This window comes from Streptomyces halobius (assembly GCF_023277745.1).
In the GTDB taxonomy this organism is placed as follows: Bacteria; Actinomycetota; Actinomycetes; order Streptomycetales; family Streptomycetaceae; genus Streptomyces; species Streptomyces halobius.
Window position 1 is genome coordinate 1,034,086 of the sequence record NZ_CP086322.1, and the last position, 56,885, is coordinate 1,090,970.

Below are 56,885 nucleotides of genomic sequence, written 5' to 3' on the forward strand. Positions count from 1 at the left end.
GGTGATCAGGCAGCACCGCGACTTCGTGCCGCAGGATCAGTATCTCCGCGTTCTTCGCCGTGGTAGATCGGGTCAGCAGGGTGAGTCACGCGAAGATCCGCGTGGCGAACAGGTAGATCATCCGTACCAGTACGAGGACTGATCATGCCCGACCATTGGTCGGGCGCGTTGTCCGAAGACAACAGTGGTGAAGCGATTTTGAAGCGCTACGGGCGGACGGTGGAGTCCACCGACACCTCCCAGGTGATCGGGCCCTTGGTATCCGCGTCGGCTGCAGGTCCGCCAGGAACCGCTTCCATGTCCCGTCCCGCTGCCAGCGGCGGAACAGCCCGTACCCCGTCTGCCAGGTGCCGAACCGCTCGGGCGAATCCCGTCACGGCACCCCGGCCCGCGTGCGCCACCGTATCCCGTCGATGAGCCGGCGCTTCGTCCACTTCGGTGGCCTCCCCGGCTTCTTCGTCTTCGGAAGCAATGGCTCCGGACGCCCTCACTGAGCGGCAGTCACATCACCACGACACACATGAAAAGGATCTCAAACCGTGATCGACTTCAGAAACGCGCCCTAGAGACCGGCGCGGCAGTCCTCCGGCGGGGTGAGGGCGTCGAGGCTGGGGTGGATGGCCGCTGCGGCGGCCGCTGCGGCGGCCGCCGCGTCACTGGCCTCGATCGCCGCTAGCAGCTCCTGGTGTGGGCCGGCACCGCTCTCCTGGACCACGTCCTGGCTGCGCAGCGCGTACAGGCCGTCGCGGAGCCACCCGAAGAAGAACCGGTAGCACTCCAGCAGCACGCTGTTACCCGCCGCCTCGACCACGGCCAGGTGGTACGCAGCGTCGGCGGCAGCGAACTCCTCTGGGGCGGTGGCGCGGTTTCGGGCGGCCAGCAGAGTGCGCAGCCGCTGCACATCGGCGTCGGTGCGCCGGGCGGCGGCGAGGCGGGCCGCCTGGACGTCGAAGCCGAGCTGGATCTCGAAGATCTCGCGTACGTCGGCCATCCCGAGCCGGCGGAGCAGCGGGGCGGGGTCTGCGGTGGAGACCACATAAGTGCCCGCACCCTGGCGGGTTTCCAGCACGCCCAGATGGACCAGGGCGCGTACCGCCTCGCGTACCACGGTGCGGCTCACCCCCAGCTCCTCGGTGAGCCGGTGCTCGGTGGGCAGCCGGTCACCCACCGCCCATCTCCCCTTCACCAGCGCCTCGCTGAGCTGGGAGACGACCTCCTCCACCGAGGACCTTCGGCCGATCATCCGCACCTTGCGCCCCCTTCCTCCCTTTGCTGTCACCCACCCTACCGGCAGTACAGTAATCACCAGTCATCATTCATCATACAAGTCTGGAAGTGAAGTGAAGTGGGGCGAAGTGGATCGTCGCACCCAAGCCCCCAGGCTCGGCTGTCAGTTGCAGGGGATGGGGTGAAGGCGGCCGCATCCCGGCCACTGTTGCGCTCATCGGTGAATGAGGCGATTCGCTATGTCCGCTTGCCCGCCTCATGGCTGGTCACACCGGAAAAATCCATAGTCGGGTGACATATCGAATGAATTGACACGACATCAACTTGCTGTCTACGGTCGCGAACACGCAGATTGATCATGTTTGTAGTAGGTGTCACCTTTGAGTAATTTTTGCCCCCGTTCGCGCTCACCGCCGTTCACGGGTGCCGACGTCATGTATCGAGACCCCGCCCGGCAGTGAAGAAAGCATTGCCCAAGTAGGCGGCGAAACCGCCCTGTTGGGCACCAAAGGCAACAAGCGTGAAATCCGTTCCACAGCGATCCATCGAAATACGGGGGAGAACGTTCGTGCCAGCCGACAACCTCGCCACTCTGCCCGAGCTTCTCCGGACACAGGCTGCCGCCCAGCCCGACGCAGCCGCCGTCACCTGCGGCAACGACAGCCTCACCTACCGGGAGCTCACCGACCAGAGCACGCGCATAGCAGGCTGCCTCCACGGGCTCGGTGTGCAGCAGGACGGCTGCGTAGGCGTCTTCGCCGACCCGTCCCTCGACCTCGTCGTCAGCGTGTGGGGCATCCTCACCGCCGGCAGCGCCTATCTGCCGCTGTCTCCGGACTACCCTGAGGAGCGCCTGCGCTACATCATCGAAGACGCCCGGTGCCAGGTCATCCTGTGCCAGGCGCATCTCGCCGGCCGCCTGCGCCGGCTGGCCCCGACGGGCACCCGCATCGTCACTGTCGACGAGGCCGCCGACCAGGCGCCCGCCAACGCTCCTGTGGGCCCGCAGCCGGACAGCCTCGCCTACGTCATCTACACCTCCGGCAGCACCGGCAAGCCGAAAGGCGTGATGGTTGAGCACCGGAGCGTCGTCGCCCAGCTGCACTGGCTGGCCGCCTCCGGGCACCTGGACGCCGGCAGCGTCATCCTGCAGAAGACTCCGATGAGCTTCGACGCGGCGCAGTGGGAGATCCTCGCCGCGGCCTGCGGCGCCCACGTCGTGATGGGCGCTCCAGGCGTTTTCCGTGACCCCGAGGGGCTGATCGACACCATCGCCGGGTACGGGGTGACCACCCTCCAGTGCGTGCCGACGCTGTTACAGGCCCTCGTCGACACGGAGCGGCTCGCGGGCTGCACGAGCCTTACCCACGTCTTCAGCGGCGGTGAGGCATTAACCCGCTCCCTGGCCGCCGAGTTACTCGCCGCACTGCCCACCGCGCGGCTGGTGAACCTGTACGGGCCCACCGAGTGCACGATCAACTCCTCCGCCTACACCGTCGACCCGGCCACCCTGGACGGCGAACCGGCCGTCATTCCCATCGGCCACCCGGTGGACCGGACCGGGTACCACGTCCTAGACGAGAACCGCCAGCCTGTTCCGCCCGGCGAGACCGGTGAGCTCTACATCTCGGGCGCCCAGCTGGCCCGCGGCTATCTACACCGCCCCGACCTGACCGCGGAACGCTTCCGCGCCCTCTCCCCGGCCCCCGGAGCCGAGCCCGTACGCCTGTACAAGACGGGCGACCTGGTCTCCCAGGACCCCGACGGCACGGTCCACTTCGCCGGCCGGGCCGACAGCCAGATCAAGCTGCGCGGCTACCGCGTCGAACTGGACGAGATCGCCCGCACCATCGAGAACCACTCCTGGGTCAAGCGGGCCGCGGTCATCGTCAAGGACGAGCCGCGCACCGGCTTCCAGAATCTGATCGCCGCTGTGGAGTTCAACCCCAAGGAAGCCGCTCTGATGGACCAGGGCAACCACGGCTCCCACCACCAGTCCAAGGCCAGCAAGCTCCAGGTCAAGGCGCAGCTGTCCAACCCCGGTCTGCGTGAGCCGCACGAGCTCGACGGCCGGGCCCACCTCGACCTGCCCGGCAAGGTCCCCAGCGCGGAACAGCGCCGCACGGCCTTCGCCCGCAAGACCTACCGCTTCTACGAGGGCGGAGAGGTCAGCCGCGCCGACATCCTGAAGCTGCTGGACCACAACGCCGGCTGCTTCCGGTCCCGTCCGCTGCAAGACGTGACGCTGGACGAACTCGGCACGCTGCTACGCAACTTCGGCCAGTTCCAGAGTGAGGAGCGGCTGCTGCCGAAGTATGTCTACGCCTCGCCCGGTGCCCTGTACGCCACGCAGCTGTACCTGGAGGTCGCAGGCGTCGCCGGTCTGCAGCCCGGCATCTACTACCACAACCCCCTCACCCACCAACTCACCCTGATCCGCACCCTCGGGGAGGAGGGGCCGGTCCGGCTGAAGGCCCACTTCATCGGCAAGAAGCGGGCCATCGAGCCGGTCTACAAGAACAACCTCCTCGAGGTCCTGGAATTCGAGACCGGGCACATGGTCGGCCTGTTCGAACAGGTCCTGCCCGCCCACGGCCTGGCCATCCACCCGGACGGGTACCGGCCGGAGCTCAAGCCGCTGTTCGATGTGGCCGACGAGGACTACTACCTGGGTACCTTCGACATCCGGCAGTACGACGGCCGACTGGCGGACGACCCCACCGAGATCTATGTGCAGGCCCACCCCGGCAAGGTGGCGGACCTGCCGGCCGGCCAGTACCGCTACGCCTGGGGCGACCTGGAGAGGATCTCCGACGAGCTGGTGCAGAAGAAGCACGTCATCGCCATCAACCAGGCGGTCTACGAACGCTCCAGCATCGGCATCAGCGCCGTCAGCCGGGCTGCCGAGCCCTGGCTGGCCTACGTCGTGCTCGGCAGAAAGCTGCACCACTTGCAGGCCAACGGGTTGGACTTCGGCTTCATGTCCTCCGGTTACAGCTCCAAGACCGGCAACCCGCTGCCCGCTGCGCGACGCATCGACGACATTCTCACCGCCTGCTCCCTGCCGACCGGAGCCTCGTACTTCTTCGTCGGCGGCCGGGTCAGCGCCGAGCAGCAGGCGAGCGAGGGCATGGGCGAGGATGTCGTCCACATGAAGGGCCCAACCGAGATGATCAGGGACGACCTGATCAACTACCTGCCCGACTACATGCTGCCGAACAAGGTCGTGGTCCTGGACGCGCTGCCGCAGACCGCCAACGGCAAGATCGATACCAAGAAGCTCGCCACTCTCGACCAGATCACCAAGGGGCTGGAGAGCCGCGCCTTCGTTCCGCCACGCACCGGGACGGAGCAGGCCCTGGCAGAGATGTGGGCGGCGGCCCTGAAGTACGAGCCGGTGTCCACCGAGGACAACTTCTTTGAATCCGGTGGCAATTCGCTGACCGCGGTGACGCTGGTCAATCGCATCAGCCGACGCTTCGGCACGCGGCTCCCGGTGCAGGTGCTCTTCGAGGCTCCGACGGTCGGGCAGCTCGCCCGCCGCATCGACGGCAACGGCACTGAAGAAACGTCACGACTGATACGGCTGCACGCCAAGGGATTCGAGTCACCCGTCTTCTGCTGGCCCGGTCTGGGCGGCTACCCCATGAACCTCCAGCTCCTGGCGTCCCGCGTGGACATAGACCGGCCGATCTACGGAATACAGGCCCACGGCCTCAACGCCGGCGAAGAGCCGTTCCCCACCATCCGGGACATGGCCGCCGCAGACCTGGCCGAGATCCGGCGGATCCAGCCCGAAGGGCCGTACACACTGTGGGGCTATTCCTTCGGCGCCCGAGTCGCCTTCGAGGCGGCCTGGCAGCTGGAACAGGTCGGCGAAAAGGTGGCGAACCTCTTCCTGATATGCCCCGGAAACCCGAAGGTCCGGACGGCCGACGGCACCCGCTACGGACGTGAGTCCTCGTACCGCAACCCGGCATACCTGACGGTCCTCTTCTCTGTTTTCGCCGGCACCATCAGCGGGCAGGACCTGGACCGGTGCCTGGAAACGGTGCAGGACGAAGCGAGTTTTGTCGCGTTCATCTGCGACATGAACCCAGTTCTGGATGAGCAACTGGTCCGCAGGATCACGCGGATCGTTGCCGGAACCTATGAATTCGAGTACGCCTTCCGCGAGCTGGCCGAACGCAGCCTGGCAGCGCCGGTCACCCTCTTCAAGGCGGTGGGCGACGACTACTCGTTCATCGAGGGCAGCTCCGGCTACTCCGCACTCCCGCCGACCGTGATCGACCTGAAGGGCGGCCACTACAGCGTGCTGCGGGAAGGCGGCGTCGGCGAGCTGGTGTCCGCCATCCGCACCCGCCTCGGCCGCTGAATCCGCTGGAATCCGCCTGTGCGGGACACGGTGGGCGGCCGGCATTACGCCGTACCGGTGCGGTGCCGGCCGTCCGCTCCGCACAACCAAGCACGAAAACGAAAGGTTTGAAACACCGTGCCGCACATCAACATCAAGCACTTCCCCAAGGATTTCACCGAGGAGCAGAAGCAGCGGCTGTCCGAGGCGCTCGCCGACGTTGTCATCCGGCATTTCGACGTCCCTGACGGTGCCGTCTCGATTGCGCTGGAGCCGGTGCCCCAGTCTGCCTGGAGCGACGCGGTCGTCGTTCCAGAGATCACCGGGCGCCAGGACCTGCTGATCAAAGAGCCGAACTACTGAGCTGCACACCAGCCCCCAGCCGGTCCTGGCACTCCGGCTGGGCAGACCCGTCAACTTTCCCAAGGAGAATCCCATGACCGACTCCCTCGGCCCCCGTCTGAAGGTCGGCGTGGTCGTTCCCGCGACCAACACCTCGGCACAGCCGGAAATGGAGGCCATGCGGCCCGTCGGCGTGACCAACCACACCGGGCGGATGCCGACCGCGGACACCTCTCTCACGGCGAGCATCGACAACCTGGTCGACAGCTACCGGGAATCGACCCACAAGGCGATCGGCAGCATCGTCCCCTGCAAGCCCGACTGCGTCGTCATCGGCTTCTCGCCCGAGATCTACTGGGACGGTCCGGACTCGCACGCCGGTGTTCTGGCATCGATGAAGGAGGCCGCCGACGGTATCCCGGTCTCCATGAGCCCGGACGCCGTCAACACCGCCCTGGCTTGCTACGGGGCCCGCCGGATCGCCGTCATCACCCCGTACCTGCCCGTGGGCGACGACACGGTGACCCGGTTCTTCACCGACAGCGGCTACGACGTGGTGAAGGTCCAGGGGCTCGGGTGCAGCAGCCCGGAGAAGATTTCCCATGTCTCCGAGGCCGAACTCCGGCACACCGTGAAGGAAATCGACAGCCGGGACGTCGAGGCCATCGTCCAGATCGGCACCAATGTGGCTATGGCGCGTGTCGCAGCCACGGCCGAGGAATGGACCGGCAAGCCGGTCATTACCAACAACACAGTGCTCTACTGGCATGCGCTGCGGCAGAACGGAATCACCGACCGTGTGCCCGGATTCGGCTCGCTGCTGACCGAGCACTGAGCACCCTTCAGCCTCCGCCCCTCCGGAGAGATTTAACCGTGGGGCGGAGGATGCCGGGGCAGGGGCAGCGGACGGTGCCCCTGCCCCGGCCGTGACCACGAAACTGGAGAACCTCCGTGAGTACTACTGGCAGCGAAAAAGCTGCGCTTGATCCGCAGCGGGCTCCGGAAGAGGACCGGATCCCGGTGGTGAGGCTGCTGGCGTTCACCACGGCCGGCTTCCTGGCCATCATGACCGAGACGATGCCCGCGGGGCTGCTCCCGCAGATCGGGCACGGGCTCGGCATCTCCGAAGGGCTGGCGGGACAGCTCGTCACGCTGTACGCCATCGGTTCCGTGGTGGCCGCGGTTCCCGTCATCGCCGCCACCCGCGGCATGAACCGGCGGCCACTGCTGCTATTCGCCGTCGGCGGACTGCTCGTCTTCAACACCGTCACGGCGTTGTCGAGCAGCTATGGCCTCACCCTCCTGGCCCGCTTCGTCGCGGGCATGGCCTCCGGGGTCATCTGGGGCCTGCTCGCCGGGTACGGACGGCGCCTGGTGCCCGAGCACCTGCAGGGCCGAGCCCTGGCCATCGTCGGCGTCGGCCAACCGATCGCTCTTACCCTCGGGGTGCCGCTGGGCACCTGGCTCGGGTCCCTCTTCGACTGGCGCGGAGTCTTCTGGATCATGTCCGCGGTGGCGCTGCTGCTGATGATCTGGATCCGCACGCTGGTGCCCGACTTCCCCGGCCAGACCGCAGAGGACCGCCAGCCCATCCGGAAGATCTTCGTCGCCCCGGGCATCCGCCCGGTGCTGGCCGTGCTCTTCCTGTGGATCCTGGCGCACAACATCCTCTACACCTACGTCGCCCCCTTCCTGGCGCACGCCGGACTCGGCAGCCGCGTCGACGTCGCGCTTCTCGTCTTCGGCGCGTCCTCCATCGCGGGCATCTGGCTGACCGGCCTGCTGGTTGACCGCCTGCTGCGCACGGTCACGCTCGCCAGCCTCGCCGGGTTCGCCCTGGCCGCCCTGCTGCTCGGCATTGCCGGCCACCTGCTGCCGCTGGTCTTCGCCGGGATCGTCGCCTGGGGCCTGACGTTCGGTGGCGCGCCCACGCTCCTGCAGACCGCGATAGGTGACGCCGCCGGGGACGGTGCCGATGTCGCTCAGTCGATGTTCGTCACCGTCTTCAATCTCGCCGTCGCGGGCGGCGGCATGGTCGGCGGCCTGCTCCTGGAATCCGCCGGGGCCGGGTCCATCCCCTGGGTCTTGCTGGGCTTCGCCGTTCTGGCCTTCGCCGTCGTCGCAGCCGCGCGCCGGCACGGCTTCAAGCCCGGCCCTCGTATGGTGAGGAGCTGACGCATCGTGGTCCGGCCCGGCCGGGGCCCCGTCGACCGGAGATCTCCCGGGCCGCTCATGGCGGGGGGCGACCTGGGAGAGTCGGGTTACCCGAGCAGTGCTCTGCGCTGATCCGCGCAGTAGCACTTCGGCCGGGACGTTCCACATGATCTCGGCGGTGGCACCACTCGGCGACCAGCGTGAGGGTGGTGGCCGGCAAGGTCACCGGCTCACCTGGCAGGTCGGACAGCGAAACCTTCGGGGCGCTGTGGTCGGCCAGGTAGCCGTCGGCGACTGTATAGGCGCGGGAGAGGCGCGGATACGCTTGGGTGGGGATCAGCCGTCACTGGTACTGGTCGTCGACCACCGCTCGCTGCGCCTGACAGGCCATTTTCCAGCTCTCTCGTTTGCGGCTCTTGCCGGGGATCCAAACTGCGACTACGACGAGGCCAGCTCCAATTCGGCGGTGAGTGTCGTGATCCGTGGGGTATTGGTCCAACTCACCCCTCGGACACTCACCCCAAAATCGCCTGGTCAGTGCGCTGACCAGGCGATTTGCATAAGGATTCGACCGGGCGCTCGAAGTTCGGATACGTGACTCTCGGCAGAGCAGCGTGCTGACCTGGACTTCCTTCCGAGCGAGGCCGTGGGGGTTCGTGTCGGGTTCATGTGAAGATTGTGTGCGTTCGAGGCGTGCTTCGCTGCGGTGTCAGGGCTTTGACCTGCTCTGTTGTCGGTGTGCGGCGTGGGGGTTCATATCGGTGCTCCAGGGGTCGCGGGTCGGGATCCGCCTCGCGATCGGGCGTGGTCGGCGCGGCGCGCGGCCTCCGTCGCGGAGGCAGCTGCGGGTTGGGCAGTGGCGGGTTGCTGCGTGTGAAGCTGACTGTAGGCATCGAGCAGGAACTCCAAGAGGGCCGGGGCTTCACCGCCGAGTAGCCGAGGGGATTTTCACCCCTCGGCCCTCACAGATCCGTACGTGACGATCTCTCGTCATACGGCTCTTGTCGTTCTGGTCACCAGACGCGGGGGGCGTGGGTGGTCCAGGCCCAGTGGGCGAAGAACCAGGGGCGTCGTGCGACGGCCTGGTTCCACGCCGTCTGGGCTTTCTTCCTGCCCCGCAGCCGTTTGAACTTCTTGCGCATCCACCGCATCACGTAGGCGTTGATGCGTTCCAGGAGGGGATACAGAGCCGACTGGTAGAAGGCCCCGTAATACGCCATCCACCCCCGAATGATCGGGTTGATGAACCGTGTCAGGTCCGCTTCAGTCAGGCTGGTGCGGTGATGCAGCCGCCAGGACCGCACCTCGGCACTGATCCTGCGCAGGGCTTCCCCGCTGATGGCGGGGAGGAACGCCCGGAACATCTGGCCGTCCCGGCGGACCGCGGAGCGGCTGCGGAAGGTGAACCCCAGGAACGTGAACTCGGTGTGCTCGTACGAGGCACGCCGGTTGGCATCCTGGCAGTACACGATCCGCGTTTTCTCCGGGTGCAGTTCAAGCCCTACCTCGGCCATCCGCTTCCCGATCGCCGCAAGCACGAAGCATGCCTGGCGTTCGCTGACGCAGTGGACCACCGCGTCATCCACGTACCGCTCGAACCCGATGGCGGGGAAGTTCCGCACCATCCAGGCATCGAAGGCGTAGTGGAGGAAGAGGTTGGCGAGAACCGGCGACACCGAGGAGCCCTGGGGCGTCCCCCGGGTCCGCTCGCGCTGCGTCCCGTCGGGCAGTTGCAGCGGTGCGGCAAGCCATCGCCGCACATACAGCAGGACCCAGGACTGGGACGGATCAGTGTGGGCGGCGACCGCCTTGAGGATCAGGTCCCACGGAACGCTGTCGAAGAACGCGCGGATGTCCAGGTCGATGACCCAGTCCGCCTTCCAGCAGCGCTCTCGGCACCGGCCCACAGCATCGATCGCCGACCGCCCGGGACGATAGCCGTAGGAGTCCGGATGAAAGACCGGCTCGGCCTTCGCCTCCAGCACCCCGGCGACCACCGTCTGGGCGATACGATCCCCGATCGTGGGCACGCCCAGAATCCGGACGCCCCCTTTCTTGGGGATCTCCACCGCACGCACCGGGGGCGGAAAATAGGTGCCGGAGGAGAGACGATTCCAGATCCGGTACAGATTGTTCTTCAGATCCTTCTCGAACCCTTCTATCGACACCGCATCCACTCCCGCCGCGCCTTTGTTCGACCTGACTTTCTCGTACGCCTCCCAGACGGACTGCTTGGAAATATTGAACGGCTTGTCTGATGCTTTCAACTCGTTCACGCGACTCCTCCCGGGTAACGCCCGGTTGATCGAATAAACACAGTCACAAACGACCCGGCCCCTTCGCTCCGCCCCCATTACAGGGGTTTCGTCACTACTACGAGCCGGTCCGCCGGCGTGCCTGGCGTCGGTACTCAGTCCCTCACGGCTTCGGACCGCCCGGGACGCTCCCTCTCTCCCCGCTCACCAGCAGAGACGTATCCAAGCCCGCCTTCTCCTGTTCCATACGAAGGCCGCAGACCGGGCTCGCGTCGCCTGTATGCCGGACACCGCCTGGCCAGTAAACGGGCACCCGCCAGACTCATCCCGGGACTGCCTTGACACCCCGGTTCTGATGTCAACTCTACTTTTCGACACGTCAGCAGCGATTCACTTGCGTTCGCCTTCCCGATCCCCACCTGACGCCTCAACGGACGCCTTTTCCTCATCGTTCACCACGGCAGTCTTCAGCTAGCGCAGCATGAGGTGGTTTAAATCCTCCCCCCGCAGGGTGAATTTGAAGGGCCAAACCCTCATCCTTCGTACAGCATCGCTACAAGAAGAGTTCCTACATGGTTCTTCCTTTCGCGTTCAGGACACAACAAGGCCGGGTAGTTAGGGACCGTAAAGAATCAAGGTGTGGGTTTTGCTTGTGGCGTGAGAGTGACGCCGTGCGCCGTGGCGTAGACGAGGAGGCCGGTGAGGGTGCTCAGGTGCGCCGCTGCGGGCCCGAGGGAGTGCCCGTGCTGGACCATCAGCTGTCTGATCTCGCCGGTGGCCTCGCGGATGGTGTCCTTGCTGACGGTGAACAGGCGGGCGAGCGCGGTGGGCGGCAGGGCGAGGTGTTGCTGCAGCGCGGTAGCCAGGACGCGGTCGGCCAGGTTCAGTTTGGCTTTGCGGCCGCCTCCCGGGGCCCGGCGACGTGTGCCGCCGTCGCGTCGGGTGGTGTGGTCCGGGGTGTGCAGTGCCTGCCAGGGGGCGGCCAGGGCCGTGGTCAGCTCGGTCAGTGTGGTGCTGGTCATGCCCGTCAGGGCGGGGTGCGACAGGGCCCCACGGTCGAGGCCGACGGTCGGCCCGCTGAGGCTCGCCGGCTCGGTGAGGCGGGGGTGCACGGTGTAGTTCCACTCCCCGTGGAAGGCGTGGCCGGTCAGCGGCACCGCGTTCATCTCGGCGTCGCTGACCTTCACACCGGTGGGGTAGCGGCCGGGGTCCAGTTCGGCGTGGACGGTGAGCCCGGTGCGTGTGGTGGTCGCGGCGATGCTCTGCACGACGACCTCATAGCTGGTCAGCGGACGGCCGCGCCAGTTCATCGTGATCGCGGAGAACAGCCGGTGCTCCACCTTGTTCCATTTCGACGTGCCCGGAGGCATGTGACAGACAGTGACGGCCAGGCCCGTCTCGGCGGCGAAGGCCGCGAGTTCGGTCTTCCAGGCCCGGGTGCGGTAGCCGTTGGAGCCACCGGCGTCGGCGATGATCAGCAGCCGGGTAGCGCCGGGGTAGTCGAGGCGTCCTCGCCCGTTCCACCAGCGGCGGATCGACTCGACCGCGAAGGCAGCGGTGTCGTGGTCACAGCCGACGCTGACCCAGCCGGTGTTCGAAGTGATGTCGTAGATCCCGTACGGGGCGGCCCTGCCGAGCTCCTGATCGGGGAAGTCATGGGTACCGACCCGCACCGGCCGGCCCGTCGGCCGCCACTCGCGGCCCGCGTTCTTGAACTGGCCGACGACTTCCTTCTTTTTCGTATCCACGCTGACCACCGGCTCGCCGCCCGCCTGATGGTCCCTGACCTGGTCGTTGATATACCGGAACTGCGCATCCCGATTCGGGTGCTGGGCTCCCTCCAGGGTCTTCGCGTTGGCCTGCAGGCTGAAACCGTTCTCCCGCAGCAGCCGGCCCACGGTCGGCGCCGACACAGCATGGCCCTGCCGAGTCAGCTCCCCGGCCAGACACCGCAGCGACTTGGTCGTCCACCGCAGCGGCGACATCGGATCGCCCCGCTCATCCGGCTCCACCAGCGCCAGCAGAGCCGGAACGAGCAGACGGTCAAGCTCCTCGGCGCTCTTGCGACCGCCGCCGTCGCGGCGCACCCGGCCATCGGGCAGTGGGTCCTCACCACCCTCCAGCTCGAAGACTCCTTTCCGCACCGTCGTCTCGCTCACCCCCGCGGCACAAGCGACGGCCCGGACCCCACCGTGCCCCAGCAGCCGGGCCTCGGTAGCCAGCGCCAGCCGCTGCTGCCGCTCATTCAGATGAGGGAACAACACGCCGAATCTCAGGGAAAGTTGGTCACGAACCTCGCTCGGTATGCGCATACCACACCAACGACAGGAACACCGGGAAGCAGCATGTTGATTCTTTACGGTCCCTTAGGGCTTGTCGGTTATTAACTCGCCGTCTTGATCTCTGGTGTTGGGGTGATGCCGAGGCGAGCGGCGAGGTCTGCGAGGTCGTCCAGGGTGGCGAGGCAGTGGTCTGTGGGGGCGATCGGTGCGCACCGAGGGCATCGCCGAGCAGTTCCGTCGGCACCCCACGGTCAAAGCAGAGGTCGACGACGGCTATCGGGGTCTGGCCATCGAGTTCCCCGGCCAGGTCTTCGCCCCGCCGAAGAAACCGAAGGGGGCGGATGACGACGCGCCGTTGACCGAACGGTATGGCTGGCGCGAGATGAAGCGCCGCCAGTCCTCGCGTCGCATCTGTGTCGAACACGCGAACGCCGAGCACCGCCAGTGGCGTCCGCTTCAGCGGTACACCGGACGCCGCGAGACCTACGGCGAAACCCACCGCGCCGTCGCCGGGCTGGTCTCTGACCGCGCCGCCCGCAGGCCCACCCGGCACAAGCCAAGCACCGAACTCGTGCCCGTCCGCCCGGCGGCCTGCTGAATCACGCATCAGCCGAATCGCCAGGCCAACACACCCCAACATCAATCGCGGGGCAGCCCGTTAGCGTTTCTGTAGGTCACGCAAGGGGAGTTGGTGACCATGTTGTGGCGGCGTAGAGGCCGGGGCCGAGCTTGTGGATGAGTCCGCTGGCGGCCCAGCGGTTCAGTTGTCTGTACATGGTTTCCAGGGTGACGTCGCCGAAGTGAGCCGCGATGTCGCGGGGTTGCCAGAGGCGGGTGGGGTCTTCCTGGAGCAGTGACAATGCCCGGGCACGGGCTCCGCGCGAAGGAGGTCTGAGAGATCCTGGGCATCGGCACCGAGCCGCGGCACACCGAGAGCATCCGCGCCAAGCTGAAACGACTGGCCGGCCGCGACATCCTCATCGAGCCCGAACCCGGCCTGTTCGCCTCGCACAGGTGGCCCCGGCCACCCCGGGCACCGCCTCAAGCTGAAACCCGACGAAGCATCACAGAACACCCAGTGAGAGGTACGCGCCAAAGGTGGCTGAGAAGGCTCGATCATCGCCCGCGCCGCCGGTGTCGATCACACCTTCCTTTACCGTCACCGCGACGTGCTCGATGCCCTTCACGCCGCCGCCCACGAATCGGCGGCAAAGCGCTGTGGGCGCCTCCAGCCGGGACGGCGGGTAGATGACCTTGAGGTGGATGTCTCATGTCTCCGTAGGCGGCTTCGAGGGGCCCTACGGAGCAATTCCGGGCCGTGCCCGGGTCCCTTTTTTCAGCGGACCGCGACACCGGACGAGAAAATCCCTACACGGCGATCTGAGCCGCTTTAATGCCCCACACGTAGGGGGGATCACCTGTACCCCTGACTGGCCACCACGGAGCCATATAGAGGACTTGTGGCCCTGCATTTAGCACTCGCGTCGGGTATGCTAAACCTGATTCTCGGTTCTATGGTGAACCTTGCGGAACAGGGCCTGGCCGGTCGGCGGGGCCCCTGCGCCGACCTCCGTCCGACGTCATGCCGCTCCCGCCCCACTGGGTGGGAGCGCGGTTTGTCGTGCCAGAAAAGAGAGCGCCCCTGTGACCGATCCCGGCATTCCCTCCGACCTTTCGGCCGACGCCACCGCACCCGCGCCCACCACGGGCAACGTGGGGGACACGTCCTACACCGCCAGCCAGATCCAGGTCCTGGAGGGCCTGGAGGCGGTCCGCAAGCGGCCTGGCATGTACATCGGCTCGACCGGCGAGCGCGGTCTGCACCACCTGGTCTACGAGATCGTCGACAACTCGGTCGACGAGGCCCTCGCGGGGCACGCGGACCGCATCGACGTGACGATCCTGGCCGACGGCGGGGTCAAGGTCGTCGACAACGGGCGTGGCATCCCGGTGGACATCGTGCCGTCCGAGGGCAAGCCGGCCCTGGAGGTCGTACTGACGGTGCTGCACGCGGGCGGCAAGTTCGGCGGCGGCGGCTACGCCGTCTCCGGCGGTCTGCACGGCGTGGGCATGTCGGTGGTCAACGCCCTGTCGACGCGGGTGGAAGCGGAGGTGCGCTACGGCGGGCACCGCTGGAGCCAGGAGTACGAGAAGGGCGTGCCGACCACCGCGCTCAAGCAGCACGAGGAGACCTCCGAGACTGGCACCTCGCTGACGTTCTGGGCCGACGGCGACATCTTCGAGACCACCGAGTACTCCTTCGAGACGCTGTCGCGCCGCTTCCAGGAGATGGCCTTCCTCAACAAGGGCCTGACCCTGACGCTGACCGACGAGCGTGAATCCGCGAAGGCCACGGTGGGCGCCGACGACCCGGACGCGGACGTGTCCGAGCCGGCCGCGCGGACGGTCACGTACTTCTACGAGGGCGGCATCGTCGACTTCGTGAAGCACCTGAACGTGCGCAAGGGCGAGCCGGTCCACCCGTCGATCATCTCGCTGGAGGCGGAGGACACCGCGCGCCTGCTGTCGGTAGAAGTCGCGATGCAGTGGAACATCCAGTTCTCCGACAGCGTGTACTCCTTCGCGAACACGATCCACACGCACGAGGGCGGTACCCACGAAGAGGGCTTCCGCGCGGCGATGACGGGTCTGGTCAACCGCTACGCGCGGGAGAAGAAGTTCCTGCGCGAGAAGGACGACAACCTCGCGGGTGAGGACATCCGTGAGGGTTTGACGGCGATCATCTCGGTGAAGCTGGGTGAGCCGCAGTTCGAGGGTCAGACGAAGACCAAGCTGGGCAACACGGAGGCGAAGACCTTCGTGCAGAAGGTCGTGCACGAGCACCTCAACGACTGGTTCGACCGGAACCCGAACGAGGCCGCGGACATCATCCGCAAGTCGATCCAGGCGGCCACGGCGCGCGTCGCGGCCCGCAAGGCGCGTGACCTGACGCGTCGTAAGGGGCTGCTGGAGAGTGCCTCGCTGCCGGGCAAGCTGTCGGACTGCCAGTCGAACGACCCGACGAAGTGCGAGATCTTCATCGTCGAGGGTGACTCCGCCGGTGGTTCGGCGAAGTCCGGTCGTAATCCGCAGTACCAGGCGATCCTGCCGATCCGAGGCAAGATCCTGAACGTCGAGAAGGCGCGGATCGACAAGATCCTGCAGAACACCGAGGTCCAGGCGCTGATCAGCGCCTTCGGTACCGGTGTGCACGAGGACTTCGACATCGAGAAGCTCCGCTATCACAAGATCATCCTGATGGCGGACGCCGACGTCGACGGCCAGCACATCAACACCCTGCTGCTGACCTTCCTGTTCCGCTTCATGCGGCCGCTGGTCGAGGCCGGTTACGTGTACCTGTCGCGTCCGCCGCTGTACAAGATCAAGTGGGGTCGTGACGACTTCGAGTACGCCTACTCCGACCGCGAGCGCGACGCACTCGTCACGCGCGGAACCGGCAGCGGCAAGCGCCTGCGCGACGACACCATCCAGCGCTTCAAGGGCTTGGGCGAGATGAACGCCGAGGAACTGCGCATCACCACCATGGACGTGGACCACCGCGTGCTCGGCCAGGTCACCCTGGACGACGCCGCGCAGGCCGACGACCTGTTCTCGGTGCTGATGGGTGAGGACGTCGAAGCCCGACGCTCCTTCATCCAGCGCAACGCCAAGGACGTCCGCTTCCTCGACATCTGAGCCGGCGGCAGTTGCACCCTCCCGGTACGGGGCCCGCGTCCGCGGGGCCCGGCCGCGTCACCCACCCATCCTCTGTACTTGGAGCGAATGCGTGAGCACTCCGCCTTCCGCCCGTCCCCGCCCTCCGGCCGGAGACGGCTCCGACTACACCGCGCGGCACCTGCTCGTCCTCGAAGGACTGGAGGCCGCCCGCAAGCGCCCCGGCATGTATATCGGCTCCACCGACAGCCGTGGCCTGATGCACTGCCTCTGGGAGATCATCGACAATTCCGTCGACGAGGCCCTGGGCGGGTACTGCGACCACATCGAGGTGATCCTCCACGAGGACGCCTCGGTCGAGGTCCGGGACAACGGCCGCGGCATCCCGGTGGACGTCGAGCCCAAGACCGGCCTGTCCGGCGTCGAGGTCGTCATGACCAAGCTGCACGCCGGAGGCAAGTTCGGCGGTGGGTCGTACGCGGCCTCCGGCGGCCTGCACGGCGTCGGCGCCTCCGTGGTCAACGCCCTCTCCGCCCGCCTCGACATCGAAGTGGACAGAGCCGGCCACACCTACGCGATCGGCTTCCGCCGCGGGGTGCCCGGCCATTACTCCGGACTCGGTGAGGACGCCGACTTCACCCCGGGCGGAGGGCTGCGCAAGCGGAAGGCGAGGAGCCGCAACGCGAAGGGCACGGGCAACCGCACGCGTTACTGGGCGGACCGGCAGATCTTCCTCAAGGACGCCAAGCTCACGCTGGACACGCTGTACCAGCGAGCCCGCCAGACGGCCTTCCTCGTCCCCGGCCTGACCATCGTGGTCCGCGACGAGCGCGCTCTCGAAGGGGCGGGCAAGACCGAGGAGACCTTCCGCTTCGACGGGGGCATCAGCGAGTTCTGCGAGTACCTGGCCCAGGACAAGGCGGCCTGTGACGTCCTGCGCCTGACGGGCACGGGAACCTTCAAGGAGACCGTCCCGGTCCTCGACGACCGCGGCCACATGACGCCCACCGAGGTCACCCGTGAGCTCGGCGTGGACATCGCCCTGCGCTGGGGCACGGGCTACGAGACGAACGTGAAGTCGTTCGTGAACATCATCGCCACCCCCAAGGGCGGCACCCACATCTCCGGCTTCGAGCGCTCGGTCACCAAGACCGTGAACGAGGTCCTGCGCTCCGCGAAGCTCCTGCGCGTGGCCGAGGACGACGTCGTCAAGGACGACGCGATGGAGGGCATGACCGCCGTCGTCACCGTCCGCCTCGCCGAGCCGCAGTTCGAGGGCCAGACCAAGGAGGTGCTCGGCACCTCCGCGGCCGCCCGGATCGTCGCCGCCGTGGTCGCCAAGGAGCTCAAGGCCTTCCTGACCTCCACCAAGCGGGACGACAAGCAGCAGGCCCGCGCCGTGATGGAGAAGATCGTCGCGGCCGCCCGCACCCGGATCGCGGCCCGTCAGCACAAGGAGGCGCAGCGCCGCAAGACGGCGCTGGAGTCCTCCTCGCTGCCCGCGAAGCTGGCCGACTGCCGCAGCGACGACGTGGAGCGCAGCGAGCTCTTCATCGTCGAGGGCGACTCGGCGCTCGGTACCGCCAAGCTCGGCCGGAACTCCGAGTTCCAGGCGCTGCTGCCGATCCGCGGCAAGATCCTCAACGTCCAGAAGTCGTCGGTCTCGGAGATGCTCAAGAACACCGAGTGCGGCGCGATCATCCAGGTCATAGGAGCCGGCTCGGGCCGGACCTTCGACCTCGACGCCGCCCGCTACGGCAAGATCGTTCTGCTCGTCGACGCCGACGTGGACGGCGCGCACATCCGCTGCCTGCTGCTCACCCTCTTCCAGCGGTACATGCGCCCGATGGTCGAGGCCGGCCGGGTCTTCGCGGCCGTGCCGCCGCTGCACCGGATCGAGCTGCTCCAGCCCAAGAAGGGCCAGAACAAGTACGTCTACACGTACTCCGACAACGAGCTGCGCCAGACGCTGCTCGAGTACCAGCGCAAGAACATCCGCTACAAGGACTCGATCCAGCGCTACAAGGGCCTGGGCGAGATGGACGCGGACCAGCTGGCGGAGACCACCATGGACCCCCGCTTCCGCACCCTGCGCCGGATCAACATCGGCGACCTCGACGGCGCCGAGCAGGTCTTCGACCTCCTCATGGGCAACGAGGTGGCCCCGCGCAAGGAGTTCATCACCAGCTCCGCGGCCACCCTGGACCGCTCCCGCATCGACACCTGAGCCCCCACTCCGGACCGCCAGATTCGGACGGGCGGTCGGAAGTCGATAGCTGCTTCCCTTCAAGCCGAGCGGAGGCCACGGCTCGACGCCCAGCTACCGTCAGAAACGAGCCTTTCCCGGAGCAAGATCGAGAATGGCCGGCGGGAGTTGACCCGTCTCATTGGATCAAGCTCTCGATCAGTGCTCTGAGCAGGCATGGCGCATCGTGCGGTGAGACGGATCGGGGCCGGTGTCTCAGTTCATCGTGCCCGTCGGGTTCGGACTTGAGGCTGTGTCTCAGTTCATCGTGTTCGCGAAGGTCATTTCGTGAGCTGTGCTGCTGCGTTTGACATCCGTGATGCGGCGACTACGAGGCCCGCACCCTGGCCGGCGTCTACGGCTACAAGGACGGCTGGGGCGAACTCGGCCCGCACCTCGCCGAGGAGATCACCGCACTGCTCACCACTGAGCAGTCCTCCGACCAGAAGCCGCCCGCCTGACGCGCCGATCACGGCAGGCACCGCGCTCGCTGCTCCCCTGCCCGGAGCGCGCGCGTGGCGCCGGCTGGTGGCACCCTTGTCTTCCCTGCTCCACGAACAGTCCCTGCCTAGGTGATCACAACATGAGCGAAAAAGTGAGATTTTCGAGCGTCGTCGGCCCCGAACTGGCCGGAGCGATCGACCTGCCGGACGGCGAGATCCGCGGCTGGGGGATCTTCGTGCACGGATTCACGCTCGGCAAGGGCTCGCCGGCCGCGTCGCGTGTCAGCAAGCAGTTGGCACGCGAGGGGATCGGAATGCTGCGCTTCGACAACCTCGGAATCGGGGACTCCGACGGCGACTGGGGGGACGGTTCCTTCACCGTCAAGGTCCAGGACACGATCCGTGCCGCAGCCATGATGGCGGAACGAGGGACTCCGGCAGACCTGCTGGTGGGGCACTCATGGGGAGGCGCCGCCGTCCTCGCCGCGGCGGCTGAGGCAACCGGCGTCCGCGCGGTCGCCACGATCGGAGCGCCGGTCGATCCCAGCCACGTCGAGCGACAGTACGACGCGATCGTGGATCGCGTGCTCAGTGAAGGGTCGCACGAGTGGTTCGTCGGCGGGAGGACCCTGGTCCTCAAGCGCGCCTTCGTCGAAGACGTCCGCCGTGCTCACCTGCGGGATCGGATCGGCGAGTTGGACCTGCCGCTACTCGTCCTGCATTCGCCGACCGACAACACCGTCGACATCGACAACGCCGGAGAGATCTTCCGCGAGGCACGACACCCGCGAAGCTTCGTCTCACTCGAAGGAGCAGACCATCTCCTGACCGTCCGAGGACAAGCACAGCGAGCCGCCCACATCATCAGCGCCTGGGCCGACCAGTACATCCACGGGTCACGGCCCGCAGGAGAGACATCTCAGGTGGTTTAGTGCTCGCTCGGACAGGTACGGGGTCAGGGTCGCGGGTGGGGCGGTCTTCCCAGCGGTGGGTGGTCACGGGGGTTGATACTGGTATGAGTCGTTGATCGAGTAGTCGGAATTCTGGGGTGTGCGGCCATTGATGGGCGCACGATGTCACGGTGCGTGGCTGCGTCCGTCCCGAGGGGCAAAGGCTTCGAGAGCGTCTGCGTCGGTTGCTCGCGTGTGGAGGAAGTAGTCGGCCCACTCGGCGATTTCAGGGTAAGAGAAGTCCAACGGGATGATCTTGAAGCCCTGAGCGCCGGGGCCCTCGCCGTATTTCAGAGGGATACCCGCGCTGTTCTGCCAGCGGCAGAACACCGGCCGGACCGGGCTCGACGATCACTACAGTCCAGTCTCATGACGACGATTACGACGCGTACGGTCGAGTATCCGGCCGACGGTCTGACGATGATCGGGCACCTCGCGCTCCCGGCCGGTGTCGACCGCCGACCCGCGGTGCTGCTCGGACCAGAGGGCATGGGGCTCAGCGACGTCGAGCGCCGCCGGGCCGATGCTCTCGCCGAGCTGGGATACGTAGCGCTGGCCTTCGACCTTCACGGCGGGCGCTATTTGGGCGACCCCGAGGAGATGCTGGCCCGTTACATGCCACTGCTCGCTGATCCCGACCGGATGCGGGGCATCGGCCATGCGGCGCTCGACGTGCTGCGCACCGAGCCCCGGACTGACCCCGACCGGATCGCCACCGTCGGCTACGGCACCGGGGGCGCCGTCGGGCTGGAACTCGGGCGCGGCGGCGTCAACCTGCGCGCGATCGGGACAGTCAACGCACTGACCACGGGGCGACCGGGCGAGGCGGCGCGCATTCGCTGCCCGGTGTGGGCCGGGGTCGGGTCGGAAGACCCGGCCAAGGCTGCGTGACGCTAGGGCCGAGGACGCCCCCGCCAATTCCCCGTCTCGTCGATCGGACTCCCAACGGTACCCGGGCGACAGCCGTCGACCGGATCGGTACGATCCGGAAGACGATGGTGAGCGCGCACAACCAGGCGAACGCCGCAATCCGCTCCGGGGCACCCGCGCCCTCAGTCGCACCGCGCGGCCTCGTGCTCGGCCCGGTGCTGCGTCTCGCGCTCGGCGAAGAAGTGGGCCCCAGCGGCGGCCACCACTATCCCGGTGATCATCTGCACAGAGTAGGTCAGGCTCATCAACGGCGCGGGCAGCCTCGGGTCCCCGGCCGGGACGGGCAGCGTAGTCAGCGTCATCCAGCCGCCCCAGCAGGCCAGTGCGCCGGCGCCGGTCCAGGCGGCGGTCAGCGCCACCAGCACCGGGAGGCGGCGCCCACGACCGTGGGCGAGCAGCAGGATGCCGGCGATGGTGAGCACGGCGAACAGGACGTATGAAGCGTCGTTCACACGGGCGTTGAAGTCCTGGGAGGCGGCCCGCGCGGGGCTCAGACCGAATGTGCCGCCGGTCGCCCACACCAGATGCATCGCGCCCGCGAACAGGGCCAGCGTGCTTGCCACGCCCGCGATCAGCCGACGCGCGGACCGGGTCGGCGAGGGCGGCAGCGCCCCGATCCGGCCGCGCCACAGATGCCTCCAGCGCTCCCTGGCGTACCGCACGAAGAAGGTGGCCAGCGCCAGGGCCTGCACGATAAAGCCGCCATAGACGACGCTCCACACCCAGGAGTCCAAGAGCGCATCGGCGCCACCATCAGTCACCGTGTGTCCGTGCAGCGCGGCGGCCACTGTCTGGACGGGAAACGCCACGATGATCGGCGCCAGCAGCCCGGACGCGCACCACATCGGCACCGCCAGCAACCAGGCCGGAACCCTCTGCCCCCATGGCCGGGTGAGCAGGAACGCCAGCAGGATCACCACGCCGTCCATGAGCACGGTGAGCGCATTGATCGCCATCAGGGAATTGCCGTCCTGGCGCAGCGCGCTGCCCTCAGGGATGCCGATGCGGCTGCCCGCGAACCAGGCGATCTTGAGGGAGAGGTACGGGAGGCAGGCGACAACGGCCGTCGCCCGCAGCGCCGCGCCGACGCCCCGCCGTGGAGCGGGAGCCAGGGCGCGGTGGGCGCGGTGTCGGGTCAAAGCGGTCATGGCGCCCAGCATTCCGGCCGCCGCCCGCCGCGTGCCTCAGCCCCGACGACGATCCTCCTCCGCCGTACGGGGGAGGGCGCAACACACCTGCTGGTCCCTTCGGTGTGGACTTCCTCCCCGTTGCACGACTCCGAGGCCACGCGCAACGCGGTCCGCGCGACCCCCACCTCAACGGCGCCGCGGAGGTCTTCCGTGCGTTCGTCGCCCAGAACGCGGACGCGCTCGACGCAGCTTCCCCGACGATGCCCCGCCCGGCTGGACGCAGTCGAGGTTCCGGGGCGGGCGACCTGAGGCGGAGCTGTTACCCGACCAACGATGCGTGACGAGCCACTAGTTGTGGTTTTGCAGGTGCGAGCCGGCAACGTTTGTCGACGGTATTTGACCTGTCTCAGCGAAGTTAGTCGGCTGGAAGCCGATGACCTGGGCGGATTGGATTGGTTGAGACGAGAGGTCGCCGCTCACGTGGCGGTGTGTGGTCTTGGACGTAGAGCCTGATGATGCCGTAGGAGATCGACGTCTCGTGCTCGTCCATGAGTCGCGCCCAGATGTCTCTGGGGCGGTGCCCAGCCTCGATCATGGCGTCGACGAGGTGACGGACAGGGTCGAGGGCGGTTGGCCGGCGAGGCAACCGCTTGCGGGGGCGGGGTTCGAGTCCGTCCAGTGCAGCCCTGACAGTCCGCCAGGTGACCTGGTGGCGTTTTTCCAGGGCTCTGCCCGAGAGTGCTTCTGCTTCAGCATCGCGTCGGATGCGCTGGTAGAGCTCTCGCTTGTCGTTCTTCTTGGGCGGTTTGGGGCTTGGGCGGGGGTTGCGCCGTCGGCGGGGTGGGCTGGAATCAGCCAGGACTCGTTCCAGTAGTTCGGGCGGGCGTCCGGCCAGTGCCGCGAGACGTTCGAGTCGGGGTTTCCCGAACAAGTTCGATGAGCCGGTGAGGAAGCCGTGCAGGTAGCTGGGTTTGAGGTGGTTGGCGTGGGCCAGGCGTCGGATGTAGGAGTCGGTGGGTTCTCCAGGACGTGGCCGGACCTGGATGGGAAGCCGGGACAGCGGTGGTTCCGGAGTATCGGTCATGCGCGGGTCGTCCTCTTCCGCGGAGGGACCGCGGTCTCTGCAGCGTGGTCCAGAGGGATCGCGTCGATCGTCTCCTTCGTCACGCGTTCGGTGCCGCTGAGGATGGCGTCGATTGCGGCTCCTCGGATCGCGTGGGAAAGGGCCCCGATCATGCCGTCGGTCCGTTTGTGGAGGTAGCGGTCGAGTTTGACCAGACTGCCGGGCGGGTGATCGTGCAGCAGGAGTGTGTTCTCCAGGGTCGCGACCAGCCCTTTCCACTCGGGGCCGTAAGGGAATGGGCGGGTGGGGACGAGCGTGAAGCGGCCTGCGATCTGGGCTCCGCGGGTGCCGGCCAGGAGCTCGCTGTCCTCAACGCCGATGCCTGCATAGACGAACGTCGCGGGAATGCGCTCTGAGAAGTACTTCAAGGTGTCCGAGACTTCGGCGCCGGAGCGGGTGGTCTGCGAGATGTTGTGGATCTCGTCGACGAGCACCAGGCCGGTGCGGGTGTCGGTGCAGACGCCGACCACCGCTTCGATGATGTCGGTCATGTTCAGTCGCGACCGGATGGGCAGGCCGAGAAAGCGGGCGAACTCCGCGGCGACCATGCGGGCTGTCGCGGCTGGGGGAACGGTGATGTAGAGGACGGGGATGCGGTCCGGGACATTCGGATGCCGGGCCCGGTCGAGGAGTTCGTGGGCGCGTCCGAGCTGGGTGATGGCGATGGTCTTGCCGGTGCCGGGCAGGCCGGAGACGATCAGCCCGCGACGGGCGCTGATCGCATGCCGGTTGAGCAGAACGAGCCGCCGGCCGCAGGTCACGGTCTTCTCGACGAACGATGTGGCGACTACGAGCATGCGAGCGTGATGATCAAGGCGGGCCTCGTCGTAGAGGTCCCGATCTGTCGGGGACAGCCTCTGCAACTCGCCCAGAGGAAGTAGAACTGGGGGCTCGGGCGAACTGGCGACGAACTTCCGCCACCCTTCCAACGTGGTGAGCTGCCGGCTGGCGTGGGCATCAGCCTCCTGCAGCGTGGTGTGCTGGGATGCCGGCACTGAGATGGTCACGGGCGCTTCCAGGGGTTGGCGAGCGGATCGAACAGGCCCAGCGGGATGACTTCGGCGAGATGGGTGTCTGCTTCGTCGTCGTGCGGTGGCTCGGCAGGCGGCTCGGGGATCGGCCGGTCGGCGGCGGTTGCCCGGGTGCGGGCGGCGACACGACGGTCCCGCCGGGACCGCTTGGCCGGGCGGTCCTTCTCCTCGGCCGGGCCGTCGTGGGCTCGCCGAAGCAGGGCAGCAGCGGCATCGGCGATCTGTTCCTCGGTGCCGCTGGGAACCTGCTCGCAGGCCCGGTCCCAGGCCAGTTCACCGAACGGGACGCCGACGCGGTGAAGGTGTTTCCAGAACAGGGTGATCCACCGGTTGCGGCGGCGGTCGCGTACCCAGATCCGGGAGATGTCGTAGGGGTCGTGGTGGATCTCCCACAATCCCTTCTTCGCCGCCACCCCCGAGTGCTGGCGGCGCAAAGGGGTCAGTTCTGGGCTGTCATAGGTGCGGCGCTTGATCCGGATGCCATAGGAGTTGATCGCCTGCCAGCGTTCAGGCAGCAGCTCGACGTAGTCTTCGCCGCTCAGCGGGACGGGGATATAGCCGCAGGACTCAAGCAGTGTTACGTACTTCTCGTTCGGCGAGAACGCCCGCGTCGGCACCTCCGGATCGCGTAGTCCGTCATGGGGCCTCGTCTGCCACCCGGTTTTACCGACCGCAGAAGCTCGTGAACCGGCTCTGAACTGCGACGATTCACAGACTACATGTCCACGACGGTCGGTCAACGTTCTTCGGGTGATCACGAGCACTGGTGACGGCGGTAGCTGTCAGAGGTGTGCAGTACGGTCCTGTCATGGCAGCCAAAATCGATCTGACCCTCGATTGCGCGGACGCACAACTCCTCGCCGATTTCTGGAAGACGGCACTGGGCTATATCGACGAGCCGCCGCCTGCTCCCTTCAAAACCCGCGAGGAGTGGCTCGCGCAGTTTGACCTGCCGGAGGACGAATCCGAGGACGACGGGGCGTGGCTCTGCGATCCCGACGGCGTCGGCCCCCGCCTCTCCATCCTCAAGGTCTCCGAACCGAAGACGGCGAAGAACCGGCTTCATATCGACGTTCGGGTGCCGGGACACGGCAGTGCCGGTGAGCGGTGGGCGCGGATCAAGGCTGAGTCTGAGCGGCTGGTGAAGGCGGGCGGGGCCGTCCGGCAGGAGTTCGACGGGCACCACGTTGTGATGGCCGACCCAGAGGGCAACGAGTTCTGCGTCGCCGCAGCCTCGGCCTGAGGCTGGCAGAGGTCGGGGACGTTCCCCGGCCTCTGCCTTGGCTGGCCGAGCGCCGCTGTCACCGTCAACAATCCGTCGACGCCCCGTGGTGGCAGCTCGGGAGTCCGGCCGCTGTAGGCGGCCGAACTCGCCGGACCGAGTCGTGCCGTCAGGCGCGTTTCCCGGAACTATCGCGTCACTGCTGAACTCCCTGCGAGGGGTTGGCGATCTGGGCTTCGAGGTCAGCGACGCGCCGGTCCTGGAAGCGGAGGTTGGAGCGGGCGGCTTTGAGTCGCTCGTCGAGGGTGCGGTTGTCAGCGGTCAGCTGGCGGACCTTTTGTTTGAGTGTGGTGTTTTCGGTGGTGATCCGCTGGATGGCTTCCTCGGTCCACTCGGCTTGCAAGTACCTTATCTGGCCGAGTAGTTCACCGATGCGGGTGCGCTGGGTGAGGATCTCGACCTGGGCGGCCTTGAGCGCGTCCTCGGCGTTCAGCGCGCGCTCGCGCCAGGTCGCCTCGCGCTCGTCGTCCTGTGCGGTGAGCATGCGGGTCCGGCGGTCACCTGCCTTGGCCATCGCTGCGGCGACGGCGGCCCGGGCCTCGGAGTTGTCATAGAGGAAGGTGCGTGAGACGTTCGCCCGCCGGGCGACAGCAGCGACGCTGACCTGAGCCTTCTCCCGTTGGAGCCGGGCGATGGACTCGTGGACCCGCAGGAGGGCCGCCTCGGTCTTGCTGCGGCGGGCTGCCAGGGCAGCGGCAGTGCGGGATTCGGGGACGTTGTTCATGCGACGTCCTGTTCGGGGTCGGTGTCCTCGGCTGTGCATGTATCGCTGTACTCGTTTTCCTCCTCGGTGCCCGCGGCAGCGAGGTCGGCTGCACGGAAGGCGGTGGACCACACGCGGCGGAAGTAATCCTGGGGTTTGCGCAGGTCCAGGGCGAGGGCGTCGTCAAGAAGGCCAAGGCCGGCCAGGGCCTTCTCCAGGCCGTCGATGGCGCGGGCGGTCGGCTCGAAGTAGCGGTGGAGGTAGTCGGCGGTGGCGTCGTCCGGGGCGCCCTCGGCCAGCAGCCGCCACTGCTCACGCTTGCGACGCCAGTAGAGCAGGTCGGCGCCGGACAGAACGAACTTGTCGCAGGAGTGGCAGTTGAGGCTCCAGGGGCAGTCGCCGCCGTCGACGACGGGCTGGAAGGTGCAGAAGCCGCCCTCGGCAGGAGTGCTGCGGCGACCAAGGTCGATCGCGAGGGCCATGGCATGCTCTCGGGTGAGCGGAGTGAGGTCGTCGGTGAGGATTTCGCCGGGGTTGGCGGCTCCGGGGCCGGCCACCCAGACGTGCTGGAGCACGCTCTCCAGGTCGGACTGGGCGAGATGGACGTAATGCTCGGCCATGCGCTCGGAGACCTGACCGAGGTAGCGGCGGATGTGGGTCAGGCTCGCTCCGGCTCGCAGCAGGCTGGTGGCCAGCGAGTGCCGGGCTTGGTGGGGCACCCACCGGCCTATGTCGAGATCGTTGATCCATGCTTTGAAGCCCCGGTGGAACCACTGGTAGGACAGGGGCCGACGGCTGTCGCTGTTGCGCTGGTTGCTGGGAAACAGCGGCAGTTGGGCGCGTTCCTCCAGGGTCGGCGGGCGGTTGTGGCGAGTGGCGAACAAGGCCAGGGTCTTGCGCTGTCGGGCTTCCAGCCGCTGGTGGAGCTGTTCAGGTATGCGGATCGCGGCGTCGTAGTTGCCGACCTTCGTTTGGTCGTGCCAGAGCATGGGGAGCCCGCCGTAGCGGCCCAGGCAGTCCAGACGAAGTTTGATCACCTCGCTGCAGCGCCGTCCGGTGACGATGATGGTCTCCCAGGCGTCTCGGAGTCCGCGGTCGGCCGGGTCGTGGCAGGCGGCGAGCGTCTGCAGGTTCGTCTCCGCGGCGAGGGCTCGGGCGACTTCGTCGGAGAAGGGGGTCCGTGTCCGGGTGACGATCCTGCCCGAAGAGGGCATGGCGGTGACGAAACCCCGGTCGAGGCCGAGCCGTTCGGCTTCGCCGGATTCCAGAGCTTCCAGGAGGATTCGCCGGGTGCGGGTGAAGACCATCTGGCGGGTGTAGGCGGTCACGACGGACGGTTTGCCGTGCAGGCCTTTCACTCCCAGGGACGGCAGCCCGTCCAGTTCGCGGAGTCGTTGGTCGGCGGCGAAGTCGTGGACGTGGTGCGGCCGAAGCAGCCTTGGGTCGTGACCGCCGCCGGGGGCGTGGATCTCCAGGAAGGCGCTGAGCTCGGTGCAGGCTCGCCGGGTGCCGTCGAAGGTGTGGCCTGAGCGCGGACAGCTCGGGGACCGCAGTATCGCGGCGAAATGATCCCAGGCCAGGTCGCGGAGCCATCGCTGAGATATCGGGGTCAGGTCGATGCGTGTCGACCGGTTGTTCAGCCTGCGGCCGAAGTGCTCGGTGTTCAGGTAGCCCTGCTCGCGGGTCTGCTCCGGCGTCACATAAAGCGGGGTGAGCAGGTCGATGAGGATCCGGGCGAGGTAGGAGGCATCCCGGCCGGCTGTGGCCAGCCGACTACCTTCCTCGTCCGGGTCCAGGCTGTCGGCAGTCAGGTCGGTGAGTGAGTGAAATCCGTGCTCGCGGCAGTAGTCCGCCAGGCTCTGGATCTGTGTGAGCTCCCAGCGCCTTCCCGATCCACGGGCGTGGACGAACAGTCCCCACTGAATCTCGGCTCTCAGGAGCGGGTGCAGACCGCGGAGGTTGATCTGACCAGGTCGGGATACTGGTGCTGTCCTTGAGCACCACCGCCGGAAGTCCGATTCGTTGTCGTAGACGACCGGCACCGGCGAACCGACCCGCTCGTAGCGATTGCCCCACTGCGCTGGCAGCACGGCCCCGCCCGGCCGCCCCTCTCTGCGATAGCGCCGGTGGTGCCGATAGCAGAGCCCCAGGGGCGATTCCGCCAGGTCAGGACAGACCACGGCTTTGCAGCGTCCATATCCGGGCCGAGACAGCTGCTTGGCCAGCCAGGTGTCGAAGTCGGCGGCGTCTCCGTGCCGGTCGCGGTAGTGATACCAGCTGAACTGGTGGTGGTGACACAACTCCAAGGTCAACTGGCGTGCCGGCCGCTCGGGGCAGAGCCGGCACGGTCGCTCACGCAGTTCCTCGCCGTGCCCGACCAGGTCAGCGGTGCGTAGGAAGTCCGCCCGGGACTGCTCAGCGCGCAGCCGCCGCCATGCAACCTCGTGGGCGCCGCAGAGATCTCCCCGGCCCGCCCTCGGCCGCTCGCAATCGGTGACCAGGCAGACCCATCGGTAGACAGGGTGGTCCGGTGTGATCTCGACGATCTCCGAGCGGAACACTGGATCGAAGGACGGTGAGTTGACCAGCGCGGTCATGATCTCGAATCGATCCCGTCCCTCCCGGGCGTCCCGCACCGGGGTCAGAGCTGTCTCGGTCACCGCGTCTCACCCCAGACCGCGCGTAGAGCGGAGTCGAAGGCAGGGTCGTGGATGTCGACGTGTCCGTAGACCTCGTCGACGGTGGCGGCCGAGGCCCAGCCGCCGGCATCCCGGGCGATCAGCAGGTTGCCGTCGGCGGCGTCGAGGACCGCGGACGTGAACGAATGCCGGAAGGCGTGGGGTTTCACCAGCCCGAGCTCGGCGCGTTTCCCGGCCCGGCCGAGCATCCGCCGGGCCCCGACCGGCGCCCACGGCTGTCCGGCGCAGGCGCCGTGCAACTGGACCAGGAGCATGCCGTGTCCGGCTTCGCGCGGGTACTCGCTGGTGAGGTACTCGAAGTAGGAGTGCACCATCGCCGGACTGACCCGCTTGATCAGTCCGCCGGTAACCGTGCCGTGCTCGACCCGCCAGGAGTGCTTGGTCTTGGCCTCGGCCCGGTTCGGATTACCGGGCCGGTGACAGACGTGCAGATGAGGGGCGCGGCACTCGCCGCAGGCCGCGTTCTCGCGCAGGTGCAGGTCGACCAGGTGCAGCCCGCAGAGTTCGCCGATCCGCAGGCCACCGTCGGCCAGCCAGGTCACCACCATCCGGTCCCGGGCCGAGTTCACCGTCTCCAGCAGCTTCTCCCTCGCCCCGTCGGGCAGCATCTTCGGGTGCCGGCGGTGCGGGCCCTTCGGCGCGAGCGGGTTGGCCGGCATCGCGGACTTCACGTGCCCGAGGAACGACCGGCGCCGGTCCACCCGCGACGGCAGCCGTGTGCCGTCGAGCTTCTCACCGAGGCCCACGTTGACGCCGAGGGAGGCTTGGTGCAGGTAGAAGCCCTTCAGGCAGGATGCCGCGGTCGACAGCGCGGACCGGCCGTAGGGGCGCTTGCCCACCCGCCACGGTTCCCCGAGCGGCATATGGACCTCGGCGCCGACGATGCCCATGTACCGTTCCAGGTCGCGCAGTTGGACTGTGTCGAAGGCCAGGCACTCGCGCTCCAGCCACCGGAGATGATCGACCAGGTAGTACGCGTAGGTCTTCTGTGTGCCCGAGCCGTCATGGACGCGCAGGAACCGGTCCGCCTCGGCGTGGAGTGTGCCCTCCGGCCAGACGATGGTCCATGACCTCCATCCGCTCTTCCGCTCGATCCGCTGGACCCTCAAGTCCTCGACCACAAGGTGCCGTACCACTCGTCCTCCGTACCGACTCCAGAACATGACGAACGTCCTGAACCCGGTCGGTAAACAAGCCCATGACGTTCACGCCACAGGCTCGAACGGACATCACGAACAGCACAAACTACGGTCGGTAAAGCAGGCGATGACCCACTCATCGAGAAGATTCTGGAGTTCGGGCAGCGACCACAGCCTTCCGTCTTCCAGCCGCCGCCCGCGGCGGTCCGTGGTCGAGCCGGTGTAACCCGCGACGAACTGGGCGAACAATGTGGCCACTGAGCCCAGGGTCTTCTCGATCGTGCCCTTGTCATGAGTCGTCGACTGCACCCGATCAGCACGGTCAGCCCGGAGTTGTCCGGGTCACGCACCCGTTCCACCCGTGGCATGGGCGGGAGTTCGCCTTCGTCGACCGGTGCCTGGCGTGGGACGTGGACCGGGTCAGCTTCCTGGACGAGAACGGCGAGGTGGCCTCGCTGCCCGCAGCGTGGACGGACATCGATCCGGTGGACCCGTTCGTCGTGGTGGCCGACGGTCCCTGTCCGTTCCGGGTGCAGGACCTGTTGGCCGCTGCTGATCTGCTTGACGCGCTCAGGTCGCGGACTGTCGGGAAGAAGATGCCGTGAGTGTCGCCTGATCCACACCGCTCTCGATGCCCGTCGCGATCGAGAGCGGTGTGAGGGACACGATGGGGGTGCGTGATCACCTGCAGATTCACCTGCATGTACCCCGTTTGGAGTCTTGGCCGTGATCGCCCCTCGGCGCGAACCTGGTGACACCGGCCGGGCCTGGGAGGGGACAGCAGTGGCAGCGACCGTAACAGACCCCAAGGCGACCGCTTTGGCAGCGGCACGCGTGCTCAACCCACATCCCGAGCGGGTGGTCGACGAGGTGTTCCTCGCCTCGCCGTTCTGCGACGCACGGGACTTGGTGCAGGTCAAGTACGAGATGGTGCGGCGAGTGCGGGTGGACAAGGTGCCGGTCGCCCAGGCGGCCCGTGCCTTCGGCTACTGCCGCCAGGCGTTCTATGAGATCGCCGCCGCCCTGGACGCCGGCGGGCCAGGCGCCCTGGTTCCAGGCAAGCCCGGTCCGAAGGGGCCGACCAAGCTGACCGAGCCGGTCATGGACCGCATTGATGCCTGGCGTGCAGGCGAACCCGGCCTCACTTCACGGAAGTTGGCCGCTCGGTTGCATGACGAGCTTGGCCTTTCCGTCCACCCGCGCTCCATTGAACGCGCAGTGGCCCGCCGTCGTGAACCGGAGACGGCCGAGGAGGAGCCCATAGCCCGAGTCGCCAACGGGCGGTGAGTCTGCGGCCGGTGTCGCGGAGTACGAGCGGTTGCACTGGGCGCCGTTGCGGGGCGGACGTCGGCCTGGGCTGGGAGTGCTGGTGGCCCGGGGCATGCTCGCCTTCTTGCGCGTGGCCGACGCCGTCTGCACCACACGAAAGAACCCTCCTGAGGCTCCGCCGCCCCTTCCGGTGGCGGGCGGCGTGCTGGATCCGGAGGTCGTGCGGGTGTGGTCACGGATAGTCCTGGCCCACGCCCACAGCCCATGACCAGCGGTGACGTCCGCGCTGGAGATCACAGAAGGAGAAGCTGGTGGATCCGCTGTTCGGGCCGGCGGCCAAGGTGACCGCCGCTCACCTCGCCCGGGACGCCTACCTGTATATCCGGCAGAGCTCGCTCAAGCAGGTCCTGAACAACACCGAGTCGACGGTGCGGCAGTACGGGCTCAAGGAGCGGGCCATCGCACTGGGCTGGCCCGCGGACCGGATCCACGTCATCGACACGGACCAGGGACAGTCCGGTGCCTCGGCGGCGGACCGGGAAGGCTTCCAGCGGCTGGTCACCGAGGTCGGCATGGGACACGCCGGCATCGTCTTGGGCCTGGAGGTGAGCCGGCTCGCGCGGAACAACACCGACTGGCACCGGCTGCTGGAGATCTGCGCCATGGCCGGGACCCTCATCCTCGACGAGGACGGTCTCTACGACCCCTGCGACTTCAACGACCGCCTGCTGCTGGGCCTGAAGGGCACCATGTCGGAGGCAGAGCTGCACCTGCTCAAGGCCCGCCTGCGCGGAGGCCAGCTGTCCAAGGCCCGCCGCGGGGAACTGATCAGCCCCCTGCCGATCGGCCTGGTCTACGACCCGTCCGGGAAGGTCGTCCTCGACCCCGATACCGCCATCCAGCAGGCCATCCGGGCGGTCTTCGAGCTGTTCGACGCCACCGGCTCGGCCACCGCCGTGGTCAAGTCGTTCAATGCCGAGGGCCTGCGGCTGCCCCGCCGCCTGGCCCACGGCCCGGACAAGGGCAAGGTCGTGTGGGCCCCGGCCCAGCACTCGCGGATCCTGCAGATCCTGCACAACCCCCGCTATGCCGGCGCCTTCTTCTACGGCCGCTACCAGCACCGGCCCACCCCCGGCACCGGCAAGAGCGGCCCACGGCTGCAACCACGCGAGCAGTGGGTCGCCTTCTTCCCCGACCACCACCCCGGATACATCACGCTGGAGAAGTACGACGCCAACCAGGCCAAACTCGCCGCTAACGCCACCGCCCACGGCAAGGACCGCCGCCACGGGCCACCCCGCGAAGGCCCGGCCCTGCTGCAGGGCATCGTCCTGTGCGGCATCTGCGGCCGGCGCATGACCGTCCGCTACCACCAACGCAAAGACCGTCTGGAGCCGGAGTACGTCTGCCAGGCCAAAGGCATCCAGTACGGCAGCCCGATCTGCCAGCGCGTCCACGGCGCTGTCGTCGACGACGCCGTCGGAGACCTGCTGGTCACCGCACTGACCCCGCACGCGATCCAGGCAGCCCTCGCCGTCGCCGACGAACTGGCCGCCCGCGCAGAGGAAGCCGACCGGCTGCGAGCCGCCGCCGTCGAACGCGCCCAGTACCAAGCCGACTTGGCCCGGCGCCGCTACCTCGCCGTCGACCCTGACAACCGCCTGGTCGCCACCAGCCTGGAAGCCGACTGGAACCAGGCCCTGCGTGACGTCGCCGAAGCCACCGACACCTACGAGAAGGCGAAAAACACCGCCACCGGCGTCCTCGATGACGCCCAGCGGGCGCGGATCACCGCCCTGGCCCGCGACTTCCCGGCCCTGTGGGCCAACCCGGACACCCCCGACCGCGAGCGCAAGCGCCTGGTACGGCTGCTGGTCACCGACGTCACCCTCATCCGCGCCGAGCAGATCACCGCCCACGTCCGCCTCACCGGCGGACAGGAGCACACCCTCGTGCGTCCGATCCCGCTGGCGTCCTGGCAGATCCGGCAGACCCCACCCGAGGTCGTCGCCGCCATCGATCAACTCCTCGACGACCACACCGACGGCCAGATCGCCGCGATCCTCACCGAACGCGGCCACGTCAGCGGCCTCGGTCAGGCCCTCAGCCCCGGAATCGTCAAGCACATCCGGCGTGCCTACCGACTGCGCAGCCATCCCCAGCGGCTCGCTGACCAGGGCATACTCAGTCTCCGCGAGATCGCCCGCCAGCTCGACATCGGCCTGAGTACGGTCAAGCACTGGCGCGACCGCGGCCTGCTGACCGGCCGCCTCGCCAACGACAAGGGCGAGTACCTCTACCACCCACCGCCGCCCGACCTCGCCCGGCCCCGCATCGGACGGCCACCCCGTCCACGACCTGCACCCGACGAAACACCCATCGAATCAGCTCAAGGAGGCGCAGTATGAAGCACGAGGTTTGTCGGTGGGTGTTGCCTTGTGGGCAGGTTGCAGGTTGATGCCCAGATAGCGGCAGGACGCCCGGAAGTTGTGCGAGACGAACACTTTGCCGTGGTCGCAGACGATCGTCTCCGGCACGATCACCGGCCGGGCCGCCGCGTGCTCCAGGCGCTCGTCAATGCTCAGCAGCCGCCGGTGCGGCAGCACCGACCGGGACATCCGCAGGGCCTCTGACCAGCCTGGACGCATCGCCTCCGGGGTGACGCTGCGGGCCAGCAGGGCGGAGGCGTCCGCAGCTTTCGTGGTGGGCCGTAGCACCGCCGCGGTAATCGACCTCGTGGCAATGTCGACCATGGCTGTCAGCTCGACCTTTTCGGCGATCCCGTCGTCCAGCCGCACCAGCACGTCCAGCGGGGTGGAGTCGATCTGCATCAACTCGCCCGGTGCACTGGCCGGCACTTCACCGAACGGACCTGAGGGTCTTGCGTTGATCGAACGACGCGTGCGGGCCGACCCGGTGGCATGGGTGCCCGCGGCCAGCTTGTCGAACAACCGATAGAGCGTGGCCCGCGACGGCAGCTCAACAGCGGTGCTCTCGCAGTCGGCGAGAATCTCCTTGGTCCGCCAGATGATGAACCCGATGGTCCTGGACGACGCGTCGACAGTCTCGGCGATCGCCTGCTGCATCGCCTCCACCACCGCCGGGTCGACGTGCCCGAAGGCCGGCATCCGCTTTGCCGACCGGCCATCCACCAGTCCAACCAGCCCGTCTCGCTGGTAACGCTGGCGTCTCTGCTTGATGCCACTAGCCGACACCCGGTGCCCGGCCGCCGTCAGTTCCGCTGCCTTGGCCCGTTCGCGCTGAGCCAGCGAGTGCTGTTTCGGATCGAACTCCGGCCGCGGCTTCGCCCCTTCCGCGACGTCCGGTGGCAGGCCGTCCAGGACCTCAAGGATGTGCCTCTCCCACCAGCGAGCCTGTTCAGCGGCCGTCTCAGGAAACTCCGCGATCCGAGCCGTCAGCGGCACCCGCCTTTTGCCGGTCACTGGGCACCCCTATCAGCCAGGCTCACGACCGTGCGTGGTCCCATCAGCTCGGTCGACATCGCCTCGGCGGTCAGTTCCTGGAGCCAGAGCAGGTGAAACAGCACGGCCAGCGTTGCCAGCCGATCGCCTACCGCATCTGCCCCGGCCATCAACGGCCTTGGGGCCGCAAAGAGCTCCCGGAGCCGGTCCGCGACCGGGCCGTTGAAGCAGCGGGGGTGCCGGTAGCGCGACAGCCACCGGACATTCGCCAGCAGCACAGCATCTGGCACCCCGACCCGCTCGAACCTCCACCCGGCCTGGGAACAGGCCAGGCCCGTCACCTCGAACGCTTCGGCGTCCTTCGGCTCGATCCGCTCGTCCGCACGAACATCGACGACCGCAGCCGAGCCGTCCGCGCGGCGCACGAAATAGTCCGGGGCGTGTCGACGCTCCCGTTCGCCGTCGTGCCAGTGCAGCCAGAACGGCTGCGAGGCGATCCCCATCACCTCGGGATCGAAGTCCATCAGCAGGAGCCGGTCACGCTCCAACCACGATTCGAAGCCGACGTGTCGCCCGGTCGTGCCCGCCCAGTACCAGCCCGCGAAGTGACGCTCGCCCCGCGACCAGCGAAACTGCCGCACCGGAGCGACGTCCTCGAACCGGGCTGTCACACAGTCCAGCAACGGACGCCTGTGACGCTCACGTACAGCGTCCACGTACGACAGCTCGACGTACGGCTCCGCAAGATCCACCCCAGCCGGTACAGCCACCCGCCACCCCCAGCACGATCACCCGCACGACTAGGTTCGCTGAGACGGAAGGCAAAACGACTGGGTTCGCTGAGTAAACGCCTCGATTGGATGAGAGCGGTCAGTTTTGGGCAGCACTCGGCGATCACAGGGCTCGGAAATGTCGATGAGAACTAGCAACGCTGTCGACGCGCGAGGGCCGTGCCGAGGAGTGCTTGAGATTGTCGTCGCTCCCGCGATATGCCGTCTCAGTGTGTGGTGAGGCGTGCGATCGTCCCGATCTCAAGAGCGGTCCACATTGCGCCGTCCGGGCCTTGAGCGATGCCGTGGGGTTCTGAGGACGGGCTGGGGAGATCGTGTTCGTCGATACGGCCGTCAGGAGTGATCCGTCCGATGCGATTGGCTCCCCACTCGGTGAACCAGCAGTTCCCGTCGGTGCCGGCGGCGATGGCGTGCGGGCGTGACGCGGGGTCGGGAAGGGCGAACTCATCGATCTTTCCGTCCGGCGCGATCCGTCCGATCTGACCGCTTCCGATTTCGACGAACCACAGGGCACCATCGGCGCCGGCTGTGATGCCGACCGGGGCGCTGGCAGGCGTTGGCAACGAATGGACGGTGACGACGCCGTCGCTTGCGATAGCACCAATCGCGTTCGCCTGATTCATAGTGAACCAGAGCCGGTCGTCCGGGCCGGGGGCGATGGCTGAGGGGAAGGCTCCCGAGATCGGGAGGGGAAACTCGGTGACGTGACCGTCGGTCGTGATGCGGCCGATGCGGTCGGCGCTGGCTTCGGTGAACCACAGGGCGTCATCGGGGCCCGCCGCGATCCCGAATGGCCCGGCATCCGAAGTCGGCAGTGGGAACGAGGCGATGTCTCCGGCTGTGGTTATGCGGCCGATGCGATGGCTGCGGAACTCGGTGAACCACAGTGCGTCATCGGGCCCTGCTGTGATGATCGACGGTCCATTGGAAGCCGGTTCGAGCTGGTAGGAGGTGTTGTCGCCGTCTGGTGTGGCCCGGCCAATCCGTCCGTGATGGACCATGGTGAACCACACTGCGCCGTCTGGTCCGGCAGTGATTCCGTAGGGTCCAGCCTCACTGTCGGAAACAGAGAGCTCCCTGATGGAAACGGTCGGACGATGCGGCATGGGCGGGTTCCTTGGATGGCGGACGGTAGAAGTGCGCCTGCGGATGCTAGCCGGACAGTGGCCCCCATGCTCCTGGATATTTCCGCGGCCGTGCACGCCCGCACTGTGCTGGAGTACGTCGCCGTCCACTCCCCGGACCCCGAGGCCGAGGTGCGCCTCGCGGTGCTCATGCTCACCCTGCGGGCCGCACGCGCCGGCACCGGGAACATCACCGGCCAGGACCTGACCGGCTGGCTCCAAGGCGATGCCGAGCGGGTACTCCAGCAGCTGGTCGCGGCCGACTGGCTGCGCCTGTCCGGCACCGTCGCCGACGTGATGGCCTCCCGGTCCGAGGACACCACCGCCATCACCGTCCCCACGCTGCTGCCGGAGCAGCCCCGCCCGTTCACCTTCGGCAAGAACAATCGCGCGAGGATCTCCGGCTGGGCCCAGAAGGTCGTGGGTGACCGGAAGATCCGGAAGAAGAAGCTGGGCGCCACCGCCCGGCTCCTGGCCCTCTACACCGCCGCCCACACCCGCCCCGACGACCGCCTCGGACATCCCGAGGACGACGGACTGCCCGTGGACCAGGTCGCCGCGTTCTGCACCCTGCCCCCCGAACAGGTCGGCGAGAACGCCGAACTGCTGATCGCCGCCGACTGGCTCACCGAAGCCGACACCGACCAAGGACGCCTGCGCGGACAGCTCACCGAGCGCATCCTGCCGCTGGGCGGGCTGCTGTAGCAGGGCGCGGTCAGCGGCCGATGACCCATGACGCGGCAGGCTTTTCCGCATCCGTGCCGGGGAGCCGCGCGGACGTCTCCCGCACCTTCCTCTACGGCAACCCCGAGGCCAGGACCGCGGTCGCCACCGCCATGGCCGAAGCCGGCGAACGCCGGTCTTACATCCTCGCCGAGCGGGACGACGAGCGGGACGCGACCTGGCGTGAACGCGCGCTGAACGCCGAAGACGCCCTGAAGGCCGCCCATGCCGAGATCCTCGCCCAGCGCGCCTCCTTGACGCTCGGGGTGCCGTTGAACTTCGCGACCCACGCTCCGGGCGGTCCGGTCAGGCGGGCCGTTGCGGAGCCGTCCGGGTTCGGCGCCCAGCCGGCCATCGCCGTGCGGCGCGCGTCCTCCTCGTCCAGCGCACGGACAGTGGTGGTGATCGGAGCCGTGATCGTGACCGTGAACGTCTTAAGCGGCGGCGCCGCCCTGCGCTACTTACGGTACTGAGCAACGGCATGCTGGTAGCGCACCAGCTCCCGCACGTACTGCTCGATGCGTACGAACCCGCGGGCCGCGTCGTGGCCGGTGGTGTCGACTTCGCTGAACCGCACCCACTCTCCGGTACCGACCCCGCAGGGACCCGAACGCTCGTACAGGGTATCCAGCGGTGCGCCTGCGGCCTTCGCCTTCGCGCACCGATCCTTGATGTACCCGGCGTGCGACCCGCTCTCTACGGCCCAGGCGACCATGTGCAGGTAACCGTGATGCTCGGCGGGATCGGTGACGTGGTTGATGGCGCCACCGTAAGGCGGGTTGAACTTCGGCTCCTGCACGGTCAGCTCTCCTTGATCGCGGTGTCGGAAGTGGTGGTCGGAATGTAGAGACGGCGTCCGTCGACCCGGCACTTCGAGGAGAAGCCGGTCAGGTGCGCGACGCGGTTCGGGTACAGCGGCTCGACGCCTTCGTTTTGGACGCAGGCCCAGTCGTTGATCTCGTTCGCGGTGGTGTCGGCCTTCGCATAGTCGTCGAAGATCACGCCCATATGCTGCTTGGCCCTGGCCTCCAGCTTCGGGGTGACCGCGACGGCGACGACGAAGTTAGCCAGGTTCTCGTGCTCGACGAGGGTGTAGCGGGGCATAGTCAGGTCTCCTTAGAGGTTTTCAGGAGGTGGGCCGGCCGAAGAACCCGGCGCTGATGAGGTCCGTGTTGTGTTTGACCATCAGGTCGTAGCAGGCGGCCTGGGCTCGGTTCATCACCTCGATCTCGTCGGCCAGTGCACCGTGGATGGTCTCGACGGCGACGTTGTCGTCCTTCCGACATAACAAAAGCGGCCCACCGGAATGGTGAGCCGCTGAGTTGTTGTGGCGTCCTTGGGTCTACTGTTCTTCGTGACAGAGCCCGTTGTCGATCAGGTACGTCTTGTCGGCAGCGAGCTGCCGGATCTTCTCGATATAGCTGGAGCTGGTCCTGGCCCGTGCTGCGGCTGCGTCCGTGATGATCCTCATTGCGGACTGCCACTCTTCTGCGCTGCCTTCTGCCTGGTGCGCCTGCTGTAGTCGTCCGATCAGGCGGTAGGACCGCACGAGATCCTGGGCCAAGTCGCTCGGTGCGGGAAGCGGCATGTGGTGGAGGCTGCCCCACGGCGTGGTGAGCAGCGCGGTCGAGCTGACAATGGCGATCTTCATTGGTCAGGGGTTCCTCTTGAAGATGAAGACGCGCCCGTTCTCCTGGACGAAGGCCTCGTCTTCCCTGAGCACGTACTCAGTTGAAGCGGGTGAGGGACGCGTACGACTTCTCGGCCTCGACCCGAACGTTGTGGGCGAGCTGCCTGTCGAACTATACGTCCGTCAGCTTCTTCGTGCCGTCGTCTGCGGCCACGCCGACGTTCTCGCGGACTTCCTCGACCATTGTGAACCGCTGCCCGTCGGCGTCAGGGTCCCAGCGGGAGCACCGGACGGCGTCCTCCCACATCCGGATGCGGACCCACACCTTCTCGATGTTCCGCGCGGTGATCTTCTCGATGCCGACGATCCGCAGCATCTTCGCCAGGTGCTCCTGCACGTCGCTCACCGGTGCCCCTCCTGCTCGATGATCGCGGCCAGCGTCAGCTCGGCCCACTGCTTCTTGACGTTCTCCACTCCGAGCCTGGAGTTCGGGTAGCCCTCGCGCGGGTTCGGCACGTTCTCGCGGATCGTCATGCTGCCAATACGCGAGCCGTCGCTGAGGCTGAACCGGTGGCCGTCGAACTCGGCGTACTCGCACGCCTCGGTCGACTCGCAGTTACAGACGCTCGTGATGCTGTCGGCGAAGATGTTGTTGCCCTTGAGGCTCTCTCCGAAGTACTTCACGGCCAGGGAGCGACGGACCTCGCCGAACACGTCCAGTGACATGTTGTGATCGTCGGCGTACTTCTCCAGCAGGACCACGTCCGTCTTGCGCTCCGCGGTCTCGTCCTGCCCCAGGCCACCGCGCGGGTCTCGGTAGTACCAGACCACTTCAACCGTTCGAGCCAGGCTCACTTCTCCGCTTCCTTCCAGTAAATACACAGGATCTTGCCAGTGCTCACGCCGGCGCACGTGATGATGTGAACGGTCTCTCCGTTCGGCCCCTCGACGTTGAAGGTACGGCGAAGGTAACCGTCGTACGTGTCCTCGACGCAGGAGTTCCGGAACTGCCTTTCGGTGATGACGTGAGGGAGCCACCCTCCGAATACGGCTCTGATGCGTGAGGAGGTAAATCGACTCGCCGACGATCGGCCGGGCATCGGGCACCAGCTCCACCACGGTACGCCGCTCCCCCAGAGCCATCGGGAGGATTCCGCGGGGCTTGTCGGCCGTGGCCCAGCGCGAGAACTCACAGTTGCCGTCGCGGAAGATGAGCCGCATTCCCTCGCGGCGGACGAAGAGGAACGTGTAGTCCGCCACCGGCTCGAACGCCCCTCCCTGCGGTACCAGCTCGTCGCCGGACTTGATGTGCGTCATGATGCCTTCCATATCCAGGCATGAAAAAAGCGGCTGCCGGTCGGCAAGCCGCGCGGATTTCTGTTGCGTCCTTGCTGCTACTGGTGGCCGTACTTCTCGCGGACCAGCGTCAGGAACCCGACGCTGAGGGTGTTGCTGACGATGCCCAGAATCCTGTCGCTGGCCCGGTCCTGGACGATCTCGCACCCCGCGTACGAGTTGGACGTCTCCAGGTGGAAGCGGTACCCGCCGTCCTCGGCGAAGTCGCACAGCGAAGACAGCTCGGAATTCTCGCAGTTGCATACCGGCACGACGTCCTGGAGCGTGATGTTCTCCGGCTCCATCTGCCCGATCGACATCCACCGTTTGGCGAGCATCGTGCGAAGGAGCTGGTCGCGCTGCTCGGGGTCACCCGGCCGTGTCATCTGCGCGGAGTCAACGATGCAGTCCTCGGTGTGGGACTTCTCCGTTCCCGTGCGTTGCCATGTCACGCGGTAGCGCGTACGGACCGACGTCTCCTCTTCGGATGCGCTGTCGCTCTCCGTCTGCTCTTCGGTCTCGAAGTGGAAGGTGTAGGAGACGAAAATCTTGTCGGGGTTCTTGACGTCGACGAAATGCAGCGTGTCCCCCTCGACCCGCCATTCCCCTTTGCGCGGCCACGCCATGAACCATGGGGTGCCCTTGCCCTCGGCATCGTCCTGAGCCCCTTGGTCTGCATCGCATGCACCGCGCGCTCCCCAGACAGGGCAGGGTGCATGTTGTTGACCACGGTCACCCGCTGCCCTTCGCGAATCCGTCGCTTGAATGCCGCCAGGCTCATGGCTGTGTTCCTCTCGGCTCTCGTTCGTTGGAGTTAGGAGGCGTAGGCGCTCAGGACCGCGTACGCCTGCGCGACGGTCGCCTCGCGCAGCCAAACGGCCGCCCACGTTCGGCCGTGGTTCTGGTCATCGACCCGCTTCACGGCCAGGGCGTGGCGGATGGTGAGGACGCCGCTCTCGTCCTTCAGGTCGGTGTATCTGGGCACGTCGCTGACGACGTGCGTCGCGGTGAGGCCCGGGAACGTGGCGGCGACCTCGCCGCGAACTTCCTCCGGCACCTCCTTGTAGCCCCGCATGGGGGTGCTGATGCTCGGCCTAATGCCTTGCGTGATACGTGCGGCCTCATGGAGGGGCAGGTGCGGGATACGGATCTCCACGCGGGTGTCGTCGGCGCCCGTGGATGTGATGCTCACCCCGAGCGGGCGTCGCTCCCCTTCCTCGTACTCCCGGATCGACGCGTTGAGCAGCTCCGGCGTGTACTCGATGAACGTGTTGTAGGTGCCGCCGTGAGCGATGGCGGGAATGCCGGCGTCCCGCAGCGGGAGAGACAGCACACGCAGGCCGGCCACAGCGTCCTCGCGTCCGAAGTGCGGCAGGATCTCGGTGCGGATGGCCTCGACCGTCCGGCGCACGGTGGTGGCCTGGTCGTCGGCGGCCTCGACCTCGGCAGTCACGTCCGCCAGGGGCTTGCGCTTGTCGGTGCTGATCGACACGTGCGCGGTCAGCAAGACCCGCTCGGTGCCGTCGTCCAGGCAGACACGGAAACCGATACGGTGCACCACGATCGCGGAACTCAAGATGGCCTCGACATGCCACTCAGGGCCGAGCATCGCGGCCGTGTCGTACGCGATCCGGAGGAGCGGTTCAGCCACGAGCGTGAAGTCGGTGTACATCGGGTCGGTCACAGTTGCTCCTACTCGTAGATGCGGTCGCTGAACTTGATGTCGGCGAGTCGCCGATTCCGATTTCATTTGTCCTCGGGGACGGTGTGGATGGGGTGTTCGTGCGGCTCGAAGCCCTCGATGAGCATGCTGTAGAACTTCGTGCCGGTGTGTGCCTGAAGGCACGCCCACATGCCGGTCTCCGGCTTCGGCGCGATCCCGATCGACTTGTGACCCATGCGGACGTCGTAGCGGCCGTCGTCGCGCTTCTGGAGGTAGCCGATCCCGCTGCCACAACCTTGCGTGTTGAAGTCCACGAGGAAGTCGCCGTCCTTCAGCGGCATAAGGGAGACGAGCACGCCGGGGGCCGGGATGAGGGAGGGCTGGACCTCGTACGACTGCGTTGTGCCGAAGCGCTCAGAGATCCGGTTGGTTCCCTCACACTCGCAGCCGTTGTTCACGCAGCAGCCGCACTGGGACGTGTCGATGACTCGCTCGTCCATCGTCCCCGCCTTCTTGCCGGCCAGTCGGCTGCCGAAGGACTGTGTCGGCGGGGTGAACCAGTACAGAGCGGAGGCCGCGTACTCGCTCGACGTGAAGCCAGGCATGGCGATGGACTCGACGCTGCGACCGGTCCAGTCAGCGACCCAGCTGCGGTCGGCCGTCTCGTAGACGATGCCCTGATACAGGAAGCCGTCGGCATCGCCGGGGGCGTCCGTGTAGACCTTGAACCGGGTCCCTTCCTCGTTCATCGGCTGGTAGTGGAACTTCGGCTCCGGCATGCTCAGTCCTTCCGGCCGGACGGCTCCGGCTTGTTGTAGCGGTAGACGAAATAGGCGGCCATCTTGCGGCTCGCGAATCCGGGGATTCCGCCGCCGTTGCAAGGGTGGGGAGGTACTCGGCGACCCAGTTCGAGCCGCTGATGTGCTCCCACACGAAGCCGTAGGAGGTGTGGATAATCGTGCGAAGTTCCAAAGGACTCATTTATTCCCCCCTTCTCAACTCCGGATTTCTGGCCCCGGGAAGCCCTGTGCCTCTCCCCGCAATGACGCGGATGCCCGATCGAATCGGGAGAGAGACTGTGAATCAATTGCCGAGCCAGACTCGGTTTTCATCGGCCCAGTGGTAGAGGTACTGGAGCTCGTCGGTGCACTTGCCGGGCGAGCCAGACTCTTCGAGCCACCCGATGATGGTCCGGAGCTGCACGATGGCCTTGTTCTCGTCTGCCATCCTGTCCAGCTTCTCGAACTCCACGTCGGAGACATAGAAGTTGGAGTGCTTGAGGACATCCGAAACCTTCGACACGATGCCCTCGAACTCGGCGATGCCGTCCTCGGTGCTCATGTCGATGTTGTGGTCGAGCACGATGTGCTTCTTGATGTCCAGCGTCTCGACCCATACGTTTGTCGGCACTGTGATCCCCTCTCCTAGTGCTCGATTCCTCAAACGGTGTACATATATCGGCGCCGTAGAGGGCGGGTTGGTGGTGCGGGTCTGCCCCAGATCCATGGCCGGGCTCGGCTGTTGAGCTGTGTGGTTGCGAGGCGGGTGGCCTGCTCGATATCGGGTGGTCCGGCGAACGACTGTCCGGCGAGTGCGGTCTTGCGGAAGATGCGCCACCAGCCTTCCTGGAGGTTGAGCCAGCAGGCGCCGACGGGGATGAAGACGTGGTGGATACGGGGATGGTCCTCCAGCCACTCGCGGGTGGACTTGCTGTTGTGCGAAGACAGGTTGTCCGTGACCACGTAGATGTCACCGACCGGGTTGGCGTTCTCGACCTTCTGCAGAAACTGCTGGTAGAAGACGCTATTGCGGGAAGAGGCGGTCATCGTGATTTCGTGGCCGTCCCGTATCCGCAGGGCACCGTAGACCCAGGTCTTCTCCGGTCCGCGGCTGTAGTCGACTTCGGATTTGATGCGGTGACCGTCCGGCGACCAGCCCGGCGCCGGCGGGAAGGCTCGCGGGATCACCGGCCCGAGCTCGTCGGCACAGACGACCGTCGCACCGTCGGGCGGGCTGGTGTACAGGCCGACGATCCTCGTCCTTTTCCCTCGAAATCCGGGTCCTTCGAACGGGTCCAGGACCGAGTACGGCGCCAGCGCACACCCTCGGCCAGCAGGATCCTGCGCACCTGAGACCGTCCCACCTCGATCCCGTCCTGGCGGGCGACAGTGGCCAGCGCATCAAGCGTCCACTCCGGCGGGCCCGACTCGTCCGCTGCCGCCAGGTCCCCGCCTGCCTGCACCGTCAGACGGCCCGGAGGCGGCATTCTGACCAGAGCGATGATCCGTGACCGCTCCGTCTCGGTGATCCGCCGTTTACGCCCCTGGCCACCGAGATCCTCCAAACCTTCCAGGCCACAACGGTTGAAGCGGTGCAGCCAGCGGCGCACAGTCTTCTGCCCGCATCCGACCTCATCCGCGATTGCTGGCACCCGCAGTCCGGCCCAGCTCAGATCCACCATTCGCGCCCGCATCACCAGATCTCGCGGAGCCTTCCGCGCCCGTGCCAGCCGCCGGATCACCGCAAGCTCATCATCATCACGGCCCGGCCGTGCCCGTAACACCATCGACCAGCACCCGCCCCCGAGCACTCGCAACCACCCCGCCACCAGCACATATACCCAGCGAAAGAGGAATCGAGCACTAGTAGGACCTGGTCAGGTTCAGCCTGCGGTGGCGTGTCCGGATGATCAGGTATGCCGTTGATCGGATGTGACGCCTGAGGAGTTGGCTGCGGTCCGGTGTGATCTGGAGGACTTCGCGGCGGATGTGTTCGAGCCGTTCGCCCGTGCGGACCAGCGCCGGTGGGGATCGGTGTACCTGCGTGGACTGCTGACGGGCGGCGGGCGCAAGTCGGTCGAGCCGATGGCCGCCCGGCTCGGTGAGGACGGGAACCGGCAGGCTCTGGCCCACTTCATCACCTGCAGCCCGTGGGATCCGGCGCATGTGCGGGCCCGGCTGGCGTGGAGGATGCAGCACGCCATCAGCCCGTCCGCGTTGATCATTGACGACACAGGGTTTCTCAAGGATGGAGAGGCGTCGGCGTGTGTGTCGCGGCAGTACACCGGCACCGCGGGCAAGGTCGCCAACTGCCAGGCAGGCGTGTCACTTCATCTCGCCTCTGACCATGCCTCGGCCGCGGTCAACTGGCGCCTGTTCCTGCCGCGGACGTGGGACCCAGCCTCGCCGGAGGCCGATCCTGCCAAGGTCGCCCGGCGCGCGCGGTGCGGCATCCCCGATGACGTCGGGCATGTCGAGAAGTGGCAGCTGGCCCTGGACATGGTCGACGAGACACGGTCCTGGGGCCTGGAAATCCCCCTCGCCGTCGCGGACGGCGGATACGGGGACACCGCCGCCTTCCGGCTCGGGCTTGAGGAACGCGGCCTGCACTACGTGGTGGGTATCTCCACCACGGTTACTGCCCAGCCGGGCGATGCAACACCGCACACTCCGCCCTACAACGGGACCGGACGCCCACCGGTGGCGAAGTATCCCGAGGCAGCCAGGAAGGTGAAACAGCTGGTCATCGACGCCGGACGTGTGGCGGCCAGACCTGTCCAGTGGCGTGAGGGATCCCGGCCCGGCACCGGCCGAAGCGGCCTCAAACGCATGTACTCCCGGTTCACGGCTCTGCGAATCCGGCCCGCCGGACGCGAGATCCGCCGCACCACACAGGGGCCCGAGCTGCCCGTGTGCTGGCTGCTGGCCGAATGGCCCGCGAAGGAGGCCGAGCCGGTCCAGTTCTGGCTCTCGAACCTGCCCGCCGACACCCCGCTGACCACACTCGTGCGGCTGGCGAAGATCAGATGGCGGATCGAGCACGACTACCGGGAGATGAAACAGGCCCTGGGGCTTGCCCACTTCGAAGGCCGCACCTGGAACGGCTGGCACCACCACGTCACCCTCGTCTCCGCCGCCCACGCCTTCTGCACCCTCCAGCGACTGGCCAGAGCCCCAAAAGAAACGGCGCCGGCCTGAGCCTCTACCAGGTAGTCCGCGAGTTACAGACGCTCCTCGCGGTCTGGGCCGGCGCCTGCCCCACCTGTCACCGCGACATACTCACAGCCACACCAACCTGACCAAGCCCTACTAGTTGTTGCGCGCCCAGCGCCGGACTCGAACCGGTCACTTTCTCCTCACTGGGCTGGCCGACTGTCACAGACCGGTCGACCGTACACTCTTCGAGAACTCCTCAGACATGTTCCTCCCCTTTCCAATCGGCCCCGGAAATCGGGGGATTGAGTTCCCTAGCCGGACTCGCACCGAACTAGGAGACCTTGATGTCTCTCCAAGGCTGTTGGTTAGCGCGGCGCTTCGAACCGCAGCGTCAGTGTGGACGCTCGACCGCCGATGTACGCATGGTCAGCCTTGTACTCGGTGATGGCAGTACCCTCGATGGTGAAATCGTCACCTTCCAGTGGCCATGTGTACCGGCTCGGCGCTCCCTTGGTCGGATTCATGCTCACCTCGAATACACTGACTTCGGCAACGCTCAGTTGCCCCCGGAACTCGTTGGCCTCGTGACTGGTCCAGTGCACGATCCAGCCCGATCGGACAAGCGCGATCAGTTCCCGGAGCCTTTCCATGTTTCCGGGGAAGATAACGTTTGCACCAGAGACCTTGGCGGATGTCTCCTTGACTCCCGGCTCAGCAAACAGCGGGCGATAGGCCACACGACGATCCGGAAATTCCGCCCCAGGCGGAATCTGATCGGTGTTCGGTCCCGGTTCGACATCCCCGAACGGAACCAGAATCGGGGGAGCCGAGACACGCTCCACCTCGTAATGGCCAGCGTGCTTGTGACCATCCCTGTAGCGGACCCTGGCGAGCCCATACACGGTCTCACCCTTCACATGGACTCGTACGCGGAGACCCGTGAGAGGCCGCTTTTCGGTTGACATAACAGTTCCTCTTTCCAGATCCTTGCGGTTCAGCGCCGCATTCGGGGATCGAACGGCTTCGCCGATGCCGATGGATTTCAGCCGCAAGCCAGCTCTGTGGCCCGCGACCAACTGCCCATCCGGAAGCGGATGGTGGTGGCCGGCGGGACATCACCCTTCAGGTCCGCCGGATCCGTGCGCCAGGCCCCGTAGGCCGCTAGCGTCGTGGATCCCGTCTCCCGCAGGCACTGCCGGATCGCGGCAATGAGCTGCTCCTGGGTCCACTTCGTCGTCGCAGTCCGGAGCTGCTGGGGTTGTTCGATCACGGCGAGACCCGCGAGCTCCAGCGCACGGTTCCAGCTGCCGAAGCGGCGCTCGTAGAGCGGAGCTGATGGATCGGCATCCCTGCGGCGCCGCTCGAACGTGCGACGTCCGAGGCTGCTCTCCCCCTGCGCCAGGCGGATGAGCACGCGTAGGAGCTGCCGGTCGGTGTAGACGACCGGACCGGGCTTCATGGGCGCGGGGACGTGCGCAGCATGCATAGTCATGGCCGGTGCTCTCCTTCTGGAAGCGGGCGCGCGTCAGAGCGTGTGCGCCTGCACGAGCTGCTGGTCGCGGGTGATGGACGCGAACACCGCATTGAAGGTCCGAGGGAACTGGCCGTAGCAGGTCGAGTCGTCCATCTCGACGGAGAGGTACGGCCGTCCCTTGAGCCAGGCCGCGGCCTGCTTGTCGACGTAGGCCGGGCTCTCACCCTCGAAGACGATCGGGTGCCAGGTCTTCTGGTCACTGCTCACGAGCAGTGTGAGCGTCAGCAGATCGACGTCGGTGGTGGCCCGAGCAGAAGCAAGAGCAGTCATGGCGAGCAGTCCTTCGTAGGAGGAGACGAGAAGCCCACGAACAGCCGCCCGAGAAGGGGCCACCCGCAGCCGACACGCGCACGACGTGTCACAGAGCCCTCCGGATCAACTCCGTTGATCCCCAAGCGCCAAACAGACCCGCAGGCACCCTGCGCACCCGAGCCCCGCCCAGCGCGCCCTCTGCACCCCCTTACATCGTGGCATTCCGACTCATCACAGACTGCCATTCGATAAGCATTTGGATAAGATATCCTCGAAGGCCAGTCGATTCAATCTGACTGGTCAGCGACAGGAGAGGCGAGGTGAGAAGCGATGAAGACCTGGAGGACGAGGAAGGCTGCGCCCGCGGCCGCAGCACTCGCTGCGGCCGCGGGCGTTCTGCTCGCCGGATGCTCCAGCGGCGACGGCAGCACAACCCAGGCGCCGTCTGCGCCGAGTCCGACCATGAGCACCGTCAAGGTCACCGATATGGCCCTCGGCGAGGCGCTGGACAAGCTCGTCCTCCAGGGCACTGAGAGTTCCAGCAAGGACGGCGGGGCCTGCCTAGCCAGCGCAGTGCGGAGGGCGGGAATGCCGGAGGAGGCGCTGGCCTACATCATCAAGGCCGACAGCGACGACATGGGTGCAGCCATCGACGGACTGAACAAGGTGAGCGAGGACGACGCTGCGCTCCTGGCCTCGCGGTCGCTGCGCGAGGACTTCGACGCGTGCATCGACAAGGCTGTACTTCCGAACGGCAGCAGCCCCAAGACTCAGAGTTACGTGCCGCCGAAGGCAGCCGCGAAGCCTGTAGCTGGCAAGCCGAACCTGAAGCCGGCTTACCAGGTCCGCGCGGATCAGCCGGTCAACTCGTCCATTGAGCTCACCAAGGGCCTGGTCTCCATGTTCTCCTCCTACGCCCGGGACGAGGGTCAGAAGGAGACCTACGCGACGGCCGGTCAGTGCCTGTCGACCTTGGTGTACAACGCGGGCTTCAGCCAGGAGGCGCTGCACTTCTTCGCCGGCGGCGCACCCCTCGGCACCGGGTCGATCGTCGAACACCTACCGAACGACAAGGACAAGACGATCTGGCAGTCGCCGAGGTTCACCCAGGGGCTCGTCGACTGCACGACGAATGCGACGCCGACTCCCGTGCCCGGCCCCTGAGCGGGCGCCCATCAGGCAGACGAAGGGCCCGGTGCGATGTGTCGCATCGGGCCTTTTCTCTTCTCGCCGTCACGCGAAGGCGGGTGTGGTCCGCAGCAGGTGGCCCCGCCCGAGAGGAAAGGAATCGAGCAGGGCCACCTGCCGCGGCGATGCGCCGCCAGGGGGGACTGACTGGGCGCGGCTGCGACTCTACTGGTATTCGAGCGGAAGCGCAAAGAGCGCCAATGGCTTATCGAGTAGTCTTGACAAGATGGCCTCATAGATCAGTCAAATAAGGCGGGCGTCCCATCGGATCGTGCCGTGGGGTCAGCCTGATCACGGATCGCCTTCCTGGGCGCGCGCAGCGCGGATGGACTCCTCCAGGGCAGCCATCAGGTCCATAACCGCGGGAGCCTCCGGCGGCGCTGCGAGTTCCCCACCGCTGATCTTGGCCTCCACCAGGCGGTCCAGGGCCGCGGCGTAGTCGTCGTGCATCTCGGGCAACTCCTCGGCGCCCAGCGCTTCGACCAACGTTTGCGCCATCGCCAGTTCACGCTCGCTTACCGGCACACCAAACGCGCGGTCCTCGGGCGGAGGACGGCGCTCGCGCGGCCAGTACACCGTGTGCAACGCGAGGCGAGCGCCGTACGGGCGGACAACCACGGGCCGCTCGCGAGTCCTGAGCGCCGTCTTGCCAACGCCTACCCGACCGCTACGCGACAAAGCCGCGGCGAGCAGGGCATACGGTCGGGCCGATCCGGGCCCGCGCGGTGAAATGTAGTAACCACGGTCGAACCACAATGGGTCCACAGCGCTCGACGGGATGAAGCCGACCAGCTCCACCGTCCGCCGGGTCGGCAAGGGAAGCTGGGCAAGGTCCTCGTCTGACAGGATCACAGTGCCGGCCTCTGTGTTGATACCGCGGGCCACCTGCTCGTAGGGCACCTCATGTCCGGCCTCGCAGACGCGTCGATGCCGAATACGGCTCCGGCATCCCTCAACGCCGTGCACCTCATGCGCCCGTCCAGCGCTCTCCCCCTGCGTAGCCGGATACAGCTCTACCGATACGGCGATCAACCCCACCGACAGCGTCCCCACCCCCGCCGGCCTCATCCCCAGCCCCCGACGTCCGGACGCGCGTCAACGCACGCTGGCGAAGCTCGGGGACCTCGCCGGTCGCTGCGCAAGCAGGCATTGTGTACGCGGGGGCCGGAGATCACGCGCCCAGAGTCTCGGTATCTCGCCGTCGGCGCACGTTGACGGCACGCGGTGACCGCTACTCGGAGGCAGGCAGTCACCTGATGGGGTCCGTAACGCGGTAGCCCGTACGTCGAAGTACCGCAGGCAGAGCTCCTTCGCCGTGGGGCTGGACCACTCGGTGGTCGCGTCATTCCTTGACTTCCGTGCCGGAGGAGCGGGGGAGAGGCCAGGCGAGCTCCGTGCTGCCGCTCCTAGCGCTGGCCCACTCGCCACGGGGGCGAGGTGGAGCCGGTAGGAGGTCGGGGAACCAGCGGTGCGCCAGAAGGTGGCGACGGTCTGGACCTCGTCCCAGATGTCCCGGGGCCCGCAGGCCGCAACGGTCCAGCCCGGGGTGGGTGGTGGGCCAGGAGCCGCACGCGGGGGCGCCGATCCGGTGCCCCGGCCGGATATCCAGCTCCTGCAACAGGTCGACGGTCATGCCGACCGGACATCGACGTGATCGACCCACTGGCCAGAGGGCCCCTGGATTCGGCCGCCGGGGAGGATCGTTGCCTTCGGCAGCGGCGTGGCACGAGACACGGAAGCGCCGGCCGACCAACTGCGGATCACGCGGCCCGCCCAGCCGCCTACCGCCGCCCTGACGCCGATGACCGCCGTGATGGAAACGATCACGGCCGTACCCTCCGCCGAGATCGGCCCTCGCACCCCAGTAGTGCCAAACCACGTGGTGACGCCTGCTGAACGCGAACGCTCCGCTTCGTCAGTGCTGAGGGATGTGTTCAGGCAGCCTCTTCGCGGAGCAGGCGATAGGCCGCCTCAGCTGGTGGCGCCGACCAGGCGACGCATGATCGTCATCAGTTCGTTGGGCGGGGAGATGCTCATCGTCCGGCTTTCCTGGTCGAAGAGTGTGATCGATGTCAGGGTGCCGGCGCGCCACCAGAACACCCGGGAGGAGAGGCGTCCGGGGCCGTCCTCGTAGGCGCCTTGCCCGAACTGTGCCAAGGCGTTGGCGGCCTCGGCCACGTGCCTGTCGGTGAGCGGATAGAACACGAGGTTGTGCCGGTTCGGGACGACTAGCAGCACACCCTCGTCCGGTATGTCGGGGCCGTCGGCAGCCCGCACCGCCTCGTCGAAGACGAGCACCTTGCTGGCCGCGAACACCGACTCCGGGTGGCCGAGGATGTGGAGGACCGCGCCACCGGGGAGATCGTAGGTGTCGTAGTTGACCGGCTCGCTGAGCAAGTTGGTACGCGCGGTGGCCGCGAGGGTGTCCCATTCGACGAGGGCCACGTCGCGGTCATCGAGGACGCGGACGTTGTCAGGGGTGTCGAGGGCGATGCCCGCCAGGAGGTCTGTAGCCAGCGGTTGCAGGTAACTGAATTGCCCTCGTGCTTCCTCGGGTATCGATTCCTCGGCGACCAGCCTCAGGTACACGCTGCGCAGGGGGTCCGGGGCACTGCTGTGGTCGGTGCGGGCTGAAAGGTCACTCATACGCGGTTCCTTGGGTGAGCGGCCGCGGCGGGGTGCCGGGCACATCGGGTGGTCGTCGGGCGGCTCACAGTGGAGCAGCTCACCGATCAGATCATGCAGCTCCGCGCCGCCGCACGGGGACATCGGGTGCGGCCACCAGGCTGGCGCTGCGCTGGAGTTCCATGGCGATCAAGTCCTCGGCATCGTGAGACTGGCAATACGACCCACCACACAAACTCACCTCTTAAGGACTCCGTTGGGGAATCCGTGTTTCGAGCGCGGTGGCGTCGTTGGTCTTCGTGATCGATGTGTCGATGGGGAGGACGGGCGGGGATGTCGTTGGAGCCGCGGCCGGATGACGGAGTTCCGGAGCTGACGGCGCGCGTGGTGCGGGCTGCGTTCCCCAAGGGGACCTTGGCCATCCGCATCCGGGAAGCGCTGGGGCTGGTGTTCGACGATGCTGACTTCGCCGAGGCGTTTCCCGGGCGTGGGCGTCCGGCGATCTCCCCGGGGGCCTTGGCGCTTGTGTCTGTGTTGCAGTACGCCGAAGGGCTGTCCGACCGTCAGGCCGCCGACCAGGTGCGGGCCAGGATGGACTGGAAGTTCCTCCTCGGGCTGGAGCTGGATGATCCCGGGTTCGACTTCACGGTGCTGGGGGACTTTCGTACCCGTCTGATCGAGCACGGGCTGGAGGAAGAAGTCCTGGACGCGGTGCTGGCCCGGGTGTCGGACGCCGGGCTGCTGCGGGCCGGTGGGCGGCAGCGCACCGACTCCACGCACGTGCTCGCCGCGGTGCGCTCGCTGAACCGGATGGAGTTCGTCGGCGAGACGCTGCGGGCAGCACTGGAGGCCGTGGCCGCAGCTGCTCCGGACTGGCTTGCGCCGCTGATCGATTCCCGGTGGGTAGAGCGCTACGGAGCCAAGATCGACAGCTATCGCTTCCCCAAGGGAGTGGACGTCCGCCGCGAATGGGCCGAGCAGGTCGGACGGGATGGTTTCGTGGTCCTGGACGCCATCAACGCGCCGGGCGCCCCGGGCTGGCTACGCCAGATCCCGGCGGTGCAGGTCCTGCGCCGCGCCTGGGGTGAGCAGTACCACCGCGACGATGAGGGGGTGCGCTGGCGGGAGGGCAAAGACCTCCCGCCCGGCAGAATGAGGCTGGCCTCCCCCTACGACCTGGATGCCCGCTACGGCATCAAGCGCGGATCGGGATGGACCGGCTACAAGGCCCATCTGACCGAGACCTGCGAGCCGGACGAACTCCATGTGATCACGAACGTGGCGACGACGGACGCCACCGTGGACGATGCCGAGATGACCGAGACCGTCCACCGCCGCCTGGACAAACGCCAGTTGGCGCCCGGCGAGCACGTGGTCGACGCCGGCTACGTCACCGCCGCCCACATCCTCACCGCCCTCAACAATCACGGCATGACCCTGCTCGGGCCGGTCAACCTGGACACTCACCACGGCAAGCAGGACGACGACGGCCCGGATCTCTCTCAGCGGGCCTTCACCATTGACTGGAATCAACGCAAGGTGACCTGCCCGCGCGGTGCGGTCAGCGTCAGCTGGTCCGACCAGGTCAAATCCAGCGGCACCCCGATCACCAGGGTTCAGTTCGCCGCCACCGACTGCCGTCCCTGCCCGCTGCGCTCGGCCTGCACACGGGCCTCGGACAAGGGCCGCTACGGCCGCAGCCTGACCCTGCTCCCTCGTGAGCAGCAAGAGGTTCTCGAACAGCGCCGTCAGGAACAACGAACCGAGGAGTGGAAGAAGCGGTACGACATCCGCGCAGGCATCGAGGGCACGATCTCCCAAGCCGTCCGCCGCACCGGAATCCGCCGCACTCGCTGCGCAGGGCGGGCGAAGACCCACCTCGGCAACGTCCTCGCCGCCACCGCGCTCAACATCATCCGGATCGACGCCTGGCTGAACGGCACCCCACTCGGCGCGACCCGCGTCTCCCACCTCGCCCGGCTTGCCCTCGCGGCATGACCTGATCACGAGAACCGCTTTGCGGATTCCCCAACGGAGTCCTTAAGAGGTGAGTTTGATAGGGCGAAACGCCCCTCGTACGGACGGAAGCGCCACTAATCTGGCCGCAGGGTGCGGCGCTCCCCCCGTGGCGCCGCACCCCCCGGGACCGGGGCACGCGCCCAAAGGCAGGAGTCAGCGCAAGCCCCGTTGACGCTCAGGGGCAAGGTGCAGGACGCTCCGGGCCTCCTTGGAGCGCTGAGGCCGCGTGGTGCTTGCTTCCCAGTGGACGAGCCAACCATCCCGCTCCACCGGGAAGACATAGCGGGGGGCGCCAGCACCGGCCGTCTGCGAAGCGATGGCGTCCAGCAGGTTCGCCTCCACCACCTCGGCCCGGTCTTCAGCGCAGACTCCGGCCTGCCGCCAGAGCGCCCTCTTCTCCCCGTCGTCTTCGACGGGGAGTTCGGCGCACACCATGAGACGCAGCCCGGCGACACCGACGGTGGAGCCCCACCGGCCAGGCAGACCGGCGCTCGCCGGCAGCTCCAGGCGCACCGCAACGATACGGTCGGCCCGCACCCACTGGCCGCTCAGCCGGACCCAGGTCACGGTCGATTGCGCTGACATGTCGCCCTCTCCTCGGTGGGGAAACGGCGCCGGGCGGATCCTCAATGGACCCGCCCGGCGCTGGGTTTGTGCCCGCCCGTAGAGCGGGCGGTGCCGCCCAAGCTGACAAGCTGCTTCGTCGTCAGCTGTGGCAGGACTGGTCCTCTGGGATGCACGTGGGAATGTCCTCAGCCATGGTGTGGACCAGGTCGCCCCTGATCCAGCCGGTCTTACCCTTGGCGTTCCCGGTGGTCATCTTGACCTTGATCCAGCTGTAGCCGTTCTTCCAGTCGTAATCCTTCTCGGAGCACTTGTTGCCCTTGTAGGTGACGCCCACAGCAGTGGAGCTGGTCGACGCCTTGGAGCGGAGCTTGGCTGACGACGCAGTGACGTAGCAGCCCTTCGGAACGGCTTGGGCCGTACCGGCGGCCGCGACCAAACCGGAGCCTGCAAGAGCGGCGGTCAAGGACAGAGCGGCTATGGATCGACGTATCTGCATGCCTTCCCCCGACACTATCGACATCCTTACGAATGCCTTTGCGAATGGATCACTGAGTGCGAGTGCGACTCTATAGGAACTCGGGTGACGAATCAATGAGCACAACACCTCATCTGTCGATCGACTGCCCGTCACGGACAACTTATCGAATAGCGTTGATAAGATGGCCTCATAGGCCAGTCGAATGAAGGAAAGAGAGGCCGCGCATGACCGTTACGCAGGCGAAGAAGAAGCCGGCGGGCGCGCCTCAGAACGGGGGCGACCGTCGCCGGGGCATGTTCGTCCGGCTGGACCCGGACGACAAACAGCGCGCGGAGTACTGGGCCGACAAGCGCGGGTTCTCCTCTGTGAACGAGTACGTGGCCGAGGCGGTGGTCGAGAAGATCCGGCGCGAGAACCTCGACTACGACCTGCCGACCCTGGAGATCGCGCGGCTCAACGAGCTTGTCGACCAGGTCGCGGCGCTGGCGAAGAACTCGGCGAATCTCGAACGCGTCGTCACCACAGGCTTCGACTCCCTCATCGGGCTCACGCGCGGCGACAACTACCTCCTGGATGACGAGGACGGTGAGCTCGGATGAGCCGGGACTTCGCAGAGATGCTGGAAGCGGCCACACCCACCGCCGAGGTGATGGAGGTGGACACGTCCTTCCTCGACGCCTACCGGCGCGGCGGGAGCGAGGAGCTCAAGCGCGTCCAGGCCCAGGCGGCACAGCCTGAGCCTGAGGTGGCAACGCCCGAGCCGGAGGCGCAGCTTGATGAGGCCGGCGACGTCGACTCTCAACCCGAGGTTGAAGGTCTGCAGGCCGATCCCGACGTGGACGCCGAAGAGGATCGCCTGGACCTGGAGCCGGACTACGAGCCCGACGCCGGCGACTCCGAGCGGGCCGGCGGATCCAACCAGCGTGGTGGTGACGGCGGTGGACAGGGAGGGACTGCCGGGGCGCTCCCGGGCTGTGCGCCGGCGGGCCCTGCGGCCGATGCTGTTCCGGCTCCCGGGGCACAGCCGGACGTCGAGGACGCCGCTACAGCCGAAGTCACTTCTCACGACGTCGTCGCCACACCGGATGAATCCGAGCATGTAACGCCCGGCTCGCTCCAGCTCACCGACCATCAGGACGCCGTGCAGAGTGCGGCATCGAAGGGGAGCTCGGGCAGCACAGCCGAGACCGCCACGCTCCCCCAGTCGGGCTTCCGGCTCGCCGGCGTGCAGAGCCAGCCGCACATCAAGGCGCTGCCCGAGAGCATCATGAACGCGCTGCGGGAGCAGCTGCGAGCCGCCGCGGTCCGTGATCTGGGCGTGAGCGACAGCGCCGCGCGCGAGTTCAGCCAGCGGCTGAGCCAGGGCACGCTGGTGACGGCGTTCCTGCTGGCGCAGCTCGACCTGCGCCTTGATGCCGATCCTGCCACCGAGCGCGCCGTCGAGCTGTTCCGCTCCCGCGACCCGCTGCTGGGCAGCGTGGTGGCACGCCTGGCGAACATCGAGGCTGTCGAACGCGAGCGGGACGGGTTGCTGCGCAAGCTGCGCGACGAGCTGGGCGAGGTGCGCCAGACCAGCGCAGTGATCGAGCAGGCGCTGGCGTACTCCATCGCCGACCGCACGGAGAACTTCCTGCGGGGCTCGCACAACCTCCACGACGCGCCGATCACGCACAAGGAGGCGATCTATCTCCGGGACAAGGCCCGGGAGGCGACCAGGACGCAGCTGAAGCTTGAACGCGAGCGGGAAGGACGGCCGATTCGATGACCACGACGAGCAAGGAGAAGCACTTCCCCGCCCGGCAGCGCTGCAAGACGTGCGGCAAGGGTCTGGGCCTCCGTGCCCAGGATCCGGTGTACCTCGGCCTGTACTGCACTCCGCGGTGTGCGGGTATGGCCGCGCCGGCCTCGCGGCCCGTGGACGCGCCGCGCGGATGCCGGACGCAGCGCGAAGGGACGTGGGCCTTCAAGCGCCGCTACCGGAGCGAGCAGGAGATCCCCGCGAAGCTCCGGGAAGATGCGTCGACGTGGCGCGATCCATGTCGGCCACACGCGCATGGGCGAGCGGGAAAAGTTCCGGATGTTCGAGGACCTGACCGCGGACCTGCCGCATCTGCTGATCAAGCTCAGGGGTCAGGCCACGCGCAAGCAGGTCGCCGAGGTGGCCGGTGTGCGGCCCATCCGGCTGAAGGAGCTGGAGGAAGGCCTGAAGCACCCTGAGGGACTCGAGATACTCGGCAAGGTGCTGCGGGTGTACCGCGTCCGGCTCGGCGTGGCGTTGCCGACTGGGCGGTGACAGCGCTCGACAGATGAAGACCCCGAGAAGCACAGCTTCTCGGGGTCTTCTCTCTTTTTGACGAGCGGCGATT

At 67.1% G+C, this 56,885-nt stretch carries 54 protein-coding genes and 4 pseudogenes; 22 read left to right on the top strand and 36 right to left on the bottom strand.

What is annotated here, in order from left to right; all coding sequences use genetic code 11:
* Positions 1–562: 562 nt before the first annotated feature.
* On the bottom strand, positions 563–1,243 hold the full coding sequence (locus K9S39_RS04985) for a FadR/GntR family transcriptional regulator (protein ID WP_248862153.1): 681 nt from the start codon (positions 1,241–1,243) through the stop codon (positions 563–565).
* Between the two features lie 552 nt (positions 1,244–1,795).
* Here K9S39_RS04985 and K9S39_RS04990 point away from each other — a divergent pair.
* The 4 genes from K9S39_RS04990 to K9S39_RS05005 all read left to right on the top strand — a co-directional run bounded on the left by K9S39_RS04990 (position 1,796) and on the right by K9S39_RS05005 (position 8,098).
* Entirely contained in the window at positions 1,796–5,602 is a 3,807-nt protein-coding gene (locus K9S39_RS04990; RefSeq protein WP_248862154.1) for an amino acid adenylation domain-containing protein, read from the top strand.
* A 117-nt stretch (positions 5,603–5,719) separates the two neighbouring features.
* Positions 5,720–5,944 carry a tautomerase PptA gene (gene pptA, locus K9S39_RS04995; RefSeq protein WP_248862155.1) on the top strand — a complete coding sequence of 75 codons (225 nt, stop codon included), beginning with the start codon at positions 5,720–5,722 and terminating at the stop codon, positions 5,942–5,944.
* Positions 5,945–6,017: 73 nt separating this feature from the next.
* The gene (locus K9S39_RS05000) at positions 6,018–6,758 is read left to right on the top strand and encodes a maleate cis-trans isomerase family protein (RefSeq protein ID WP_248862156.1); all 741 of its coding nucleotides are present in this window, start codon (positions 6,018–6,020) and stop codon (positions 6,756–6,758) included.
* A gap of 116 nt (positions 6,759–6,874) precedes the next feature.
* Positions 6,875–8,098 (top strand): MFS transporter, encoded by a 1,224-nt coding sequence (locus tag K9S39_RS05005; RefSeq protein ID WP_248862158.1) that lies wholly within the window; start codon positions 6,875–6,877, stop codon positions 8,096–8,098.
* A 992-nt stretch (positions 8,099–9,090) separates the two neighbouring features.
* Here K9S39_RS05005 and ltrA read toward each other — a convergent pair.
* Positions 9,091–10,353: a group II intron reverse transcriptase/maturase gene (gene ltrA / locus K9S39_RS05010; protein ID WP_248862159.1), complete on the bottom strand. Its 1,263-nt coding sequence runs from the start codon at positions 10,351–10,353 to the stop codon at positions 9,091–9,093.
* A 611-nt stretch (positions 10,354–10,964) separates the two neighbouring features.
* Complete coding sequence (locus tag K9S39_RS05015; RefSeq protein ID WP_248862160.1) at positions 10,965–12,644, bottom strand: ISAzo13 family transposase; 1,680 nt, start codon at positions 12,642–12,644, stop codon at positions 10,965–10,967.
* A gap of 175 nt (positions 12,645–12,819) precedes the next feature.
* Here K9S39_RS05015 and K9S39_RS05020 point away from each other — a divergent pair, with 175 nt between their 5' ends.
* Positions 12,820–13,212 (top strand): transposase, encoded by a 393-nt coding sequence (locus K9S39_RS05020; protein WP_248862161.1) that lies wholly within the window; start codon positions 12,820–12,822, stop codon positions 13,210–13,212.
* Positions 13,213–13,288: 76 nt separating this feature from the next.
* Here the strand turns inward: K9S39_RS05020 and K9S39_RS05025 are convergent, their stop codons facing one another.
* Both K9S39_RS05025 and K9S39_RS41985 read right to left on the bottom strand, forming a co-directional pair.
* Positions 13,289–13,390, bottom strand: coding sequence for a type IV toxin-antitoxin system AbiEi family antitoxin domain-containing protein (locus tag K9S39_RS05025; RefSeq protein ID WP_248862162.1), 102 nt, complete (start codon positions 13,388–13,390; stop codon positions 13,289–13,291).
* Positions 13,391–13,678: 288 nt separating this feature from the next.
* Positions 13,679–13,801, bottom strand: coding sequence for a hypothetical protein (locus tag K9S39_RS41985; protein ID WP_283112280.1), 123 nt, complete (start codon positions 13,799–13,801; stop codon positions 13,679–13,681).
* Positions 13,802–14,258: 457 nt separating this feature from the next.
* On the opposite strand from K9S39_RS41985, the gene gyrB reads away from it, so the two are divergent.
* The 5 genes and pseudogenes from gyrB to K9S39_RS05055 form a co-directional block, all read left to right on the top strand.
* A complete protein-coding gene (gene gyrB / locus K9S39_RS05030; RefSeq protein ID WP_283112281.1) occupies positions 14,259–16,310 on the top strand; it encodes a DNA topoisomerase (ATP-hydrolyzing) subunit B in 2,052 nt (683 codons plus the stop codon).
* Positions 16,311–16,401: 91 nt separating this feature from the next.
* Positions 16,402–18,516, top strand: a complete 2,115-nt coding sequence (locus K9S39_RS05035; RefSeq protein WP_248862163.1) for a DNA gyrase/topoisomerase IV subunit B — start codon at positions 16,402–16,404, stop codon at positions 18,514–18,516.
* Positions 18,517–18,857: 341 nt separating this feature from the next.
* A pseudogene (locus tag K9S39_RS05040) lies at positions 18,858–18,995 on the top strand (glutamate synthase); the annotation flags it as partial.
* Positions 18,996–19,117: 122 nt separating this feature from the next.
* On the top strand, positions 19,118–19,909 hold the full coding sequence (locus K9S39_RS05045) for an alpha/beta hydrolase family protein (RefSeq protein ID WP_248861270.1): 792 nt from the start codon (positions 19,118–19,120) through the stop codon (positions 19,907–19,909).
* Between the two features lie 387 nt (positions 19,910–20,296).
* A pseudogene (locus K9S39_RS05055) lies at positions 20,297–20,803 on the top strand (dienelactone hydrolase family protein); the annotation flags it as partial.
* A gap of 176 nt (positions 20,804–20,979) precedes the next feature.
* Here the strand turns inward: K9S39_RS05055 and K9S39_RS05060 are convergent.
* The 4 genes and pseudogenes from K9S39_RS05060 to K9S39_RS05075 form a co-directional block, all read right to left on the bottom strand.
* Positions 20,980–22,005 carry a hypothetical protein gene (locus K9S39_RS05060; RefSeq protein WP_248862164.1) on the bottom strand — a complete coding sequence of 342 codons (1,026 nt, stop codon included), beginning with the start codon at positions 22,003–22,005 and terminating at the stop codon, positions 20,980–20,982.
* 397 nt (positions 22,006–22,402) lie between these two features.
* On the bottom strand, positions 22,403–23,071 hold the full coding sequence (locus tag K9S39_RS05065; protein ID WP_248862165.1) for a TniQ family protein: 669 nt from the start codon (positions 23,069–23,071) through the stop codon (positions 22,403–22,405).
* A complete protein-coding gene (locus K9S39_RS05070) occupies positions 23,068–24,117 on the bottom strand; it encodes a TniB family NTP-binding protein (protein WP_406707870.1) in 1,050 nt (349 codons plus the stop codon). The genes K9S39_RS05065 and K9S39_RS05070 overlap by 4 nt, the downstream gene beginning before the upstream one ends.
* Positions 24,114–24,797 (bottom strand): annotated as a pseudogene (locus K9S39_RS05075) (Mu transposase C-terminal domain-containing protein); the annotation flags it as partial. The gene K9S39_RS05070 and the pseudogene K9S39_RS05075, both read right to left, overlap by 4 nt.
* A gap of 152 nt (positions 24,798–24,949) precedes the next feature.
* On the opposite strand from K9S39_RS05075, the gene K9S39_RS05080 reads away from it, so the two are divergent.
* Positions 24,950–25,384, top strand: coding sequence for a VOC family protein (locus K9S39_RS05080; RefSeq protein WP_248862166.1), 435 nt, complete (start codon positions 24,950–24,952; stop codon positions 25,382–25,384).
* Positions 25,385–25,559: 175 nt separating this feature from the next.
* On the opposite strand, the gene K9S39_RS05085 is transcribed toward K9S39_RS05080, so the two are convergent.
* From K9S39_RS05085 to K9S39_RS05100, 4 genes are all read right to left on the bottom strand, one after another.
* Positions 25,560–26,147: a DUF6262 family protein gene (locus K9S39_RS05085; RefSeq protein ID WP_248862167.1), complete on the bottom strand. Its 588-nt coding sequence runs from the start codon at positions 26,145–26,147 to the stop codon at positions 25,560–25,562.
* Positions 26,144–28,786, bottom strand: a complete 2,643-nt coding sequence (locus tag K9S39_RS05090; RefSeq protein ID WP_248862168.1) for a tyrosine-type recombinase/integrase — start codon at positions 28,784–28,786, stop codon at positions 26,144–26,146. Before K9S39_RS05090 ends, K9S39_RS05085 begins: the two co-directional genes overlap by 4 nt.
* The gene (locus tag K9S39_RS05095; protein ID WP_248862169.1) at positions 28,783–29,961 is read right to left on the bottom strand and encodes a tyrosine-type recombinase/integrase; all 1,179 of its coding nucleotides are present in this window, start codon (positions 29,959–29,961) and stop codon (positions 28,783–28,785) included. Before K9S39_RS05095 ends, K9S39_RS05090 begins: the two co-directional genes overlap by 4 nt.
* 93 nt (positions 29,962–30,054) lie before the next feature.
* Complete coding sequence (locus K9S39_RS05100; protein WP_248869224.1) at positions 30,055–30,273, bottom strand: hypothetical protein; 219 nt, start codon at positions 30,271–30,273, stop codon at positions 30,055–30,057.
* Between K9S39_RS05100 and K9S39_RS05105 the strand changes: the two genes are divergently transcribed.
* From K9S39_RS05105 to K9S39_RS05115, 3 genes are all read left to right on the top strand, one after another.
* A complete protein-coding gene (locus K9S39_RS05105) occupies positions 30,213–30,569 on the top strand; it encodes a DUF5372 family protein (protein ID WP_248862170.1) in 357 nt (118 codons plus the stop codon). The two genes, K9S39_RS05100 and K9S39_RS05105, sit on opposite strands and share 61 nt — an antisense overlap.
* Before the next feature lie 178 nt (positions 30,570–30,747).
* Positions 30,748–31,251 carry a helix-turn-helix domain-containing protein gene (locus K9S39_RS05110; protein ID WP_248862171.1) on the top strand — a complete coding sequence of 168 codons (504 nt, stop codon included), beginning with the start codon at positions 30,748–30,750 and terminating at the stop codon, positions 31,249–31,251.
* Between the two features lie 293 nt (positions 31,252–31,544).
* A complete protein-coding gene (locus K9S39_RS05115) occupies positions 31,545–33,641 on the top strand; it encodes a recombinase family protein (protein ID WP_248862172.1) in 2,097 nt (698 codons plus the stop codon).
* A gap of 9 nt (positions 33,642–33,650) precedes the next feature.
* Here the strand turns inward: K9S39_RS05115 and K9S39_RS43310 are convergent.
* From K9S39_RS43310 to K9S39_RS05130, 3 genes and pseudogenes are all read right to left on the bottom strand, one after another.
* Positions 33,651–34,319: pseudogene (locus tag K9S39_RS43310) on the bottom strand (integrase); the annotation flags it as partial.
* A gap of 353 nt (positions 34,320–34,672) precedes the next feature.
* Complete coding sequence (locus K9S39_RS05125) at positions 34,673–35,425, bottom strand: TnsA-like heteromeric transposase endonuclease subunit (RefSeq protein WP_248862173.1); 753 nt, start codon at positions 35,423–35,425, stop codon at positions 34,673–34,675.
* Between the two features lie 227 nt (positions 35,426–35,652).
* Entirely contained in the window at positions 35,653–36,552 is a 900-nt protein-coding gene (locus K9S39_RS05130; RefSeq protein WP_248862174.1) for a Vgb family protein, read from the bottom strand.
* Between the two features lie 66 nt (positions 36,553–36,618).
* Here K9S39_RS05130 and K9S39_RS05135 point away from each other — a divergent pair, with 66 nt between their 5' ends.
* Both K9S39_RS05135 and K9S39_RS05140 read left to right on the top strand, forming a co-directional pair.
* Entirely contained in the window at positions 36,619–37,275 is a 657-nt protein-coding gene (locus K9S39_RS05135) for a hypothetical protein (RefSeq protein ID WP_248862175.1), read from the top strand.
* A 53-nt stretch (positions 37,276–37,328) separates the two neighbouring features.
* Positions 37,329–37,766, top strand: coding sequence for a hypothetical protein (locus tag K9S39_RS05140; protein ID WP_248862176.1), 438 nt, complete (start codon positions 37,329–37,331; stop codon positions 37,764–37,766).
* On the opposite strand, the gene K9S39_RS05145 is transcribed toward K9S39_RS05140, so the two are convergent.
* The 13 genes from K9S39_RS05145 to K9S39_RS05205 all read right to left on the bottom strand — a co-directional run bounded on the left by K9S39_RS05145 (position 37,751) and on the right by K9S39_RS05205 (position 44,487).
* Positions 37,751–38,092, bottom strand: a complete 342-nt coding sequence (locus K9S39_RS05145) for a hypothetical protein (RefSeq protein ID WP_248862177.1) — start codon at positions 38,090–38,092, stop codon at positions 37,751–37,753. The genes K9S39_RS05140 and K9S39_RS05145 overlap by 16 nt on opposite strands.
* A gap of 2 nt (positions 38,093–38,094) precedes the next feature.
* Positions 38,095–38,397, bottom strand: coding sequence for a hypothetical protein (locus tag K9S39_RS05150; RefSeq protein ID WP_248862178.1), 303 nt, complete (start codon positions 38,395–38,397; stop codon positions 38,095–38,097).
* A 22-nt stretch (positions 38,398–38,419) separates the two neighbouring features.
* Positions 38,420–38,584: a hypothetical protein gene (locus tag K9S39_RS05155; RefSeq protein ID WP_248862179.1), complete on the bottom strand. Its 165-nt coding sequence runs from the start codon at positions 38,582–38,584 to the stop codon at positions 38,420–38,422.
* Between the two features lie 51 nt (positions 38,585–38,635).
* Complete coding sequence (locus K9S39_RS05160; RefSeq protein WP_248862180.1) at positions 38,636–38,944, bottom strand: hypothetical protein; 309 nt, start codon at positions 38,942–38,944, stop codon at positions 38,636–38,638.
* Between the two features lie 151 nt (positions 38,945–39,095).
* Positions 39,096–39,329, bottom strand: a complete 234-nt coding sequence (locus K9S39_RS05165) for a hypothetical protein (RefSeq protein ID WP_248862181.1) — start codon at positions 39,327–39,329, stop codon at positions 39,096–39,098.
* Positions 39,326–40,252, bottom strand: coding sequence for a hypothetical protein (locus K9S39_RS05170; RefSeq protein WP_248862182.1), 927 nt, complete (start codon positions 40,250–40,252; stop codon positions 39,326–39,328). The genes K9S39_RS05165 and K9S39_RS05170 overlap by 4 nt, the downstream gene beginning before the upstream one ends.
* Before the next feature lie 65 nt (positions 40,253–40,317).
* Positions 40,318–40,884, bottom strand: coding sequence for a hypothetical protein (locus tag K9S39_RS05175; protein WP_248862183.1), 567 nt, complete (start codon positions 40,882–40,884; stop codon positions 40,318–40,320).
* Positions 40,885–41,072: 188 nt separating this feature from the next.
* Entirely contained in the window at positions 41,073–41,942 is an 870-nt protein-coding gene (locus K9S39_RS05180; RefSeq protein WP_248862184.1) for a hypothetical protein, read from the bottom strand.
* Positions 41,943–42,004: 62 nt separating this feature from the next.
* Positions 42,005–42,700 (bottom strand): hypothetical protein, encoded by a 696-nt coding sequence (locus K9S39_RS05185; protein ID WP_248862185.1) that lies wholly within the window; start codon positions 42,698–42,700, stop codon positions 42,005–42,007.
* Positions 42,701–42,702: 2 nt separating this feature from the next.
* Positions 42,703–42,852, bottom strand: a complete 150-nt coding sequence (locus K9S39_RS05190) for a hypothetical protein (RefSeq protein ID WP_248862186.1) — start codon at positions 42,850–42,852, stop codon at positions 42,703–42,705.
* Between the two features lie 152 nt (positions 42,853–43,004).
* Positions 43,005–43,331 carry a hypothetical protein gene (locus K9S39_RS05195; protein WP_248862187.1) on the bottom strand — a complete coding sequence of 109 codons (327 nt, stop codon included), beginning with the start codon at positions 43,329–43,331 and terminating at the stop codon, positions 43,005–43,007.
* A gap of 29 nt (positions 43,332–43,360) precedes the next feature.
* Positions 43,361–43,954 (bottom strand): IS630 family transposase, encoded by a 594-nt coding sequence (locus K9S39_RS05200; protein ID WP_319949626.1) that lies wholly within the window; start codon positions 43,952–43,954, stop codon positions 43,361–43,363.
* Entirely contained in the window at positions 43,885–44,487 is a 603-nt protein-coding gene (locus K9S39_RS05205; protein ID WP_319949532.1) for a helix-turn-helix domain-containing protein, read from the bottom strand. Before K9S39_RS05205 ends, K9S39_RS05200 begins: the two co-directional genes overlap by 70 nt.
* A 145-nt stretch (positions 44,488–44,632) precedes the next feature.
* Here K9S39_RS05205 and K9S39_RS05210 point away from each other — a divergent pair, with 145 nt between their 5' ends.
* Entirely contained in the window at positions 44,633–45,898 is a 1,266-nt protein-coding gene (locus K9S39_RS05210; RefSeq protein ID WP_248862188.1) for an IS701 family transposase, read from the top strand.
* Positions 45,899–46,221: 323 nt separating this feature from the next.
* Here the strand turns inward: K9S39_RS05210 and K9S39_RS05215 are convergent, their stop codons facing one another.
* From K9S39_RS05215 to K9S39_RS05225, 3 genes are read right to left on the bottom strand one after another with little or no spacing between them, the layout of a single operon-like run.
* The gene (locus K9S39_RS05215) at positions 46,222–46,908 is read right to left on the bottom strand and encodes a hypothetical protein (RefSeq protein ID WP_248862189.1); all 687 of its coding nucleotides are present in this window, start codon (positions 46,906–46,908) and stop codon (positions 46,222–46,224) included.
* Positions 46,899–47,348, bottom strand: a complete 450-nt coding sequence (locus K9S39_RS05220; RefSeq protein WP_248862190.1) for a homing endonuclease associated repeat-containing protein — start codon at positions 47,346–47,348, stop codon at positions 46,899–46,901. The genes K9S39_RS05215 and K9S39_RS05220 overlap by 10 nt, the downstream gene beginning before the upstream one ends.
* 33 nt (positions 47,349–47,381) lie before the next feature.
* Positions 47,382–47,660: a hypothetical protein gene (locus tag K9S39_RS05225; RefSeq protein ID WP_248862191.1), complete on the bottom strand. Its 279-nt coding sequence runs from the start codon at positions 47,658–47,660 to the stop codon at positions 47,382–47,384.
* Between the two features lie 312 nt (positions 47,661–47,972).
* Here K9S39_RS05225 and K9S39_RS05230 point away from each other — a divergent pair, with 312 nt between their 5' ends.
* Complete coding sequence (locus tag K9S39_RS05230; RefSeq protein WP_248862192.1) at positions 47,973–48,806, top strand: hypothetical protein; 834 nt, start codon at positions 47,973–47,975, stop codon at positions 48,804–48,806.
* Between the two features lie 315 nt (positions 48,807–49,121).
* Here K9S39_RS05230 and ku read toward each other — a convergent pair whose 3' ends face one another.
* Positions 49,122–49,898, bottom strand: a complete 777-nt coding sequence (gene ku / locus K9S39_RS05235) for a non-homologous end joining protein Ku (protein ID WP_248862193.1) — start codon at positions 49,896–49,898, stop codon at positions 49,122–49,124.
* A gap of 903 nt (positions 49,899–50,801) precedes the next feature.
* Entirely contained in the window at positions 50,802–51,476 is a 675-nt protein-coding gene (locus K9S39_RS05240) for a hypothetical protein (protein WP_248862194.1), read from the bottom strand.
* A 312-nt stretch (positions 51,477–51,788) separates the two neighbouring features.
* Between K9S39_RS05240 and K9S39_RS05245 the strand changes: the two genes are divergently transcribed.
* Positions 51,789–53,453 carry an IS1182 family transposase gene (locus K9S39_RS05245; protein WP_248862195.1) on the top strand — a complete coding sequence of 555 codons (1,665 nt, stop codon included), beginning with the start codon at positions 51,789–51,791 and terminating at the stop codon, positions 53,451–53,453.
* Between the two features lie 174 nt (positions 53,454–53,627).
* Here K9S39_RS05245 and K9S39_RS05250 read toward each other — a convergent pair whose 3' ends face one another.
* Positions 53,628–54,059 (bottom strand): hypothetical protein, encoded by a 432-nt coding sequence (locus K9S39_RS05250; protein ID WP_248862196.1) that lies wholly within the window; start codon positions 54,057–54,059, stop codon positions 53,628–53,630.
* 121 nt (positions 54,060–54,180) lie between these two features.
* On the bottom strand, positions 54,181–54,537 hold the full coding sequence (locus K9S39_RS05255) for an SH3 domain-containing protein (RefSeq protein ID WP_248862197.1): 357 nt from the start codon (positions 54,535–54,537) through the stop codon (positions 54,181–54,183).
* 206 nt (positions 54,538–54,743) lie between these two features.
* Here K9S39_RS05255 and K9S39_RS05260 point away from each other — a divergent pair, with 206 nt between their 5' ends.
* From K9S39_RS05260 to K9S39_RS05270, 3 genes are all read left to right on the top strand, one after another.
* A complete protein-coding gene (locus tag K9S39_RS05260) occupies positions 54,744–55,118 on the top strand; it encodes a hypothetical protein (protein WP_248862198.1) in 375 nt (124 codons plus the stop codon).
* Complete coding sequence (locus K9S39_RS05265; protein WP_248862199.1) at positions 55,115–56,284, top strand: hypothetical protein; 1,170 nt, start codon at positions 55,115–55,117, stop codon at positions 56,282–56,284. The genes K9S39_RS05260 and K9S39_RS05265 overlap by 4 nt, the downstream gene beginning before the upstream one ends.
* A 312-nt stretch (positions 56,285–56,596) precedes the next feature.
* Entirely contained in the window at positions 56,597–56,812 is a 216-nt protein-coding gene (locus tag K9S39_RS05270; RefSeq protein WP_248862200.1) for a hypothetical protein, read from the top strand.
* The last annotated feature ends 73 nt before the right edge of the window (positions 56,813–56,885 follow it).

Coding starts and splice junctions, on each gene's coding strand:
- K9S39_RS04985 (WP_248862153.1), bottom strand. CDS start 1,243: ATGATCGGCCGAAGGTCCTCGGTGGAGGAGGTCGTCTCCCAGCTCAGC.
- K9S39_RS05000 (WP_248862156.1), top strand. CDS start 6,018: ATGACCGACTCCCTCGGCCCCCGTCTGAAGGTCGGCGTGGTCGTTCCC.
- K9S39_RS05015 (WP_248862160.1), bottom strand. CDS start 12,644: ATGCGCATACCGAGCGAGGTTCGTGACCAACTTTCCCTGAGATTCGGC.
- K9S39_RS05025 (WP_248862162.1), bottom strand. CDS start 13,390: ATGTACAGACAACTGAACCGCTGGGCCGCCAGCGGACTCATCCACAAG.
- K9S39_RS05045 (WP_248861270.1), top strand. CDS start 19,118: ATGAGCGAAAAAGTGAGATTTTCGAGCGTCGTCGGCCCCGAACTGGCC.
- K9S39_RS05060 (WP_248862164.1), bottom strand. CDS start 22,005: ATGACCGCTTTGACCCGACACCGCGCCCACCGCGCCCTGGCTCCCGCT.
- K9S39_RS05065 (WP_248862165.1), bottom strand. CDS start 23,071: ATGACCGATACTCCGGAACCACCGCTGTCCCGGCTTCCCATCCAGGTC.
- K9S39_RS05080 (WP_248862166.1), top strand. CDS start 24,950: ATGGCAGCCAAAATCGATCTGACCCTCGATTGCGCGGACGCACAACTC.
- K9S39_RS05085 (WP_248862167.1), bottom strand. CDS start 26,147: ATGAACAACGTCCCCGAATCCCGCACTGCCGCTGCCCTGGCAGCCCGC.
- K9S39_RS05105 (WP_248862170.1), top strand. CDS start 30,213: ATGTGGCCACTGAGCCCAGGGTCTTCTCGATCGTGCCCTTGTCATGAG.
- K9S39_RS05130 (WP_248862174.1), bottom strand. CDS start 36,552: ATGCCGCATCGTCCGACCGTTTCCATCAGGGAGCTCTCTGTTTCCGAC.
- K9S39_RS05135 (WP_248862175.1), top strand. CDS start 36,619: ATGCTCCTGGATATTTCCGCGGCCGTGCACGCCCGCACTGTGCTGGAG.
- K9S39_RS05150 (WP_248862178.1), bottom strand. CDS start 38,397: ATGCCCCGCTACACCCTCGTCGAGCACGAGAACCTGGCTAACTTCGTC.
- K9S39_RS05160 (WP_248862180.1), bottom strand. CDS start 38,944: ATGAAGATCGCCATTGTCAGCTCGACCGCGCTGCTCACCACGCCGTGG.
- K9S39_RS05170 (WP_248862182.1), bottom strand. CDS start 40,252: ATGGAAGGCATCATGACGCACATCAAGTCCGGCGACGAGCTGGTACCG.
- K9S39_RS05175 (WP_248862183.1), bottom strand. CDS start 40,884: ATGGCGTGGCCGCGCAAAGGGGAATGGCGGGTCGAGGGGGACACGCTG.
- K9S39_RS05185 (WP_248862185.1), bottom strand. CDS start 42,700: ATGCCGGAGCCGAAGTTCCACTACCAGCCGATGAACGAGGAAGGGACC.
- K9S39_RS05205 (WP_319949532.1), bottom strand. CDS start 44,487: ATGGTGTTACGGGCACGGCCGGGCCGTGATGATGATGAGCTTGCGGTG.
- K9S39_RS05220 (WP_248862190.1), bottom strand. CDS start 47,348: ATGACTATGCATGCTGCGCACGTCCCCGCGCCCATGAAGCCCGGTCCG.
- K9S39_RS05225 (WP_248862191.1), bottom strand. CDS start 47,660: ATGACTGCTCTTGCTTCTGCTCGGGCCACCACCGACGTCGATCTGCTG.
- K9S39_RS05230 (WP_248862192.1), top strand. CDS start 47,973: ATGAAGACCTGGAGGACGAGGAAGGCTGCGCCCGCGGCCGCAGCACTC.
- ku (WP_248862193.1), bottom strand. CDS start 49,898: ATGAGGCCGGCGGGGGTGGGGACGCTGTCGGTGGGGTTGATCGCCGTA.
- K9S39_RS05240 (WP_248862194.1), bottom strand. CDS start 51,476: ATGAGTGACCTTTCAGCCCGCACCGACCACAGCAGTGCCCCGGACCCC.
- K9S39_RS05245 (WP_248862195.1), top strand. CDS start 51,789: ATGTCGTTGGAGCCGCGGCCGGATGACGGAGTTCCGGAGCTGACGGCG.
- K9S39_RS05250 (WP_248862196.1), bottom strand. CDS start 54,059: ATGTCAGCGCAATCGACCGTGACCTGGGTCCGGCTGAGCGGCCAGTGG.
- K9S39_RS05255 (WP_248862197.1), bottom strand. CDS start 54,537: ATGCAGATACGTCGATCCATAGCCGCTCTGTCCTTGACCGCCGCTCTT.
- K9S39_RS05260 (WP_248862198.1), top strand. CDS start 54,744: ATGACCGTTACGCAGGCGAAGAAGAAGCCGGCGGGCGCGCCTCAGAAC.
- K9S39_RS05265 (WP_248862199.1), top strand. CDS start 55,115: ATGAGCCGGGACTTCGCAGAGATGCTGGAAGCGGCCACACCCACCGCC.
- K9S39_RS05270 (WP_248862200.1), top strand. CDS start 56,597: ATGTTCGAGGACCTGACCGCGGACCTGCCGCATCTGCTGATCAAGCTC.